The sequence below is a fragment of the Candidatus Obscuribacterales bacterium genome, assembly GCA_019744775.1.
Classification (GTDB): Bacteria; Cyanobacteriota; Vampirovibrionia; order Obscuribacterales; family Obscuribacteraceae; genus SBAT01.
The window spans coordinates 173014-230684 of record JAIETZ010000005.1; the positions used below are offsets into that span (position 1 = coordinate 173014).

51 protein-coding genes (2 of these 51 only partly in view) are annotated in these 57671 nt (G+C 46.1%); 24 read left to right on the forward strand and 27 right to left on the reverse strand.

All coding sequences use genetic code 11. The annotated features are described in order from the left end of the window. The 4 genes from K2Y22_13170 to K2Y22_13185 form a co-directional block, all read right to left on the reverse strand. A protein-coding gene (locus tag K2Y22_13170; GenBank protein ID MBX9879405.1) for a hypothetical protein crosses the window boundary here: on the reverse strand, window positions 1-19 show its beginning. The gene continues 1001 nt to the left of window position 1, outside the view; only the first 19 of its 1020 coding nucleotides appear in the window; the start codon lies at window positions 17-19; its stop codon lies beyond the left edge, outside the window. Between the two features lie 305 nt (window positions 20-324). Next, complete coding sequence (locus K2Y22_13175; protein MBX9879406.1) at window positions 325-2193, reverse strand: long-chain fatty acid--CoA ligase; 1869 nt, start codon at window positions 2191-2193, stop codon at window positions 325-327. A 64-nt stretch (window positions 2194-2257) separates the two neighbouring features. Beyond that, complete coding sequence (locus tag K2Y22_13180) at window positions 2258-2590, reverse strand: divalent-cation tolerance protein CutA (GenBank protein ID MBX9879407.1); 333 nt, start codon at window positions 2588-2590, stop codon at window positions 2258-2260. Window positions 2591-2592: 2 nt separating this feature from the next. Further along, window positions 2593-3666 carry a nucleoside 2-deoxyribosyltransferase gene (locus K2Y22_13185; GenBank protein MBX9879408.1) on the reverse strand — a complete coding sequence of 358 codons (1074 nt, stop codon included), beginning with the start codon at window positions 3664-3666 and terminating at the stop codon, window positions 2593-2595. Here K2Y22_13185 and K2Y22_13190 point away from each other — a divergent pair. Beyond that, the gene (locus K2Y22_13190) at window positions 3657-4124 is read left to right on the forward strand and encodes a DUF3465 domain-containing protein (GenBank protein MBX9879409.1); all 468 of its coding nucleotides are present in this window, start codon (window positions 3657-3659) and stop codon (window positions 4122-4124) included. The two genes, K2Y22_13185 and K2Y22_13190, sit on opposite strands and share 10 nt — an antisense overlap. A 77-nt stretch (window positions 4125-4201) precedes the next feature. On the opposite strand, the gene sixA is transcribed toward K2Y22_13190, so the two are convergent. Continuing rightward, window positions 4202-4708, reverse strand: a complete 507-nt coding sequence (gene sixA, locus K2Y22_13195; protein MBX9879410.1) for a phosphohistidine phosphatase SixA — start codon at window positions 4706-4708, stop codon at window positions 4202-4204. Window positions 4709-4871: 163 nt separating this feature from the next. Between sixA and ruvX the strand changes: the two genes are divergently transcribed. Continuing rightward, window positions 4872-5309, forward strand: coding sequence for a Holliday junction resolvase RuvX (ruvX, locus tag K2Y22_13200; GenBank protein ID MBX9879411.1), 438 nt, complete (start codon window positions 4872-4874; stop codon window positions 5307-5309). A 2-nt stretch (window positions 5310-5311) separates the two neighbouring features. Here ruvX and K2Y22_13205 read toward each other — a convergent pair whose 3' ends face one another. Next, entirely contained in the window at window positions 5312-7843 is a 2532-nt protein-coding gene (locus K2Y22_13205; GenBank protein MBX9879412.1) for a diguanylate cyclase, read from the reverse strand. 44 nt (window positions 7844-7887) lie between these two features. Then, window positions 7888-8895, reverse strand: coding sequence for a TonB C-terminal domain-containing protein (locus K2Y22_13210; GenBank protein ID MBX9879413.1), 1008 nt, complete (start codon window positions 8893-8895; stop codon window positions 7888-7890). A gap of 214 nt (window positions 8896-9109) precedes the next feature. On the opposite strand from K2Y22_13210, the gene secG reads away from it, so the two are divergent. The 4 genes from secG to K2Y22_13230 are packed head-to-tail and all read left to right on the forward strand — an operon-like array spanning window position 9110 to window position 13099. Beyond that, window positions 9110-9346 carry a preprotein translocase subunit SecG gene (secG, locus tag K2Y22_13215; protein ID MBX9879414.1) on the forward strand — a complete coding sequence of 79 codons (237 nt, stop codon included), beginning with the start codon at window positions 9110-9112 and terminating at the stop codon, window positions 9344-9346. Continuing rightward, the gene (ubiE, locus tag K2Y22_13220; protein ID MBX9879415.1) at window positions 9346-10113 is read left to right on the forward strand and encodes a bifunctional demethylmenaquinone methyltransferase/2-methoxy-6-polyprenyl-1,4-benzoquinol methylase UbiE; all 768 of its coding nucleotides are present in this window, start codon (window positions 9346-9348) and stop codon (window positions 10111-10113) included. The genes secG and ubiE overlap by 1 nt, the downstream gene beginning before the upstream one ends. Further along, entirely contained in the window at window positions 10110-11312 is a 1203-nt protein-coding gene (gene lpxB / locus K2Y22_13225; protein ID MBX9879416.1) for a lipid-A-disaccharide synthase, read from the forward strand. The genes ubiE and lpxB overlap by 4 nt, the downstream gene beginning before the upstream one ends. After that, window positions 11309-13099, forward strand: coding sequence for an ATP-binding cassette domain-containing protein (locus tag K2Y22_13230; GenBank protein ID MBX9879417.1), 1791 nt, complete (start codon window positions 11309-11311; stop codon window positions 13097-13099). Before lpxB ends, K2Y22_13230 begins: the two co-directional genes overlap by 4 nt. 2 nt (window positions 13100-13101) lie before the next feature. On the opposite strand, the gene K2Y22_13235 is transcribed toward K2Y22_13230, so the two are convergent. The 5 genes from K2Y22_13235 to K2Y22_13255 form a co-directional block, all read right to left on the reverse strand. Further along, the gene (locus K2Y22_13235; GenBank protein ID MBX9879418.1) at window positions 13102-14259 is read right to left on the reverse strand and encodes a retroviral-like aspartic protease family protein; all 1158 of its coding nucleotides are present in this window, start codon (window positions 14257-14259) and stop codon (window positions 13102-13104) included. Further along, window positions 14249-16204, reverse strand: coding sequence for a hypothetical protein (locus K2Y22_13240; GenBank protein MBX9879419.1), 1956 nt, complete (start codon window positions 16202-16204; stop codon window positions 14249-14251). The genes K2Y22_13235 and K2Y22_13240 overlap by 11 nt, the downstream gene beginning before the upstream one ends. Then, a complete protein-coding gene (locus tag K2Y22_13245) occupies window positions 16205-17863 on the reverse strand; it encodes a tetratricopeptide repeat protein (protein ID MBX9879420.1) in 1659 nt (552 codons plus the stop codon). It abuts the gene before it with no gap. Between the two features lie 139 nt (window positions 17864-18002). Then, a complete protein-coding gene (locus tag K2Y22_13250; GenBank protein MBX9879421.1) occupies window positions 18003-18557 on the reverse strand; it encodes a hypothetical protein in 555 nt (184 codons plus the stop codon). Next, the gene (locus K2Y22_13255; protein MBX9879422.1) at window positions 18557-18850 is read right to left on the reverse strand and encodes a DUF1778 domain-containing protein; all 294 of its coding nucleotides are present in this window, start codon (window positions 18848-18850) and stop codon (window positions 18557-18559) included. Before K2Y22_13255 ends, K2Y22_13250 begins: the two co-directional genes overlap by 1 nt. Window positions 18851-19013: 163 nt before the next feature. Between K2Y22_13255 and K2Y22_13260 the strand changes: the two genes are divergently transcribed. From K2Y22_13260 to K2Y22_13270, 3 genes are read left to right on the forward strand one after another with little or no spacing between them, the layout of a single operon-like run. After that, window positions 19014-19856, forward strand: a complete 843-nt coding sequence (locus K2Y22_13260; protein ID MBX9879423.1) for a VWA domain-containing protein — start codon at window positions 19014-19016, stop codon at window positions 19854-19856. Window positions 19857-19866: 10 nt separating this feature from the next. Continuing rightward, entirely contained in the window at window positions 19867-20625 is a 759-nt protein-coding gene (locus K2Y22_13265) for a serine/threonine-protein phosphatase (GenBank protein MBX9879424.1), read from the forward strand. After that, on the forward strand, window positions 20622-22646 hold the full coding sequence (locus K2Y22_13270; protein ID MBX9879425.1) for a fused MFS/spermidine synthase: 2025 nt from the start codon (window positions 20622-20624) through the stop codon (window positions 22644-22646). The genes K2Y22_13265 and K2Y22_13270 overlap by 4 nt, the downstream gene beginning before the upstream one ends. A gap of 11 nt (window positions 22647-22657) precedes the next feature. Here K2Y22_13270 and K2Y22_13275 read toward each other — a convergent pair whose 3' ends face one another. Beyond that, window positions 22658-24214, reverse strand: a complete 1557-nt coding sequence (locus K2Y22_13275; protein MBX9879426.1) for an acyl-CoA carboxylase subunit beta — start codon at window positions 24212-24214, stop codon at window positions 22658-22660. Between the two features lie 140 nt (window positions 24215-24354). Here K2Y22_13275 and K2Y22_13280 point away from each other — a divergent pair, with 140 nt between their 5' ends. After that, window positions 24355-25923, forward strand: a complete 1569-nt coding sequence (locus tag K2Y22_13280; GenBank protein ID MBX9879427.1) for an FAD-dependent oxidoreductase — start codon at window positions 24355-24357, stop codon at window positions 25921-25923. Window positions 25924-25928: 5 nt separating this feature from the next. Here K2Y22_13280 and argS read toward each other — a convergent pair whose 3' ends face one another. Beyond that, the gene (gene argS / locus K2Y22_13285; protein MBX9879428.1) at window positions 25929-27701 is read right to left on the reverse strand and encodes an arginine--tRNA ligase; all 1773 of its coding nucleotides are present in this window, start codon (window positions 27699-27701) and stop codon (window positions 25929-25931) included. 67 nt (window positions 27702-27768) lie between these two features. On the opposite strand from argS, the gene K2Y22_13290 reads away from it, so the two are divergent. Together K2Y22_13290 and K2Y22_13295 are read left to right on the forward strand one after the other, a co-directional pair. Next, window positions 27769-28230, forward strand: coding sequence for a PaaI family thioesterase (locus tag K2Y22_13290; protein MBX9879429.1), 462 nt, complete (start codon window positions 27769-27771; stop codon window positions 28228-28230). Further along, entirely contained in the window at window positions 28230-29621 is a 1392-nt protein-coding gene (locus tag K2Y22_13295; protein ID MBX9879430.1) for an FAD/NAD(P)-binding protein, read from the forward strand. The genes K2Y22_13290 and K2Y22_13295 overlap by 1 nt, the downstream gene beginning before the upstream one ends. A 2-nt stretch (window positions 29622-29623) precedes the next feature. Here K2Y22_13295 and K2Y22_13300 read toward each other — a convergent pair whose 3' ends face one another. From K2Y22_13300 to K2Y22_13325, 6 genes are all read right to left on the reverse strand, one after another. Beyond that, entirely contained in the window at window positions 29624-29896 is a 273-nt protein-coding gene (locus K2Y22_13300) for a hypothetical protein (protein MBX9879431.1), read from the reverse strand. 63 nt (window positions 29897-29959) lie between these two features. Continuing rightward, window positions 29960-31327 carry an insulinase family protein gene (locus tag K2Y22_13305; GenBank protein MBX9879432.1) on the reverse strand — a complete coding sequence of 456 codons (1368 nt, stop codon included), beginning with the start codon at window positions 31325-31327 and terminating at the stop codon, window positions 29960-29962. Window positions 31328-31333: 6 nt separating this feature from the next. Beyond that, complete coding sequence (locus K2Y22_13310; GenBank protein MBX9879433.1) at window positions 31334-32881, reverse strand: insulinase family protein; 1548 nt, start codon at window positions 32879-32881, stop codon at window positions 31334-31336. A 23-nt stretch (window positions 32882-32904) separates the two neighbouring features. Then, complete coding sequence (locus K2Y22_13315) at window positions 32905-34305, reverse strand: insulinase family protein (protein ID MBX9879434.1); 1401 nt, start codon at window positions 34303-34305, stop codon at window positions 32905-32907. Window positions 34306-34487: 182 nt separating this feature from the next. After that, window positions 34488-35291 (reverse strand): S-methyl-5'-thioadenosine phosphorylase, encoded by an 804-nt coding sequence (locus K2Y22_13320; GenBank protein MBX9879435.1) that lies wholly within the window; start codon window positions 35289-35291, stop codon window positions 34488-34490. Window positions 35292-35457: 166 nt separating this feature from the next. Then, window positions 35458-35619, reverse strand: a complete 162-nt coding sequence (locus tag K2Y22_13325; GenBank protein MBX9879436.1) for a hypothetical protein — start codon at window positions 35617-35619, stop codon at window positions 35458-35460. Between the two features lie 102 nt (window positions 35620-35721). On the opposite strand from K2Y22_13325, the gene K2Y22_13330 reads away from it, so the two are divergent. The 5 genes from K2Y22_13330 to ppdK all read left to right on the forward strand — a co-directional run bounded on the left by K2Y22_13330 (window position 35722) and on the right by ppdK (window position 41841). Next, window positions 35722-35886, forward strand: a complete 165-nt coding sequence (locus K2Y22_13330) for a hypothetical protein (GenBank protein ID MBX9879437.1) — start codon at window positions 35722-35724, stop codon at window positions 35884-35886. Between the two features lie 82 nt (window positions 35887-35968). Beyond that, window positions 35969-37345 (forward strand): S41 family peptidase, encoded by a 1377-nt coding sequence (locus K2Y22_13335; protein MBX9879438.1) that lies wholly within the window; start codon window positions 35969-35971, stop codon window positions 37343-37345. Continuing rightward, a complete protein-coding gene (locus K2Y22_13340; protein ID MBX9879439.1) occupies window positions 37342-38070 on the forward strand; it encodes a dethiobiotin synthase in 729 nt (242 codons plus the stop codon). Before K2Y22_13335 ends, K2Y22_13340 begins: the two co-directional genes overlap by 4 nt. 100 nt (window positions 38071-38170) lie before the next feature. After that, window positions 38171-39043 carry a kinase/pyrophosphorylase gene (locus tag K2Y22_13345; GenBank protein ID MBX9879440.1) on the forward strand — a complete coding sequence of 291 codons (873 nt, stop codon included), beginning with the start codon at window positions 38171-38173 and terminating at the stop codon, window positions 39041-39043. Window positions 39044-39090: 47 nt separating this feature from the next. Then, window positions 39091-41841 (forward strand): pyruvate, phosphate dikinase, encoded by a 2751-nt coding sequence (gene ppdK / locus K2Y22_13350; protein MBX9879441.1) that lies wholly within the window; start codon window positions 39091-39093, stop codon window positions 41839-41841. A gap of 8 nt (window positions 41842-41849) precedes the next feature. Here ppdK and K2Y22_13355 read toward each other — a convergent pair whose 3' ends face one another. From K2Y22_13355 to K2Y22_13370, 4 genes are all read right to left on the reverse strand, one after another. Next, window positions 41850-42890, reverse strand: coding sequence for a hypothetical protein (locus K2Y22_13355; GenBank protein ID MBX9879442.1), 1041 nt, complete (start codon window positions 42888-42890; stop codon window positions 41850-41852). Window positions 42891-42996: 106 nt separating this feature from the next. Next, window positions 42997-43773, reverse strand: a complete 777-nt coding sequence (locus K2Y22_13360; GenBank protein MBX9879443.1) for a hypothetical protein — start codon at window positions 43771-43773, stop codon at window positions 42997-42999. Between the two features lie 3 nt (window positions 43774-43776). Next, entirely contained in the window at window positions 43777-44622 is an 846-nt protein-coding gene (locus K2Y22_13365; protein MBX9879444.1) for an SDR family NAD(P)-dependent oxidoreductase, read from the reverse strand. 44 nt (window positions 44623-44666) lie between these two features. Further along, a complete protein-coding gene (locus tag K2Y22_13370; protein ID MBX9879445.1) occupies window positions 44667-45722 on the reverse strand; it encodes a hypothetical protein in 1056 nt (351 codons plus the stop codon). 358 nt (window positions 45723-46080) lie between these two features. Here K2Y22_13370 and K2Y22_13375 point away from each other — a divergent pair, with 358 nt between their 5' ends. The 5 genes from K2Y22_13375 to K2Y22_13395 all read left to right on the forward strand — a co-directional run bounded on the left by K2Y22_13375 (window position 46081) and on the right by K2Y22_13395 (window position 51980). Further along, the gene (locus K2Y22_13375; GenBank protein MBX9879446.1) at window positions 46081-47880 is read left to right on the forward strand and encodes a FecR domain-containing protein; all 1800 of its coding nucleotides are present in this window, start codon (window positions 46081-46083) and stop codon (window positions 47878-47880) included. Window positions 47881-48091: 211 nt separating this feature from the next. After that, the gene (locus tag K2Y22_13380; GenBank protein MBX9879447.1) at window positions 48092-50161 is read left to right on the forward strand and encodes a CHASE2 domain-containing protein; all 2070 of its coding nucleotides are present in this window, start codon (window positions 48092-48094) and stop codon (window positions 50159-50161) included. Then, on the forward strand, window positions 50154-50849 hold the full coding sequence (locus K2Y22_13385; protein ID MBX9879448.1) for a response regulator: 696 nt from the start codon (window positions 50154-50156) through the stop codon (window positions 50847-50849). Before K2Y22_13380 ends, K2Y22_13385 begins: the two co-directional genes overlap by 8 nt. A 222-nt stretch (window positions 50850-51071) precedes the next feature. Then, window positions 51072-51365 carry a hypothetical protein gene (locus tag K2Y22_13390; protein MBX9879449.1) on the forward strand — a complete coding sequence of 98 codons (294 nt, stop codon included), beginning with the start codon at window positions 51072-51074 and terminating at the stop codon, window positions 51363-51365. A 45-nt stretch (window positions 51366-51410) separates the two neighbouring features. Further along, window positions 51411-51980: a nuclear transport factor 2 family protein gene (locus K2Y22_13395; GenBank protein MBX9879450.1), complete on the forward strand. Its 570-nt coding sequence runs from the start codon at window positions 51411-51413 to the stop codon at window positions 51978-51980. A 79-nt stretch (window positions 51981-52059) separates the two neighbouring features. On the opposite strand, the gene K2Y22_13400 is transcribed toward K2Y22_13395, so the two are convergent. Together K2Y22_13400 and K2Y22_13405 are read right to left on the reverse strand one after the other, a co-directional pair. Beyond that, window positions 52060-53304: a hypothetical protein gene (locus K2Y22_13400; GenBank protein ID MBX9879451.1), complete on the reverse strand. Its 1245-nt coding sequence runs from the start codon at window positions 53302-53304 to the stop codon at window positions 52060-52062. Window positions 53305-53323: 19 nt separating this feature from the next. Continuing rightward, window positions 53324-54268, reverse strand: a complete 945-nt coding sequence (locus K2Y22_13405) for an alpha/beta fold hydrolase (GenBank protein MBX9879452.1) — start codon at window positions 54266-54268, stop codon at window positions 53324-53326. Window positions 54269-54393: 125 nt separating this feature from the next. On the opposite strand from K2Y22_13405, the gene K2Y22_13410 reads away from it, so the two are divergent. Both K2Y22_13410 and K2Y22_13415 read left to right on the forward strand, forming a co-directional pair. Continuing rightward, entirely contained in the window at window positions 54394-55053 is a 660-nt protein-coding gene (locus K2Y22_13410; GenBank protein MBX9879453.1) for a tetratricopeptide repeat protein, read from the forward strand. Then, the gene (locus K2Y22_13415) at window positions 55050-56171 is read left to right on the forward strand and encodes an AI-2E family transporter (GenBank protein MBX9879454.1); all 1122 of its coding nucleotides are present in this window, start codon (window positions 55050-55052) and stop codon (window positions 56169-56171) included. Before K2Y22_13410 ends, K2Y22_13415 begins: the two co-directional genes overlap by 4 nt. Here K2Y22_13415 and K2Y22_13420 read toward each other — a convergent pair whose 3' ends face one another. Next, window positions 56172-57671, reverse strand: the 3' portion of a protein-coding gene (locus K2Y22_13420; GenBank protein MBX9879455.1) for a hypothetical protein. Its footprint extends 636 nt past the window's final position; only the last 1500 of its 2136 coding nucleotides appear in the window; its start codon lies beyond the right edge, outside the window — the gene reads right to left on this strand; its stop codon occupies window positions 56172-56174.

Sequence of the window (57671 nt, forward strand, 5' to 3'; positions counted from 1 at the left end):
GCCCAAACGATTCGAACATACTAAAAGCTTAGCTCCTGATAGGACAGGCTCGGAAGCGCTAGTAAGAGTATTAAAAGGGCGCTATCTGCCTGCCTGGCGCTATTTTAGCAGTTGCCAAGGTTTTGTCCAGCAGAATTTATCTTTATAAGGATAACGGGCGCATGCAATGCGCCCCTACGAGGGCATTGCCCGGAGAAATGAAAGCAGGCAACTGCAATGCGTCCCTACGAAAACGCGAACCTGACCGCGAAGTTGCGCTGACGAACATATTTGCCGTACGGTTCTGTGTAGGGGCGCATTGTATGCGCCCTTGTCTTAAATGCCCTATCTAGTACCCTGCTCTATCTGCAGATCTTCGGTTTCATAAAGGCTGTCCAGCATGTCTTTGTACTTTTCAGTTACGACTTTGCGTTTTACCTTGAGTGTTGGTGTCAATTCGTTGCCTTCAATTGAGAAATCCTTATCGAGAATAAGGAACTTCTTCACTTGGGAGAAACTCGCCAAAGTCTGATTCTTGCGGGCGACAACTGCCTCTACTTCTCTTTGAACTAGAGGATGATTGATAAGCTCTTCAGGACTGGAATAAGTAATCTGGTTGTGTTTGGCAAATGCAGCCAGTCCGTCAGTACTTAGCGTGATAAGCGCCGTAATATATTTTCGACGATCGCCATAAGCCAAGACATGACTAATTAACGGCTCACCAACAAAGAGATTTTCCAGAGCTTGCGGAGCGACGTGCTTGCCACCGGCAGTGATGATAATGTCCTTCTTGCGATCAGTTATCTTCAAGCGTCCATCTGAATCAAATTCACCGATGTCGCCGGTCATAAACCAACCATCAACAACTGCTTTTTTGGTTGCTTCTTCGTCTTTGTAGTAACCAGCAAATACTGAGGGTCCTTTTACAAGAATTTCGCCGTCTTCGGCAATTTTTATTTCAGCACCTGGCAGAGGACGTCCGACTGTGCCGCGTTCGTTATCTTGCGGACGGTTACCGCAAATTGGCGCAGCAGTTTCAGTCAATCCCCATCCTTCGACAATTGGCAGACCAACCGTGTCAAAGAAAAGATGTACTTCCGGAGAAAGTGGTGCGGCTCCCGAACAGAAGAAGCGCAATCTTCCTCCAAAGCGGCGGCGTATACGAGAGAAGACAAGTCTGTCTGCTACACGTAATTCACCGCGATAGATTTTGCGGATAATTTCCTGTGCACCTTCATTGGCATCAACGGCTTGCATCAAGTGTGACTTTTGCGCATAACGATCAGCGCGTTTGCCTAGTGCCAATGCCCAGCGAATGAGATACTGCTGAGCTTGAGGCATGTTGCGCACTTCAGTTTGAATGCGATTGTAGATTTTTTCAAAGAAGCGCGGCACGCCATTCATTACAGTTGGGCGTACTTCCATCATATTCTGCGCTACTGTCTCCATCGACTCGGCATACGCCATGACGAATCCCTCGTAAATGCAGACAAACTGTCCGCACATACGCTCGTATACGTGAGCCAACGGTAAGAAAGACAATCCAACATCGTCTGCGTGGAATCCAACAAATACGCTGGCAGCCTGACAGACTGAGTAGATATTGCGATGCAAGAGCATCACACCCTTTGGAACACCAGTGGTGCCGGATGTGTAGACAATGGTTGCCATGTCATCAGGAGCGATGAGGTCGATACGCTCTTTAAGAGCCTTGGGATTGTTCGGTAAATAAACCTCACCGTCTTTGACCAAATCATCAAACGTCATTAGTTTGACGCGTGGGTCATTGGTTTTGATATGACCATCCATCAAGACTATAAAACGCAATTGTGGTGGCAAAGTATCAAGCGAAAGAAGCTTGTTCAATTGATTTTGGTTTTCAACGAAAATGCCGACCGAGTCGCTATGACGGACCAAATATTCAACTTCAGGCGATTGCAAAGTCGGATAGATTGGGATAGTCACGCCACCGACTGTCAAAATAGCCATGTCCGCCCATGTCCATTGCGGGCGATTGCTCGACAAGATAGACACCTTGTCACCGCGATTGACGCCCAGTTTTAGCAGGGCTCCGGCAACGAGCTCAACCACTCGTCCGTGCTCTCGCCAGATGACGGGGCGATAGCTTCCTGCCACCTTGTGGAGAATTGCCGGGCGCTCGGCCATGGTTTTGACGCGTTCCCAGAATACATGCACTATTGTTTCGTGTTTCAACTTTGCAAAACTCCTAGCTAAAGCTGCCGTACTTCTATGATCTTATCGCGATTTTATTAATAGTTTAAGTACTTTTCTTCGTCAAACAAGATTGATTAATCCAATCAAGATATGGCTGGAAGCCATCTGTTATCGGCAGGCTAACTATTTCTGGAATATCGTAAGTATGTAGTTCCTTTACCCTTGCCATCAATTGATTCCAAGAAGATTTTGTGGTCTTGATAAGCAGCAGGACCTCAGCTTCCTGACAAACCTTGCCTTCCCAAAAGAATATTGAAGTGACACCAGGGACGATATTAACGCAAGCAGCCAGATGCTCAGCAACCACAGTCGTGGCCAGGCTTTCAGCTATGTCCTTTGGAGACGTAACCAGCACGATAATCTCGCCGTTGGACATTTTTACAGTCTGCCTCTAAGTAATTCGAGCCCGGTTTCACTAACAAGTTCCGTCAGTAAATTTACCAGTTTTAGAAACGGTTCGGGTTGCAATCGTGGCATACGATATCTTCTATGCACGCGTAATACCATTGTTGGAACCTTCAGCTCACCCAGACAATATTGCACAAAAGGCGTCATAAAAGTCTCCGGCTCTTCCGGTAATACAGGTTCTAAAGCTGACATGTGCAGTCTTGCTCTGCCGGCAAAGTCATCATAATTCGAGCCTTCAGGTCCTTGGACTGTTAGTTGCAAACCAGGTGTGTCATGCCAGGATGCACCAGAAAGGATGACTACCATGCCGATTTCACCGACTTTGGCGATATCCGTAAATGCCCGTCCCAAAGGTGTTTCCCAATAATGCATAGGGTCTGCCACACAACAGTAGGAGCTAATTAGCGAGTGGCAGCGACTGAGTTTACTTAAGAGCGCAGCCAAAGAACCTGTATAAGCTTCTTGCTCTTGGAATTGCCCCTCGTGGAAAAATGCCGTTGCGTGTGGCGCCACCACCAAGAGTGGCAGCTCTCCTCCGAAAAATTCATAGTCCGCTTCGCCGTCAGGAGGCAATTGTTCATAGTGCTCAGATAGTAGTCTCTCGTATTGCAAAGCCCAATTTAAAGGATCTTGCTGCGGAGCTTCGCCAATCAAAAATTCCAAAGCACGGTCTACATCGTCAAACCGAGCTTTCGAATGAGAAAGAACCCAAGGAGAAAATGGAGATTGCCCGACAACTGTCACCATCTTGCCACGGCGATAGGCGTAAAACATCTCCATAGCAGTTCCATAACTTGGCTTGTTCAGATTAGCCAGGAGCGCATCACATTGATCAATAAGGTTAAGCGACTGGCGCACCCGTCTTTCAATTGCCAGGTTTTTCTCATCGGCAAAGAAGGCAAATTCCAACGGATTTAAAACTCTAAAACCACTCTGTTGCAAGCGTGTGGTTGCCTTCGAGCGCCAATCGGGCAAAAGTGCCGGATCTACCAAGAATTGCTCCGGGTCTATTGTGCTTCCACTTAAGTAAATTGATGAGATCATGGTTTATCTATGATGTTATAAAATTGATAGTCATGCAACTGGTAGCCTTCCTATTATCGATCTTTCTGACCATTTCGGCGGCTTCATGTTCCCTTAGAGGGGCTGAAACCCTGGAAGCTAGGGACTTAGACCAGGGTCAGGTTTTAGAGGCTCAAAGTCAACATTTAAGGCATGTGCAGGTCACTATCAGTGCTCCAGTCCTTAAAATCCTCCCCGATGACACCCAGGGCATACCACACGAGCGCTTCTTGATTGCCCTAAAAAACGGCACGTCAATATTAATAGCCCATGATACGCGTCTGGCTCCCCGAGTTCCCATACAAGTGGGCGACAAGCTAAAAATTTGCGGTGAATACATATGGAACGAAAAAGGCGGCGTCATTCACTGGACGCATCATTCGATAGGCAATATCCATCCCGGCGGCTTTATAGAGCTAAACGGTCAGAGATACGAGTAAAAATCGTCACCCTGAGGTCTCTCATGTTAACTCGTGATCCTTTGTCGCTCGTAGGGGCGCATTGCATGCGCCCTTTTTTATTTACCCGCAATTGCCCCAGCAATTTTCGGCGTGATAAACCACTTAAGTGTGCCCGGCGCTGTCGGCGGAATACTTGTCACATCAATTCTGCAAACACCGGCTTTTTTAAATGGAACATCCAATTCCGGACCAGCCCAAAGCATGGTGCCGGCCAATCGTCCCATATCCGGTTCGTGACCGACTAAAAATACTTGCTGGACACTTTTGTGTTCGCGAAGGAACTTATACAGATCACTTGCCGTGCCACCAGGACACAACGCTTCGCAAACTTTCACATCACGCGTGACACCAAAAACTTCAGCAAGAATTTCAGCTGTTTGGCGCGCTCTTACTAAAGTGCTGCTTACAATCAAATCCGGTTTCACACCAAGACGCCGCAATCCCAAACCAACAATTTTGGTTTCTGTTCGCCCTTCATCCGTCAACGGACGCTGACTATCGTCAGTAATTTCTCCACCGATGCGGTTTCCGGCAATGCCATGTCGAATCAAATAAATTTTCATAGGCGGATATTTTAGCTTATTTAGGCTCCGGCTTCATTTCATTTCGCCTTCGCTTGCCATGCGGCTAGCCACGCTCCACTTCGCATTGCTCTGTCGCAATGCTTCGTTCTCGCTATTGCATGTTGACAATAAGACCAAGATGCACTTGTAGTATCATCATCTTATGAGCAACGTTCCTCGCATTATGGGTCTTGACGTTGGCGACAGCCGCATTGGTATCGCCATTTCCGATCCACTTGGCATAACCGCCGCCGGCATTCAAACATTGGAGCGCAAGAATATGCGCACAGATATCTTTGCGATATCGGAAATTGCCAAGCGCCATTGTGCCGTAGAAATTGTTGTTGGTCTGCCAAAAAATATGGACGGCTCTATTGGCGAGCAAGCCCAGAAAGTTCAAGCATTCGCGCGCAAATTGGCCCGTGCTACAGGTCTGCCAATTATCTACGAAGATGAGCGTCTTACAACAGTGTCTGCAATCCGCACATTGACACTGCAAGGCGTGAAAACCGGTCACAACAAAGACATGATCGACCGCCAAGCAGCTGCCATCATCTTGCAAAAACATCTAGACCGCCGCGGACCAGCTCCGTCAGCGTAGTTCTAAACTTTCGCAGCTAACGGACGCGTTTGCAGAAGTCCATGCTGCACAAGCAATGCCGCTGAGCGGAAAAGCAAGTGCGATGGCTTGGGTGGCAGGTCTTTAAATATCTGCGTCAACGAATGATTACCATCGGCGCGTTTGACTATCTCACCCATCATTTCAAATTCTTCCGGACTTGGTGGATCTTCCAATCCTGCTAAGCCATTCCATTTATTTACAAATTCATCGCGTCCAATCGGCGTAACGATAACATCCGTTGTCGGAACAATTGCCAAAGAAGCATTGTAATTGTCCGTAGCCAACGCGCCATCCATCAAGCAGCGGTCTAAACCACGCGTGACATTGTACGAATCATCAAGTCGCGCTAAACGCATATTCGATTCGCTCTGCACAACTTCACGGAAATTGAATTTACCTTCTTCGACTTCAAAGGTAACTAGAAATTCCGTAACCGAATTATTACCGGCGAGCTTGCCCATGCGAGCCTGCACAGGTTTGCCCACTTCAAAGAGCATCCAAAACTGTTGACCATCTTTTGCCTGCACAGTTAAGACGCCTGTTTTTTGACTCTGTGCAATCGACTGCAAAAGACCAGCCGCGTCGAATACGCCCAATTCACCTTCAATAGCCGCAGCCTTCTTCTTAGCCTTGTAAGTCTTCGGTACTTGCTGCACATGGCATACCTTGTTGCGTCCAAGCTCTTCCTTGACGTAATACAAAGCAACGTCGGCTTTGGAAATTACGTCCTCTGCGTTCTTGCCGTCATACGGATACGTCGCAACACCAAGCGAGATTGTCCAACGTATAACACCACCTGGCCAATCATTTTTAGATTCCACTGCCTGGCGAATACGTTCAGCCACACTAAGAGCTCGCTGAGCTTCCGTTTTTTCCATGACAACAACGAATTCCTCTCCGCCGAAGCGCATAAGGAAATCACCAGGTGTGGCAGAGCGTATTGAATCCTGTGTACGAACACAGAGTTTAATTGTTTTAGCCAACTCTTGCAGCATCTGGTCGCCCACCTGGTGTCCATACGTATCATTAATGGACTTAAAGTGGTCGCCGTCGATCATTATTATGGATACAGGATTTTCTTCGGGCTTAGCAGAAGCCTGTTGAAACACCTGCGGAATAATTTCGTAGAAGAATTTTTTGTTGCGCAGACCAGTCAGAGGATCCGTACGCGCCGATTCTTGCTCTTCTTCGTACTGAATAACAGAGAAGAGGGTGCGTCCTGTGTGCTCAGCTACGTTTCTCAGAACACGCATAATTTCCAGAACAGTTTGTCCTTCCTGCATAAAGTAGAAGGACAACATGCCTAGATTACGTCCCTGGTGACGCACTGGGAAATAAACGATTGTTTTGATAGCGTTGTTTTGAGCAATAAGATTCAAGCCATATTCACGAATAGCCTGATCAGCAATAATCAATTGCTGCCCGCTCATTACTGTTTGACGCACAATTGGTGTATGGTCGACGGCTTTCAATGCACGTTCCGACTTATCGTCAAAACCAAGAGATGCTTCCATAGTGCATCCCATATTTTGATCTATTCTAAATGCCGCACCGTAAATAATGCTGTTCGGGAATTTATCATTGAGTTTTTCCAAAACTCTTTGACAAACTTGATTACTTGCCTTCAAAGTACCAATTTCTTTGACGAGCGAACTTATGAATTCTTCTTCCGCTTCCTTCGTCTTCAACTCAGAAAGCTTGTGCTGAGTCTGAGCTAACTGATCATTATATTGCTGCGAAATGAGCTGCTTTTCTTCGGCATGAGCAGAACGCTCTCGAACAATTTCTTGTTCCTTCGCTGCTTTGGCAGCAATTGCCTCATCGTATTGCCTGCGAATATCTTTCAGACCCTTGCTGATGTTCCTAACTTCAGTAGCTGCTCCTGATACATCCAACCCGCCGCCTGTTACATGTGAATATGCATCGCGCGCTAGTAGCAACGAATAGCAAGCTCTCCCTAAATGAGCCAGAGGCTTGCTTATCCACAATTGCAAAAGAACCAAAGTCAAAAGCAAGAGCCCAAGCACGAGAATGCCTGCATAACCGGTTGTGATGCCGACGTTAAACAGCAATTGTCCCTGATTCAAGTTGGGCAAAACAGTCGGTCCGCAATAAAAGCCGACGTGCAAGACTTGCCCGTTGGAAATACTGGAAACTGCCTCGTAGTATCTTTGCTTGTTCCACTCGAGATGATGCGAAACAATTTCGTACTTAATTAGATTCGGCGCATATGGTTTGGTTGCCGCTGTTACTTTATTATCCGAACCTGTTACGTAATACCAAGCCAGATTGTGTTTGTTCATCAGTTGCAGAATTTGCTGTCCGCCCGGTACGCCTTTTTCTGCTTGCTCACCCAGTTTTACGGTCAATTCGTTAGCAAAGCCAGCGAGAACTTGCGGATAGATCATGTCCGCTGCAGTCGCCATAATAATAGTGCCGATCAAAAATGTGACGATTAATCGAACGCCCAAACAATTGAGAAAATCACCAATTGCGCCAAATATCTTTTGCACTATCGAGGTTTTTTCCTCGGGTCCAATATGACTCGCCTGATAGCTCACTGAGTTACGGCCTCCACCTTGCTTAATTCAATTTTGAAAGTTAGTTGCTTGCCTCTGTACCAGTCGGGTAGAGGCGCAAATTTTGTTTCCTCAACTGCTTTCAATGCTTCTTTGTAAGCCTTCTTGTTTGCATTGCTCTTCTCTTCGTCAATTGCTGAAGATAAGACGGTGCCATCAGGAGCAATCACGATAATCACAAAAATATTTTGTCCAGGATTTTGCGGTTTCCAGTTTTGCGCTAAACGCATTAGCAAATCTTTACGGTATGGTCCGATATTTCCCATAGCTTTGGAAGCTAGCAGTTGCTGCGCATTAGTGGTAATTCCTCCGCCACCAGTACCGGCGCCGTTTCCTTGTCCCGCTCCAGTGCCAGCGCCTGTTCCTCCCGTCCCGGTACCGCCCGTTCCAGTTCCTCCAGCTTCACCATCTTTCGCTCCGCCCGGAACAACTTGTCCGGAAGGTGCTGCAGTAGAAGTGGTGGGGGTAGTAACAGGAGGTGGAGTTGGGGTCTTTGCTGCTTTAATTGTCGGTAGTACAGCCATCTTGATGGGATTGCTCGTAGTTCTCATGACTGGAGCGGCAATATTGGTTTGTCTGGAGGGTACTGGTTTAGCAGGTATCGGCACAGGTTTAACTTGCTCGGTCGGAGCTTTGACTGAAGGCATTGCCAGCTGGTCTGTCTCAAGCGGCTTAGGCGCCGATGATCCACCAGAATTCGGTTGGTCTCCAGCGGACAATCCAATACCCTTAACACCCTCAATCGCCATCGGTGGCGGCTCTGGTGGCGGCGGGCTAAATTCAAAAGCAACGTCTACGTCGTGAATGATACGCGGGTGCGCCTTTTCCATGCCGTAGCCCTTCCAAAAGGCGACCATCATCATCACGTGGACAATCAAAACAACCAGAAGGCACTGCTGGAGCTGACTCTGGCGATCAAGTGTGTCCGGATCGCTTGCATTGTAAAAGCGATCGGTAACCCGTAAAACTTCTTCCATTATTGCCATACGTCAGTTCCCTAGAACCACCGCCACAGCGGTTGCAAAGAGCCTCTATACACGGACACTAGCACTATTCCCGCCGTAATAGGTTTGTACCCAGCCAGCGTAAAGAATTTTCATGTAGTTAAACCGAATTACAAGTTAGTAAAAGCCTAATACAGCGGCTATTCCCGGCTTCGGTCGGCTAAAATGTTGGTCGGTCTTGCACAGGAGTATTTCGATGAACCCGGCATATATCGCCCTTTTAGTTTTGGAAGGTCTTTTGGGAGTCCTTCTGGTTGTTCTCATTCTTTTGCACTCACCCAAGGGCGAAGGAATGGGCGGAATTGGCGGCACAGCAACATTGTTTACCGGCAAGCGCGGAGCAGAAGCAGGTCTGGATAGACTGACCTGGGGCATTGCCTTTTCGTTCCTCCTGGTCTGCCTTGTTCTTGGTTTTGGATTCATCAAACCGTAATGTCATTTCAATTACCGACAACTGAAGAAAAATCCGATTACGTTCTGAAACAATTCGACAGAATTGCCAAACGGTACGACCTGACCAATGACGTTATCAGCCTCGGCATGCACCGATTCTGGAAAGAAGTAGCCGTTAAAGAACTGGTCCAGGATCAGCGTAGGGGCGCATTGCATGCGCCCTCTTGCAACTCAAGAAGTTTTCTTGATGTTTGCACAGGCACCGGCGATTTAGCTCTGCTCATTGCAAAAAAACTGCGCAACGGCGACAAAGTCATAGGCGCTGATTTTTCACCTGAGATGCTGAAAATCGCAAATCAAAGAGCAAGCTCTGCCCAAAGAAAAGATCAGTCTCCTGCCATGATTGGCTTCAAGCAAGCTGATGCTCAGGCTCTGCCTTTTGACGACAACTCGTTTGACGGGGTGATTGTCAGTTTTGGTCTACGCAATTTGACTGACTTGCAAAAAGGCATCAACGAGATGACCCGCGTGACAAAGCCCGGTGGTCGTGTAATAAATCTTGATCTGGGACACACGGATACACCACTGTTTGCTCAACTCTTCAATTTTTACTTTGGTTCTGTAGTTCCTATCGTCGGCGACCTTTTGCAATCAGACCGTCAGGCATACACATATCTGCCCGAGTCATTGAAGACTTATCCCACTCCCGACAAAATTGCCAAAATGTTTGCGCAAGCAGGACTCACAAATATCAAATGGCGCAAACTAGCCATGGGGACAGTGGCTCTACACGTAGGTGAAAAGTGACCTCGCTCTTTGTAATGGTTGGTGATTTGTCTGCCGACAAACATACGGCACACGTAATTGCCAACTTGAAGAAAGCAGTACCGGACATAAATGTCTGGGGTGTCGGCGGTCCTTCTCTTGCCGAACAAGGCATGGAGACTCTTTTCGATTGCCAGACCTTTTCTGTTATTGGAATTTTCGGCACTATCAAGTATTTGCCGTACATTGCCAAAGTTCGCCAGACCGTTTTAGACGAAATTGAAAAACGTAAGCCTGATGCAATTCTCTTTGCTGATTTCGGCGCGGTCAATTTGCGCTTGTGCAAAGAATTGCGTAATCGTTATCCTCAATTGCCAATCATTTACTTTATCTCGCCGCAAGTCTGGGGCTCAAGACCCTGGCGTATCAAAACAGTTGATAAGACAGTTACAAAAATGCTGGTCATTTATCCATTCGAAGAGACTCTCTACAAAAGACGTGGCGTAGATGCTATGTTCGTAGGAAATCCTTTGACCATCGATTTGCCGAAACCGGAGTCCCTTTCCACTCGCAGCCAATTCTGTCAAAAGCACGGACTGAACGAGAACGATCCGGTAATAGGAATTTTTCCGGGCAGCCGCAAACAGGAAATTTTTGCGCATATGCCTGTTTTGGCTGATGCAATAAGATGGCTATTGGCTGAGCGTCCAAATTGCCAATTTGTCATTGCTGCCGCCAAGCCATTGATTAAAGAAGCCATCAACACTCGCATTGAGAAGTACAACCTCACAGAGTTGGTCGGCAAAAGACTCTTTTTCGCCGAACCAGGTGAAAACTATGACTTGATGGCTAACGCCGATATTCTGTGGGCCAAGTCAGGGACAACCACCCTGGAAGCAGCTCTCTTTGGTAAACCAATGCTCATCTATTACCGTGGTGACTGGCCCTCTTTCCTTATTCTGTTGGCATTCAAGACGATCAAGCGCATTGGCTGGCCCAACCTGCTTGCCGGCACGGGACTGGTTCCTGAACTAGTTATGCTGGATTGCCGCCCGGAAAAGCTTGTAAAATACACGCTCGATTGGCTGGATGTGCCTGCTTTCAGAGAAAATCTCTCGAAACAGCTTCAGTCATTGAGGTCGGAGCTTGGGCGCGGCAACTTCGCCGATAACGCGACAAAGCAGATTCTTTCAATACTCAAGTTAGGCGACAAGGCAGCTCTGGGAGGAACGCGACAGTGAAGTCACAATCAATGGGACTGTCAGAACAATCTGCTTTGTATTTACGTATCCTCAAGTACATCAAACCCTATTGGCCGACATTTCTCATAGGTATTCTTGCCGCACTTCCTGCAGGTGGCTTGGAAGGTGCTGTTGCTTGGCTGGCAGGACAGGGTCTGCAGCGTATTTTTATTGAAGGGCAACAATGGCTCATTTATTTTGCCCCCATTGGTGTTCTTGTACTTATGGTTGTGCAAGGCACAGCACGCTTTGTTGAAGCTTACTGCGTGCGCACAGTCGGCGCTGCAGCCATTCGCGACTTGCGTAATGAGCTGTTCACTCATTTGCAAAAACAACCACTGCTCTATTTTCAGGGTCAATCATCAGGCGTTCTAATAGGACGCATGATAAATGACGTAGCAGTTGTCGAAAATGCTATTGCCCAAACATTCCAAACAATGCTCTCGCGTATCGTCACTCTCATTTCACTTACCTGTGTTGTGTTATGGCAGAGCTGGCAACTGAGCATTATTGCCTTGTCCATACTTTCCTTGATTGTTTTCCCAGTAAGTATCCTATCCAAGAAAATCCGCAAATCAGCTAAGAGCGGACAAGAGGCAATTGGTGATTTGACTGCTGTTCTTTCAGAATCAATTCAAGGCGCAAAGGTTGTGCAGTCTTTCAATCTTGAGACATTCCAGACTTCCAGATTTATTTCCACCAATCAGAACGTCTTTCGCAACGTAACCAAAGCAGTACGCGCAGAAGCGTTGCTATCACCAATCTTAGGTCTAATCGGCGCTGTAGGTGTAGCCACAGTTATGTGGGTTGCCGGCTATCAGGTTATTCATCACACTATGACGCTGGCTTCATTGACCTCATTCTTGATTGCCATGCTCCTACTCTACACGCCAATTAAGAACCTTGGACGCATTCAAGGGATTATTCAACCAGCTTTGGCTGCTGCAGTTCGCATTTTCGATATTCTTGATCATCCACCAGACTTGACCGACTCGCCAAACGCGGTCGAGCTTCCGTCGGGCGCCCACAACATAGAATTTAGACAAGTCTATTTCCGCTATCCGACAGTACCGGAGATGGTGCTACGCGACATCAATCTGTCAATTCCAGCAGGGCGCATGGTCGCTCTTGTTGGTCTATCCGGCTCCGGCAAATCAACAATGGCAAATTTGGTGCCGCGCTTCTTCGATGTCACATCCGGAGCAATTCACATCGACGGCAAACCTTTGCAAGACTACACTTTAGAGTCCCTGCGTAATCAGATAGCTATTGTTTCTCAAGACAATTTCCTCTTCAACATGACCGTTGAAGAAAACATCCGCTTGGGCAAACTGGATGCCACTCATGAAGAAATAGAAACAGCAGCTAAAGCGGCCTTCTGTCATGACTTCATCACGGATTTGCCTGACGGGTACAACTCACCAATTGGTGAGCGCGGTGCTCGCTTATCCGGTGGTCAGCAACAACGTCTGGCTATTGCGCGTGCATTTCTAAAGGATGCTCCGATACTTATCCTTGATGAAGCAACAAGCGCTCTCGACAACGAATCGGAAGCCATGGTGCAAGCAGCGCTCAACAAATTGATGCAGAACCGCACAGTTATTGTTATTGCGCACAGACTGTCCACCGTCCGTCACGCTGATCAGATAGTCGTCATGGACAATGGAGAAATTGTCGAATCCGGCACTCATGAATCGCTGGAATCGGCAAATGCAATGTACACCCGCTTACTACAGGCTCAATTCCACCGCCCGGTTAATACAACATCAATTGAAAGTAGCTCCTAGAGTTACGGCAGAAACTTAATTACATTCTCGTCGTAGTCGATAGTAAACGGTCTATCCCGGAAAAACTCTTGCCCGAGCAACGGCATTTTATCGCCTGCCGACACCCAAACAGGCACATGCGCCTTGGTGATTGGACCCAATTGCATTCTATCGACATATACTAAAGCAGTCTCGGTTGACCCGCCGATTCCACTACTATATCCGCGTGGCGCATCTGCTGGAATAGAGATACCAAGATAAGCAGCATGAGCTTGCGACATCGTAACTGTGTTAGCACCCGTATCGAAAATCATCGGCAATTCTCTTCCATTGACTTGAATGTTGACCAACAGGTTGTTGCCCATTTTCTTGAATGGAACTTTTAGCACATCAGACGGTAGCGACTGAGATGTACCTTTCTTTGTGAACCTAATAAATCCACCGGGATTATCAATTTGATAGTCAAACCCGCGAAACCAACTCTGTCCCAGAAGCGGCTCCACCCCACCCGGAGCAACCAACACTGGAACCAATCGTTTTATTGGCCCAACTTGTACTGTCATTGGCGCCACCAATCCATTAACTGTACCGACAGAACCTTGGATCTTAATAGATCGTGCGTCGGACGGAACAGTTAGATTTAACTCTTGGAGCAACTCTGCACTCGCGAAACACTGTTCGGCTCCAGTGTCGAACATAAGTCTAGTTGCTTTGCCATTAATGTAACCATCAACATACAAGTGACGAGAACTGCCCCTAACAAAAGGTATCTTTATTTGATTTGGCAAATTTTTGAGCTCGTCATCACTACCAGAAGCAGTCGCATTACTCCTGCTGGACGAAGGCTTGCCCCTACCGGATAGATTCTGCAATGCCTGAAGTGAATACTTACCAACTTCGGCTGATGGTCGCAATTCGTACGCTGAACGATAAGATGCCTCAGCGTCTTTCAGGTTATTCAGTCGCTGCTGACTCAATCCCGTGTAATAAAGCGCAGTAGCCTTGCTATCTCCTGGTCTTTCGCCAAGAGCAGACTGTTGCAATATTTGGATCGCATCTTTATAGCGTCCTTGATTATATGCCTGCATGCCACGCTGCAAATTATCATCCGCTCTCGCCTCGAGAACAGCGTACAAGAGCAGGAGCATCACCACATTCACAACTAATCTTCTAAGGACCATTCGACTTCACCCCGGGCGTCGTGCCATGTATAAAGGAGATCTCGTTGGCTACTCTCTTTGCCTTCTGAGCAAGACTTGTTTGATTATGCTTTGTGAAATAGCGCTCTATGTCATTCAATCGAGTCAAAACAAAATTCGGTTGTTTTTCAGTAACACCATCGTAGTAATCAATCAACCGCTTAAATATTTGTGTTGCTTCTTTGTCTTGATGGTTTCCTGCATATGCCATACCAAGACAATAGCTTACTTCAGCCTTGCAATCTTCATAGTATTGGCTCTTGGGCTGACTTTGGAAATCCTCCAATGCAGCTTGAAACCAAACAATACTATCTTTGTAATTCTTCTGCCGCAGAAGTACCAATCCATAGGTATGATTAACCTTTGCAACATCTGCCGTTAATCCATAATCTTCGTACAAAGGACCCGCCGCCGAAATACTGGCAGCAGCATCCTCATATTTTCCCAATTGCATTTGCATGCGACCAATCCAGTAATAACAATTTGCCGCTTCGACAGACTTTCCTTTACCACTATCTTTCAGGATACCCAATGTGTCCTGATAATACTGGAGAGCCATGCTGTAATTCGAAGCACGATACTCAGCAGTACCCTTATCAAAAAGAATTTGAGCCTCGTCCATTTTGACTACTTGTCTTACAGGATAAGGTTCTGTCGTATTGAGCTTAGACAGCGGCCCGACGGCAAGCATGGCAGCAAAGATAACAGCCATGGCTATGAACGCAAAGAAAAACATGATAATTGCCGGCAGAGCACTATTCTGTCCATAGTTTGGCGGAGTCGTTAACACGTTGGGTTGTCCACCGGAAGGTTGATTGGCAGGATTGAAAGGATGTTTTTTCCACCAGGACGCCACATATGGCTTTCTTTGTGTCGATAGAGGCACTGAAGGCTCTTCCACATACACATTTCGACTAATACCTACTTCTTCGGCCATTAGATGTTGTGCCGAAGTTAACCAATCTGGTTTCTTCTTTGCCGGATCCAACTGAGCAAGATCTCCCGGTACTTGCACTTGTTCGTCGATATCAGGAATTTGGTCAACAGGCAAAGTCAATAGCCACCTAAGAAGCTTTGTCCTCTCTCTTATTTCAAAATTAGAATGGCTCTCCAACTCGTGAAACGCAAAAGACGAATAAGGATCTTGCAAATCCTTTTCACGGAAAAGCAAACAATCTTCCCCGCCATGGAGAGTAAACCAGACACGCGGATCTCTCTGCAAAATGTAGAGACAACTATCAATTAGCCATGCCGAAAAATTATCCAAATGAGGACCAAATGTTTCCTTAGTCCTACCCGGGTGCTGATAATTTCTATGACCTAATTCATTGCTCACTTCACCGGCAAGAGAAGGCACAAACATGCCGTCGTAGTCTACTAGCTTAATTGAATCATTGCCGACTAGCACATTGCCATGCTGCAAGTCTCCATGCGCAATTCCATGCTCCTTCAATACGCCTCGTGCTTGGCGCAACCACAATCGCAATTCTTCCAGGACTTTTGCATTGTCTAAATTACGACCGATGTATTCAATGAGATTTTGCCCATCGACCCAGTCCATTTTGAGTATCGGCAGCCATTTTCCATGACAAAGAATGCCTTTTTCCAAATAATCAAAGTCAGCCATAATAGGCAAATCAATCTTATTCAAGTATTCGCTTATCTTTGCATAGCGTTCCTGCTGATTTGCAATGTTGTGCAAGAAACATCTCACAGCAAAATCTTGCTTAGGACAATCAAGATAGTAAACGCTGGCAAACGACCCTGTAATAGCCTTTGGCAAACCAAGATTATTCAATCCAGGCTTTCCGACCTTCAACTCCGGCGCAGCAAGATTTATAGCCGGACTTTGCATAGCCTCGTTATAGTCCTGCGGGCTTGGCCAGGACTTCGATACTTTAGCTTCTGCGTAGTCTACTTGTTTCAACTAAGGTTTCTCCGATTGCTTTTTCAATTGCTCCAGTGAAACACGCAAATTGTTCTGTGCACCTTTGTGCGAGGGTGAAATATCTAATGTCTTCTGATACATTTCGGCAGCCTTGGCATACTGACCAGTCGCATAGTAGTCTTGTCCCAAATTAAAGTAGTTGCCCGCATATCTAGGCTCGAGGCGCACAGCTTCCTTAAAATCTTCAATTGCTTTGTAATGCTCACCCAATTGACCGTAGGCGGCACCTCGATTTCTGTAATAAATTGCTTGAGTCGGATCAAGCTTAATCGCTTGATCAAAATGTTTAATTGCAACCGGAAACTCTTTCTTGTTGTAGATTGAGATACCCTGATTGAAGACCTTATCCGCGTAAAAGGCCGAATGTTGACCTGTCGTCTGAGGTGTAGTTACCTGAGGTGTGGTTGTCCTTAGATCGTGTTTGCCGAGTTCATCAAACACTACGGTGCTGACACCAATGACAATGCAGACAAATATGAGAATAATCGCCAATAGCATGGGACTGCTTGGTCCCATAGCATAGGGTTCCATATCCTGCTTGTTTTGCACCGAAGTGGGTGCCTTAGAGACCGGCTGTTGAGGACTAGCAACATGTTGGTCTTCACGTTGGTATTGAACATGCTTAGTAAGCTTTTCGACCGCAACCAGCGTTTGGGCAGAAGACAACCAGTCAGGCTTCATTTTGCTGGAATCCAATGCAGGAAAGTCTTGAGGTACCTGCATCTCGCTGTCAACTTCTGGTATTTGTTCAACGGGTAAAGTCAAAAGCCACCTCAAAAGCTTTGACCTTTCTCGTATCTCAGAATTAGCATGTTTCTCAAGTTCATGAAATGCAAAGGAAGAATACGGATCCTGCAAATCCTTTTCCCGTAACAACAAACAATCTTCCCCTCCACGCAGAGTGAGCCAAAGACGCGGATCTCTCTGCAAAATATAAAGACAGCTATCAATTAACCAAGCGGAGAAATTGTCCAAATATGGTCCAAAATTATCTTTGGTTCTGTCCGGATGTTGATAGTTTCGATGACCTAATTCATTGCTCGTTTCGCCGGCGAGTGCAGGCACAAACATGCCGTCATAATCAACTAATTTTATTGAGTCTTTGCCAACTAGAACATTTCCATGCTGCAAATCACCATGAGCGATGCCGTGCTCCTGCAACATGGAGCGTGCCTGACGCAGCCACAGTCTAAGTTTTTCCAAAACCGATGCATTATCTAAATTGCGACCAATAAACTCAATTAGATTCTGCCCTACCACCCAATCCATTTTGAGGATCGGCAGCCATTTTCCATGACAGAGAATACCCTTTTGCAAGTAATCAAAGTCTGCCATTATTGGCAAATCAATCTTGTTCAAGTATTCGCTAATCTTTTCATACCGTTCTTGCTGATTTGCAATATTGTGCAAGAAGCATCTAACGGCAAAATCTTGCTTCGGACACTCAAGATAGTACACACTAGCAAACGACCCTGTAATAGCCTTCGGCAAACCGAGATTATTCAATCCAGGCTTTCCGACCTTCAACTCCGGCGCAGCAAGATTTATAGCCGGACTTTGCATAGCCTCGTTATAGTCCTGGGGACTGGGCCAGGACTTCTTGGTGATTTGAACTTCTGCAAACTTAGCTTTATTCACGGCGAAATTAACCAGAGAAGCCTGGGTACACCACATTTATACCCAGTGGAAGTGAACGACCATGAAGTGCCTTCTAGCTTGTTACCAAACGCTACTAGTTTCGCACTTAGTACTACTAAACGCTAACGGGACAGCTTAGCTAAATGAGCCCGCTAGCTCTTAGCGTTCTCTCAATGGTAAGCATTGGCAGATAGAGCTTGTTGGTCTTATCAGGAAAAGCAACAAAATCATATTTGAGATAAAAATCGGTCGGATCACCTTTCTCCGCCACGAGCACATCAACAATCATTCCAAACGAAGCGACCATGCACGACGCTTGCCATGACTTCAGCTTCGCATCAGTTAATAAGTGTTCCCCAAGCCTCAGTCTTCCACGCTGTGCTGACTTATCTACAGCAAATCGTCCCAGAAGAGTTACACCAATATCATCATAGCGTGGGAATCGTTTAGTCAACTCCTTTGGCAAATCACTTATCTTGATACGATTGGCGGATAGGCTGTAATAACCCAGTATTTTTCCTGGCTCCTTCTTACTCGTAAGTACAAAAGTCTGAGCAATGTTTTGGTCGGCTTCCTTTCGTGCCTGTTGCTTCAGGTAAAGATCAAGAGCCGCAACCCCACATGAGAAGGCGCTCCGATCGTGCTTGTCTGCATCAAGCGGCTCCGTGGGATTTAGGGTAATCTTGTCAGTCACTATAGTCCAAGTTGTTGTTTATATCTTCGCGCAGCTTCAATTGACTTCTTAGACGGCTTAAGCGGCTTCAACAGAGCATGAATGAAAGTTTCTCTGTCTTTTCTGGTCAATTCAATAAACTCATGCTCCCTGATAGTTTTATCGGCAGCATCAGACAGTATTGTCTTCACGTATCCAGCCGTGGGAATGCCCTTTAGCTGGGCCGCATAGTCGACTTTTTTCTTCAAGTCGGGACTAAGCCGCATTCCCAAGCGGTCTTCATTTTCTCGGCTACGTCGCCCTGCCTGTGTCATTTCCTATCCTTTTCTTACCCTTATCTATCAACTAACAATTGTACGTCAAAATGACTCACTTAGCAACCTTCTTGGTGATTTAAACTTCTGCAAACTTAGATTTATTCACAGCGAGATTATCCCGAGAACCCTGGGTACTTTATACCCACAGGAGTATTTAGAAATGCCGTACAGGGCTGAAATTAGTCGGACAAATCCATCGTTAATACTGCTAACTATCGACCAGTCAGGTTCGATGGAAGACCCCTTTGGAGAAGGGCCAACCGGGCGGAGTAAGGCAGATTCGCTGGCAGATGCCATAAACAGGCTTTTGCAAAATCTGGTTATTAAATGCACAAAGTCCGAGGGAATTCGTGATTATTACTATGTAGGCGTAATTGGCTACGGCGAAAAGGGCGTCGGACCTGCCTTTATTGGGTCTCTTTCGGGCAAAGACATCGTTTCAATAAGCGAGATCGGGAATAACCCCGCTCGCGTTGAAAATCGCATGAAGAAAATTGACGATGGCGCAGGCGGCATTCTTGAACAAGTCGTGAAATTTCCTGTCTGGTTTGATCCGGTTGCTAAAGGCGGCACGCCGTTATGCGCAGCTCTTCAAAGAGCAAAAACAATCGTTTATAACTGGCTGACTAAGCACCCTGGCTGTTATCCACCGATAATCATCAATATTTCCGACGGCGAGGCAACAGATGGAGACATCCTGCCGATTGCTGAAGAGTTGAAGGATATGAGCAGCGAGGATGGCAATGTTCTGCTGTTTAATCTTCATCTATCATCATCAAAGCACCCGGCTGTTGAGTTTCCCGAAAACACTGCCGAACTGCCTGATAATTTTGCCAAGCTTCTATTTAGCGCATCCAGTACCTTGCCGGACAGTATGTGGACTATGGTACAGGCAGAAGGTTTTATCGCGTCCGAGCATCCACGCGGTTTTGTCTTCAATGCCGATATGGTTTCTGTCGTACGTTTTCTCGACATCGGCACAAGACCAAGCAATCTTCGCTAACGGACGCATCATGCAAATTTCCTGCCAAACACTCTGGCTGCCAAAGCATGGCTCCTCTGATGAAGAATATGAGGATGCTTACTTTCCCAAGGACGTCTTGAATATAGACAAGCGCCTTTTCCGCTGCGCTGTTGCCGATGGCGCAACCGAAACATCCTTTTCCGGACTGTGGGCGCAGCTACTAACTAAAGCATACGTCGATGACGATATCGACTTGAATTCACTGGCAGAAATATGGAAGCAACAAACGACAAAGGCAGATCAGCCTTGGTATGTAGAAGAAAAACGAGCCAGCGGTGCTTTCGCAGCTTTAGTTGGACTTACTTTGAGAGCAAGCAAAGACAAGCGCGAAAATTCAGGTACCTGGGAAGCAACTGCTGTTGGAGATAGTTGCCTCTTTCAAGTGCGAAAGAAGGAATTGATAACCTGTTATCCGCTGGACAGATGGCAACAATTCAATTCAAGCCCGCAATTACTTTCGAGCAATACACGAAATAACAGTGCCGAATTGACATCTCAACTTTCCGAGACTTACGAGGAAGAATGGCGATCAGGAGACATATTCTTCTTAATGAGCGATGCGATTGCTTGTTGGTTTTTGCGTAGACAGGCAGAATTAGATGATGCAATTGCAGTCGTTTCCACAATAACCACAAAAGAGTCCCTAACAACTCTTGTTGATGAAGAGCGCCGCCATAAAGACGAAGAAGGTAGAGTATGGATGCGCAATGATGACGTGACTCTGATGCGAATAAAGGTAACTGCATGAATAGGATGCCTGCGCTTATCCTGTTTTGCTTGATAGTATTTCTAGCAGCCTTTCTTCTATTTCAGATTGAACCCTTGATTGGAAAAATCGTCACCCTTCACTACGGTGGCACCGCCAGCGTCTGGACAATTTGCATCTTATTCTTTCAAGCTGTTGTCTTAGCAGGATACTTCTTGACCTTTTTACTCTCCAAGCTCAATCCAAAACTACAGATTCTGGCGTATTCCATTTTGGCAGTTGTATCCATAGGCTGGTCAACCATCCCATTAGGACCTCAATGGGATTGCACAAATGTAATAGAGCCTGTATCTGGTTTACTTTACTCACTTACTGTTCATCTCGCTGTGCCGTGTATTGTTTTGGCAACAATAAGCGGCATGATGCAAGTCTGGTTCAACTTGCACAAGTTAGGGAATCCGTATCCTCTCTACAGTGTTTCCAATGTGGGTTCCATTGGCGCATTGCTCGCCTATCCACTTCTAATTGAACCAGCATGGACTATCAGCAAAACCTTATCTGTCTGGTCTTCACTCTATTTGGTTTTGATAGCGCTCTTGACTATCGCAGCAATCCTTACAGGAATAAAGGCTGTTAAGCAACCGAACATCACAATTAGCAGTTCGTCTGGAAGCAGAACTTCAGTCCTATCCTTTTGCTGGTGGGTTGCATTGAATGCACTTGGCTCTGTCGCCCTTCTTGCTTACACGAGCCACATAACTGGAGACATTGCGCCAATGCCTCTCATCTGGGTGTTGCCGCTATCTCTCTACTTACTTACATTTGTCCTTGTTTTCAGCAATTTCCACGTCTACAAGCGCGTACCCTTCATAATTGCTTGGGTGATACTCATATTGATCGAACCTGTTTTCACTAAAGATCAATTGTTGTTAGGACTTGTTATCAATCTCATTCTGGTATTTGTCACTTGCATGATTTGTCACGGTGAATTAGCCGGAAGCAAACCTGAAGCGGCAAAACTTCCCACTTTCTACTTGGCGTTAGCCCTAGGCGGCGCAATTGGCGGCGTTTTTGTGGGTATTATCGCGCCGATGATTTTCTCCTTTGAAGCAGAAAGGCTCGTTGTTATTTATGTAATGGCTGTGGCACTTTTGTATCACTACTCCGTAGCCAAGTTCATTACCATGAACAACAAACCAATGACGGCGATTTCCATCACACTGATAGTGTCAGGCACACTAATCGTGTTTGGCTCGTTTAAATCCAAAAACCTGATTCACTGGGAAAGAAACTTTTACGGATCTGCTCGGGTATTGCGCGAAGGTGAGATGTTCACCTTTTGCAGTGGGCGCATTAATCACGGACAACAATATGTAGATCCCGCCAAAGCGGATCTTCCGGCGGGCGCTTATCAGATGCCTATCAAATTGATTTTCGACTCACTGCGGAAGGACAATCCGAATATCAAACTGAACTGTGGCGGTGTCGGTATGGGCGTGGCGGTTCTGGCTGCATTTGGACATGAAGGGGATAGATTTACATTTTACGAATTAGATCCAAAAGTAGAACGAATTGCCAGGACATATTTCTCTTACCTGGCTCGCACACCTGCTAAGACTATCGTTCAAATCGGCGACGGACGAGACCTTCTCAATAAGCAATCACCGCAAAACTATGACATGCTTTTAGTTGATGCCTTCAATGGGGACGCAATTCCCTGTCACCTCGTCACTGAAGAAGCACTGCAAATTTATCTGAAACACTTGAAACAAGATGGACTACTTGCATTTCATATCTCCAATAGCTACGTTGATTTACGACCAGTCCTGGGGAATTTGGCAGAAGCTCTCAAGCTGCATACTTGTACGATTCGATTTGCCGGCGGCATCACCTATGTCGTTATATGTCGTGATATTGCGCCAATTGACAAACTTTCAATTCAATTTCGACAAAATGATAAGTCCTATCCAGCTATTGCGGTCAATAACACACCAACTAATCCCCGCTTGCCGCTTTGGACAGACGACTACACAAATCTGGCAAGCATTTTGAAATTGAGGTAAGAGCCGACAATTTATACAGGATAAACGCTGTGCTTCTTCTTAAGAGGCGAAATTTGTTTTGATTCAGCAGCGGAGAAGCGGCGGATCAATTCGTCACGCAACGATGCCGGCGGAACAATACCGTCAATTACCATTTCTGAAGCAAGTCTTTGAATGTCAACATCTTGTCTGTATTCAGCGCGTTTCTGTTCAACGAATTCCTTGCGCTCAGCTTCAGGCAATTCCATTATCTTGTTGTAGTAGACAGCGTTAATTGCTGCTTCCGGTCCCATAACGGCAATACATGCTGTCGGTAAAGCAATACAAGCGTCCGGTTCGAAAGCCGGTCCGCACATTGCATAGAGTCCTGCGCCATAGGCTTTGCGTACGACGACCGAGATCTTCGGTACGTCTGCCGAATCCATCGCTGTAAGCATCTTGGCACCAGCCCGAATAATTCCGGCACGCTCAACTTTGGTGCCGATCATAAATCCAGGCACGTCAGCCAAGAACAACAATGGAATGTTAAAGGCATCGCACAGGAACATGAAGCGAGCGCCTTTATCAGCAGAATCAACAAAGAGCACTCCACCTTTTACGCGTGGCTGGTTGGCAATAATACCAACCGGGCGACCGCCTATTCTGGCAAAGCCGGTAATAAGCTCAGATGCAAACATCTTCTTCATTTCAAAGAAGGAGTTAGCATCGATGAGTCTATCGATGAGTTGATACATATCGAATGGAACATTCTCTTGCTCAGGAATAATCTCTTCGATTGTCTTGTCGAAATGTTTCGGTTCAACTGTGTGGATAACTGGAGGCTTGCCTTCGCAGTTTTCCGGCATGTAGCTCAAATAGTCTTTGCAGAGCTTAATAGCTTCTTCTTCAGAAGAAACAAGCACATCACCGCATCCGCTTACTGAGCAGTGCATTTTAGCTCCGCCCATTTCCTCTAGCGTTACCTTCTCACCAATAACCATTTCAGCCATACGAGGTGAGCCAAGATACATGGACGCGCGTCCGTCATTCATGATGACGATATCGCAGAATGCCGGGATATAAGCTCCACCTGCAGCAGATGGTCCAAACAACAAACAGATTTGTGGAATGTATCCGGACAATTGAATCTGGTTGTGGAAAATGCGTCCGGCACCGCGTCTGCCTGGAAACATTTCAATTTGATCTGTAATACGAGCACCAGCCGAGTCCACCAAATAGATAAGTGGAACGCGAAGCTTGGTTGCTGTTTCTTGAATGCGAATTATTTTCTCAACAGTTCTCCAGCCCCATGAGCCTGCTTTTACTGTCGAATCGTTTGCCATGAAGCAAACTGTGCGTCCGTCAATTTTGCCTGTGCCTGTAACAACACCATCAGCCGGTAGATCTGACTCCATGTTGTTGGCGAACAAACCATCTTCGATGATTTCAAATCCAGGATCTAGAAGTAAACGCAGACGCTCACGAGCAAATAACTTGCCCTCTTCTTTGAGCTTCTCGTGATACTTAGGCGCACCGCCTTTTTTGATACCGGCAATTTTTTGCTCTAGCTCGTGCGACTTTTTACCTGTAGCCTTCAAATTTACAACCATCCTGTTTAAATCCCAAATTACTAATTAGCACATGACATTGGTATTTTACGGCAGCGTAAAGCGCGCTGGATTGTACCTATCTAATAATAGAAATGCTCTTCTATAATCTATCCAAGAGGCTATTTAACAAGAGGTGCCCGGTGAATCCAAAACACAGCAGGCGTGACTTTCTCAAGAATCTCAACCTTTTATTCGCGCTGGGAGCGTCAAGCAGCCTCGAATTCCTCTTTGAGGGCAATCATGCTGTTGCCAAGAACCCAGGCGCCGATTCGCTCTTGCTAAGCAGCAATGGCAAGCGCTATCGAGTACTCCCCTGGACAGGCGACAACTTTAAACTCGGGCATGAATTACGAAATGGCGATATCCCTGAATTTCCCGAGCACGAAGAGCGTACATACGACTTTGTCATTGTCGGAGGCGGTGTAGCTGGTCTCACCAGCGCTTATTTCCTCAAAGACCACGATTACCTCTTACTCGAGCAGTACGATGAATTAGGAGGCAACTCACGCGGCTCAAGCTATCGTGGTATCGACTTTTCTTATGGTCCTGCATACGTAGGCGACCTCGAAGGACTTGCCGGCAAATTATTCGGCGAACTAGGAATGACACCGTACAAACTATTGCCACCGCGCAACGACTGGTACGTAAAAGGTGAATGGATACCAGGTATTGAGGGCGATAAGCAACATATTCTCTACAAAGAATTTGATAGATTTTTCGCTGAAGCAAGACCACTGTGGAAACAAATGGGTGAATGGCAAGGCAGCATGCCCAATCTCGAATCCGATCTAGGACGTCTTGATTCAGTGCCGTTTTCCAGTGTACTGACTTCTTATGATCCACTATTCGTCGAAATGGTCGATCGCTTCTGCAAGTCAACACTCTGTGGATCTGTTTCCGGTCTTTCAGCACTAGCAGGCTACATGCTACTGCAAGATCCCGCTGGAATTGCTCACGTATTCAAAGGCGGCAATCCCGCCATTGCAAACGCACTGATGAGCAAGTTAAACGCTATCAGTACCGAGCGCAATAAAACCGGTTGCTTCGTATGGAACATAACCGCAAATGACGACAACGCCACCGTTGTTTACCAAGATGCCGCAGGAAAACTGCACAAAGTAAAATGCCGCAAAGTAATTGTTGCTTGTCCACCGCTAGTATCTGCACGAATCACAACCGGCATGAGCGATGCAGTGAAAGCGCAACTACTCTCTTTCAAATACGGCGCGTATTTGGTTGCCAACTTCTGCATGAAGAAAAAGGTATTCAACGCCTCCTATGACAATTGGGTAGGCGCTCCATTTACATTTACCGATGTAATTACAGCGGAAACTCCCTACATCGCAAGCAACAGTTACAAACCCACCATGGGCTCTGTCCTTACCATGTATCATCCTTGGACAGCAGGCAGCGATGGACGTGGACTACTTTTCGCAGGAGATAGAGAGCGCTTCAGTACCGAGTTAGTCACTCAAATGCAAAAGCTTGTCCCGCAATTCGACAAAAATCTTGAACAAGTTGTCTTGTCCCGATGGGGACATGCAATGGTTATCGCCAGACCAGGCTTCTTCAAGCTCGTGCAAAAGCTGCAAGCAGAACAAACAGGCTCTTACATTCTCGCCCACAACAGCATGCACGGACTGCCTTGCGCCGAATCAGCCATTGGCGCCGCTCGTCGTGCAGTTGATATCGCCATCAACAAGAAATAGTTAGATTACATCCGTTCGAGAACAGATATGCCAAGCAGGTTCAAGCCAAGCTTGATTGTTCTAGCAGTTATATCGCAGAGAATAAGTCTAGATGTCCTCGTTGGCTCTTCAGCATTCAATACAGGGCAATTGTCGTAGAAGACATTGAATTTCTGGCTGAGTTCAAATAGATATTGGCAGAGTCTATTCGGCATGCCTTCAGCGGCGACAGATTCAAGCACTTCATCCAATTGCAAAAGATGCTTTGCTAAAGTAATTTCTGCATCTTCCTTTAATACGACGTGCGCATCGCTGCCTAGTTTTGAGAAATCGATTCCGCCCTTGCGGCTGATGCCCTGCACTCTGACATAGGCATACATCATGTAAGGCGCTGTATTGCCCTGCAATGCCAGCATCTTATCGAAGCTGAACATGTAATTGGTAATGCGGTTCTGGCTCAGGTCAGCGTATTTAACTGCGCCAATACCTACTGCCGTTGAGACCTCTTCTTTGAATTGTTCCGTCTCAGTTCGCAGTTCGGCAAGTAATCGTAATTCCAAGTCCTGTCGAGCCTTCTTCACTGCTTCATTCAGAAGGTCCTTGAGCTTAACCGTTTCACCGGATCTCGTCTTGAGCTTTTTGCCGTCTTCGCCGAGTACTAGTCCGAAAGGAACATGCAACAAATGAACGTTTGATGACACAAATCCTGCTTTAGCAGCCACCGCAAATACCTGCTTCAAGTGTTCGGATTGTCCAACATCGATAACGTAAATGATTTCATCGGCTTTGTCGTTGGTCACTCGGTACCGCAACGCTGCCAAATCTGTGGTGGCGTAGTTAAATCCACCATCCGACTTGCGAACGATACAAGGTTGAATTTTACCGTCTTTACCTTTGAACTCTTCAAGGAAAACACAGAGGGCACCTTGGTCTTCGACAAGCAATCCAGTTTTCGTCAAATCTGATACTACTTGTTCAAGCATGGGATTGTAGAAAGACTCTCCACGCTCGACAAGATTTTCAATATGCAAGATATCGTAAATCTCTTGAAACTCACGTCTTGATTGATCGCAAAGAAGTTTCCATGCATGAAGATGTCCTTCATCGCCCGCTTGCAATTTCACAACAGCTTGTCTTGCTCGTGTTTTAAAATCTTCGTCTTCGTCAAATCGAACTTTTGCTTGTTTGTAAAAGGTAACTAAATCACCAATCTCAATGTGATCAGCAGTAGTCAGCGCCTCTGGACAAACTTCAGCGAGGTAAGTTATGAGCATGCCAAACTGCGTACCCCAATCACCTACGTGATTGACGCGCAACAACTTATGTCCCAGAAACTCAATAACCTTAGAAATGCTGTCACCAATAATTGTCGAACGTAAATGCCCTACATGCATTTCCTTGGCGATGTTTGGACTGGACATGTCTATGACTACGTTTTTCGGCTTGGCGGCTTTGGGCACACCCAAGCGACTGTCCGACTTAATTTGTTCAAGAGACTTGGCGATATATTCCGGTTTAAGCGTCAGGTTGATAAAGCCAGGTCCGGCAATGGTTGGCTTTTCGCAAATATCGGAAATATCAAGATGTTCTAGTATCTTGTCGGCAATCTGCCTGGGCTGCTGCTTGAGTTCCTTGGACAACGCCAACGAGGAATTACATTGAAAATCGCCAAAGCTTGGATTAGAAGCCGGTACTACAAGACTTTCCTTAGAGCCGTTCTTAGCAGCAAAGCCGTCACCAAAGGCAGCGACTAGCGCCTTTTCAAATCTATTATTGAGGCTGTCAAGCAAGGACTTCATGACAAAATTTTCCAGAAGGGTAAGCTAACGCCAGTAAAGCCTGGCGGAGAGAGATAATATATCAGATATGACAAACGAAACAACAAAAACGAATAGAAGCTTCCCCGCCATGCTCCACGACCTGGGCGGCAAAATAGACGAAGTACGTGATGGTTACGCTCGCGGACACTTGCCCTTGAGTCATCAAGTCATGCAGCCTTCGCAGGTCTATCACGCAGGCGCAATTGTTATCCTCGCTGACGAGGTAGCCTCAGCGGCTATTGTCGGCACAATTGGATCTCCTGTTTCAGCGGAGAAGAAACTCTTTCCGTATTCCATTCAGATAAGCACCAATTTGCTTACTAACGATCCGGAAGGTCCAATTACTGCAGAATCAAAGGTCGTCAAAAAAGGACGAATAGTTGTCGTCGACACAGAAGTTTTAGGTTCCAAGGGTCAACTTGTAGCATTAGTGAGAAGCACTCACGCTATGGTTGATCCACGAACAACAGGTCCTCACAAGCGCGAAATATTCACTGGTAATAAATAATGATGACAATTGCAATTATTGGCGGCGGCTTTAGCGGAACAATGACCGCAGTTCAACTGATGCGCAAGGCTTCTCAACCACTCAAAGTTGTTTTGATTGAACGCAATGAGCGAATTGCTAAAGGCGTAGCTTACGGAACTCTTTGTCCACTACATTTGTTGAATGTACCGGCAAAGGACATGTCGGCATTTCCTGATGATAGCCAGCACTTTTTTAAGTGGGCGAAAGAACAAGATGCAGCAGTAACTGAAGCGACTTTTGTTCCGCGCATGCGTTATGGCGCTTACATTGAGCACATCTTAAATGACACGCTCTCTCACAATGCTACCAATGTAGAATTTCGCCGCCTTCATGGTGAAGTAAAAAATATCAGCTTGATCAATGGCGGCAAGCAAGGACGCATTGAACTAGAAAATGGTGAGGAAGTAATCGCTGATCGCGTCGTATTGGCTCTAGGAAATCTTGCACCGGCAAATGTCCGTATCAAGAATCCAAAATTCTATGAAAGCAAGAATTACATCCGCGACTCATGGTCAAAAGAACAGCGTCAACCAATTTCACACGATGCGCCAATACTGCTTATCGGTACAGGTCTCACAATGATCGATAAAGCTCTTGAGCTAAAGCTACAAGGACACAAAGGAACAATCTACGCACTATCGCGACACGGTTATCTGCCAAATGTGCACATTCCGGGTATTGTGCGTTTGCCTAATCCATTTGAAAACGGCAACTTACCAACGACTGTCCGCGAAATTACAAAATTCATTCGCGCACTTGTAAAACGCGTCGAAGAGTCTAAAGAAGCAAATTGGCGTCAGGCAGTCGATTCAATTCGTCCCGTCACACAACAACTGTGGAAAACTTGGAGCGATACTGAGAGAAAGAGATTCATTCGTCATATGCGCTGCATCTGGGATGTCCATCGCCACCGCATAGCTCCTGAAGTCGGCGCCATGATTGACACAATGATCAAATCCGGACAGCTAAAAATCATCGCCGGCCGTGTTATTGCGCTGGAAGAAGCAGCTTCAGGAATTAAGGCGACAGTGAAACTTCGTGGACAACACAAAGAATCAAGCTTCGACGTTAACCGGGTAATTAATTGCACAGGTGCTGACAGCAATGTCAAAACAATCGATGAGCCCCTGGTTGAACAACTCCGCAATTCAGGACTTTTATGTGCCGACGTTTTTGGACTCGGACCAACAATTACCGATAACTGGGCGCTTATCGATAAAGACGGTAAATCATCGGAAGTTCTTTACGTAGTAGGACCTTTACTTAAAGGTCAGCTATGGGAATCAATAGCCGTGCCCGAATTACGTGGACAGGCGGCGCAATTGGCGGATCACCTGATCACTTCAGAAGAACCAGTTCTTAGTAAGTAGAATTACAGATCAGAGAAATTGCCGACGCACTTGTAGATGGCATTTTTGGCATTCACATCAAATTCGTGCAATGTTTGCCATACGTTCGCCCATGCATTTTCTGTTGCGCTGATTGTCTTTTCTTCGACTTTCACTATTTCAGAAGAAAATGGCGTCTCAATTGACGGAGACCAATTTAGTTGTTCAACCAAAAAGCTCGTTGTAGCCGTTACCAGAAGCGCAACGGCCAAAAGCCCGTTGTAACCGATAACAATACTTCCCGTCTGTTTACGCATGATTGTCAAGTTTCCTACGTGGGACGTAGGGAAAATAATACATGCGCTATAAAAAAGAGATAGTTAAATCTTGCCGGAAGGTTTTACTTCGACAACAGTAGCGGCATTAGCTGAAAAGACTCTCCGAGCAGCCTTTTGAATATCGGACACAGACACAGCCATATACTTTGCGATGTCTGCATCCACCAACTTTGGATCTCCGAAAAAGAGCGCGTACATAGCTAAAAAGGATGCCCTTCCAAGAGCTGATTGCATACTAGCCGGGCTGTCACTAGGACTTGCAAACAAGTCAGATTCCAACTGGTTCTTTGCTTTCTGCAAATCCGTGGCACTAATTTTGCCTGCTTTCAACTTCGCAATTTCAGCAAGTATTGATCCTTGTATTTGCTTACTTGTAGCACCGGGTTTAGTAGTTACAAATATGCAGAAGTTACCTGTTCCTCTTCGTTCTTCCGTGTAGTTATCCACATCGAGACAAGTTTGTTCTTTCTTGACCAGACGCTGGTACAGCATCGAAGACTTGCCACTATCAACAAGAAGTTTTTCAATTAGTCCCATGGCATAGTAATCAGTCTGGCGCATACCTGGAGTCTTCCACGCCATAAACAAGCCAGGCACCTCAGCGTATTCGTCTTTTACGATGGCAAACTTCGCCTTGCCTGGTATCACTTCATTTACAGCCGGGATACTAGGTGTATTCACGCGAGCAATACTGCCGTAATATTTTTTGATCAGCTCTTCTACTACCGGTGCGTCAATATCACCGACAATTGCCATGCAAGCTTTATTAGGTCCGTAATGCTCTTTGAAAAACTTTTGAGCATCATGAGCAGACGATGATTCCAAATCGGTAAACGATCCGATAATTGGATGCGCATTAGCCCAGTTGTCAAAAACCATTTGCTGCATTTTCAAATAAGCAGGCATGTAAGGTCTGTTGTCATAACTAGAACGTTTTTCTTCTTTGACGGTTTCAAGCTGGTTTTTGAAATTCTCGTCAGTAACTTTGAGTGATCTCAGGCGATCTGATTCAACCCAAAAGATTCTTTCGATCATGTTTGACGGCACGGATTCATAGTAGATGGTGTAATCAACCGAAGTCTGCGCGTTGACATCGCCGCCCATGGTGTCCAGATAGTGCGACAGTTCAGACTTGCTGATGTTTTGAGATCCTTCAAACATCATATGCTCAAACAAATGAGCAAAGCCGGATTTGCCTTTTACTTCGTGTCTGGAGCCAACATCGTAAATGGTTACGATTGCCGCAACCGGCCGGGAATGATCTTCAGAAAGAATTACACGCAGACCATTGGGCAAAGTAAAGTCCTTACTAATTGGAATTAGCGGACCATCAGCACCAGCTGGTTGACTGAAAGTAAGAGAAAAGACGCCAGCTAAAACAATAGCTGCCATGCAAATTGATTTAAACATGGTTATTTATGCTCCCGGCTTCGATGTGCCGGTAGCTTCCTTCATGGGCTTGCCCTGCGTGTCATAAAGGTCTACAGGAGCAAATAGCTCAAGTTCACGCTTTATTTTGTTGGCATCGCCTACAACAGTGATAACCATGTTGTCCAAGTCAATGTACTTACGGGCGACGCGTCTGACATCATCCGGGTTTACCGTCATTACTTTATCGGTGTATGTCTCCAAATAATTTGCCGGCAAATCATACATTTGCACTTCCAAAAGACGCTGGGCCAAACCGGCTTGTGTTTCCAATCCTAATTGGAAAGATCCTGTCAGATAATTTTTGGCATCAGCCATTTCCTTATCTTCTACTTTCAGGTTGCGAATCTTCTCTAACTCGTAGATGAATTCCTGGAGCGACGGTGTTGTCACTTCAGTTCTTACATCAGCGGACGCAGCGAATGAACCCGGGTCCTTGCGAGCGGAAAATCCACTGTAAGCGCCATATGTATAGCCCTTATTTTCACGAATGTTGGTAAACAGGCGAGAATGAGAAGCACCTCCCAGGATTTGGTTGGCAACAAGCATCGGGAAGAAATCCGGATTGGTTTTATTCAAACCAAGATTTCCTATTCTCAATGTGGATTGCACAGAGCCTGGACGATCTACTAAATAGATGTGCTTACCATTAAGCTTCGGAGCTGCTTGAATTTTGGCAGTTTCAATTGAGCCGGATGGCCAGACAGTTGAACCGAAGCTATTTTTGATTGTCGCTTCCAATTTAGCTTTATCAAAATCACCCACTACGATCAATACAGCATTATTCGGTATGTATTGCGCAGCATGATATTTTTCAAGATCAGCTTTGCTGATTCGCTCAACCGTTTCCGGCTCCGGAGCGACTACTGAATACGGGTGCTCACCATAGACGACTTTAGCAAAGCGCTCGCTTACAAGGAAGTCCGGTTCGCTACGCTTCATGATTAGCTCTTGCAGAAGATTTGTTTTCTTCAGCTTCAGCTCGTCTTCCGGAAATGACGGATTGAGCACAACATCAGACATGATGTTAAACAATCTGTCCGAATATTTCGAAAGAGAAGAAGCGACAACAACTGTAAAGTCAGCGTCAGCAGAAGCTCGTAAGCCACCACCTATAAAGTCAATCTCTTCGGCTATTTCCTTGCTTTTAAGCTTTTTCGTGCCCTCGGAAAGCATGCTTGCCGTCATTGAAGAAAGACCTAGCAAGTCTCTTGGTTCAAGAGCAGAACCAGCCTTGATGCCAAGCTCAACTGTCACGAAAGGCACACGATGATCTTCCAGCAATTCAACCATTAAACCATTGTCCAATTTATACGACGAAACAGTCGGCAGCTTGAAAGGTCTGGGGGAAGGCGTCTGTGGCGGATTCTTGCGCCAGGTTTCGGTATCTGCAGAAGAAACAGGTGCAGCTACTTTCGGCGCCGCTTTTACAGCGGTTGACTTGGCTGCAGTCGAGGCCAGCGCGAAATTGGTTTGACTGGTTACAACCAAAGCCGCCAACGTGAGAACTAATTCTCTGTTCCATTTAAATTGCATGTCAATCTCCTAAAGTCAGCGGATTAAATCTGGTTACCGGCTTGAGCCTTTTTATTAGCCTCAGCCTTTTCGACAGGAACTATGTCCATGACCGTAGTTCCTTCCTTTGTAAACATCTTCTTTGCCACGCGTTGAATGTCGGCAGCCGTAACACTTAAGTACCTCTGCAAATCTTCATCCAGCAAATTCGGGTTGCCGTAAAACAATGTATTTTCAGCAAGTATTTCCGCTCTGCCTACGCAACGTTGCAGACTGGAATAACTGCCTGAAGCAAACAACGCTCTTAGTATTTGATTCTTAGCCGTATCAAGTTCTTTGTTCGTAACAGGCACTGTCTTTATCTTCTCAAGTTCGCTCCACAAAATGTCTTGGGCTTGTTTGGAAGTCGTGCCTGGCTTATAGACAATGGTTGCATCCAGTGCCGATGGACCACGGCGTTCATCAACACCCATGCTAACTTCTAAAGCTACTTGGTCGCCTTTTACCATGCGCTGATAAAGTCTGGATGATTCACCTGCGGTCAAAATTCGCTGCATGATGCTCACGACATACGAATCAGGATCTCTTGCCGGTGGAGACTTCCATCCCATCAAGATAGCGGGCATCTTAGCCAACTTGTCTTCTACCTTTTCATACTTTTCTTTGGTTTGTGGCGGCTCGGTAACATCCGGCTTTGGCGGCTTGGCACCTTTTGGAATGGTAGCGAAGTATTTGCGTACTAAAGCCTCAGCTTTGGTTGAGTCAATATCACCGACAATAGCTAATGCCGCATTATTAGGCACATAGTACGTATCGAAGAAGCGACGCACATCAACAACCGATGATGCTTCCAAATCTTCGAATGAACCGATTACCGGATGTGCATTTGTCCAATTGTCGAACAGCACTTCATCGAATTTAAGTGCTGCCGGCGAATACGGTTGATTATCAATCCGCATACGCTTCTCTTCTTTTACGGTTTCCAATTGATTCTTGAAATTCTTATCGGTAACAGCTAACGAACGCATACGATCAGATTCCAGCCAGAGAGCTGTCTCTAATTGATTGCTCGGCACCTTTTCAAAGTAATTTGTGTAGTCGGCATGTGTCGACGCATTGGTCATGCCGCCGGCTGCTTCAACAATACCCATAAATTGATTCTTGGCGACGTTTTCAGAACCTTCAAACATCATGTGTTCAAAAAGGTGAGCGAAACCCGACTTTCCCTTTTGTTCGTTGCGAGCACCAACGTCATAGACAATTGCCACCGCAACAACCGGGACTGAATGATCTTCCGAAAAGACCACACGCAAACCATTAGGTAGCGTGAAGTCCTTGCTCACAGGAATAAGTGGCGTTTTCCATTCGGCGGCCATTGCCGGTCCTGATCCGAAAGCTAATGCAACAGTCAGGAGATTCAACAGTAATTTATTCGTCTTCATCATCTTCACTCGCGTGTAAGTTAACCAACGACCAAAAGGTTGCTACAAAAAGGAGCACTAATATGGCTCCGCCCCAGGAAATTTTGTCCGATACACCAAATTTGCGCAGAGCTATATAGGTCGAAAGAAAAAAAATGAAACCGAGAATCGCTACAACTTGGTGTACGGTAATTCCAAACATGGGATTAACCGAATCTAGCGCCGACCAGAGCTTTGCTGCAAGCGCATCCGTTACGCTTCTCAGGGAGTTTTTCAATGAGTTTTACCAGCATGGTCTGTAGTTTAGCCAGATTACCCTCAAACACTTTTACTACTTCGGCATGGGAAACCGGTTCAACATCACCAACCAGTCCCGAGTCGTAGTCAGTAATGAGGGCTACATTGACGTAACACATCTCTAACTCACGAGCCAACTGAGCTTCCGGGTACTGAGTCATGTTAATCACTTCCCAGCCCATGGAAGTAAACCACTTCGATTCAGCCTTGCTGGAAAAACGTGGTCCTTGAATTACAACTACCGTGCCTTGAGGATGCACAGTGATATTTGAGTCTTTGCAGGCTTGAATGGCTAATTTGCGCATTTCGCCGCAATATGGATCAGCAGAGGAAACATGTGTGGCAATTGGTCCGTCGTAAAAAGTATCGGCTCGCCCGGAGGTTCTATCAACAAATTGATCACATACAACGAAATGACCAGGCTCGACATGCTTCTGCAAAGAACCGGCAGCACAAGGCCCAATAATTCGCTTTACTCCCAGACTCTTCATAGCCCAGAGATTAGCTCTGAAATTGACCTTGTGTGGAGGGTACTGATGGCTTCCGCCGTGCCTCGGAAGAAAAGCCACACGTTTTCCGGCAAGTGTACCTATTACAAGTTTGTCGCTCGGCGCTCCATAAGGCGTTTCAATAACTCTTTCTTCCGCCTTATCAAAGAGTTTGTAAAAACCCGACCCACCAAAAACGCCAATTTCAACTGATGAATTGTCCACGGAAAGCTCCCCGCCATGCAAAGAGAATAAAACCGCCGGTTAGTTAAACCAGCAGCCTTATAGTATCACCCTGGCATCGACCCAAATTTCTTGACAATTTTAAGCCTTCAAGGGAACCAATTTGAACCTAACTGCACCCAGTTAGCGGGTAAAACGACAATGTTCTTCAAAAACGTCCGGCAATTGATTCAAGTCCTTGTTCAAAGCCAGGCTCATCAACGTGAATCATTGTGAGATTTTCTATCTCGGAATTCAATTGTTTTTCCTGCGTGTTAAACGTGGTCAAAACTCGGTGCATGCCACTTTCGTCTTTAAGGTTATTGACCAATAGATGTTCTTTTCTAAAGTGGTACTTAATTGCCTACAAAATATTTTTTGATTCTTCAAAAACTCGATCACGCGTCCAGTAGTTGGCAAAGATCTGAAAGACATGATCAAGGAAGACTTGATAGCCGAGCACATTGCCGTAGACTCTTATAAACAGATGATCAACTGCATAGGTAATTACGACACGACAACTCGGCATCTTTTAGAAGACATCTTGGCCAATGAAGAAGAACATGCGGACGAGTTGTCGAACTTGCTTCAACATTAAGCCCAACGCTTGACGCCTAATAATTGCCCATTCTTATCAAAAAATGGGTAAAATGCTGATGGGTAAAATTTGCCGTAGGGTCATGAATAAGAAAAAAACATCGAAGAAAACCTGGTTAATTCTAGGTTTATCCGGGACCATCCTCATTTCTCTGTCTTTAGGCGGCGCCAGCTTGATGAATCTGGGCAACCTTGTCGCCGGTCATACAAGCGGAAGACCATCTTCAACCAGAGAACTCGTCCAGCAGGTCTTCAGGGGAGATGTCACGCCCAGTTCTGTTTACGACAGAGTCTGGCGCCTTATCAAGCAGGACTATTACGATACGACTTATAACGGACAAAATTGGTCTCGTTGGGAGCATCGCTACGACGGCAAACTGACAAGTCTTGATGATGCTCACAAGGCGATTGAAACAATGCTTGCCAGCCTGGGCGATCGTTATACAAGATTTTTAGATAGAGAAGCCTTCGATGAAGAGAAGACGCAGATTGATGCGCACTTCTATGGAATTGGCGTGCAGATAGGTCTGGATCGCAGCCAACGTATTATCGTCATAGCCCCAATAGAAGGAACACCGGCATCACGAGCCGGACTAATGCCCAATGACGAAATTGCTGAAATTGACGGCAAATCTACAAAGGGTATGTCCGTCGATGAAGCAGCAAAGCAAATTAAGGGACCACTCAACAGCAAAGTCGTGTTGACTCTCATACGTGGCAATAAACATTTGAAGTCTGAAATTATAAGGGCGCAGATTCCTGTCAAAGCTGTTCAAACAGCCAAGATGATTGACGGCAATATCGGCTACATCCGACTATCAAGTTTCATCTCCGAACAGGCAACTGCTGAGGTAAGAGAAGCGCTGGCCAAATTGTCTAAAGCCAGAGGTCTCATTTTAGATTTACGGCATAACCCAGGCGGACTTTTAACCAATGCCATAGACATTTCCAATATGTTCTTGCGTTCAGGCAATATTGTCTCGACTGTTGACCGTGATGGTTACAAGACACCGGCGATGTGCGACGGTCGTCCTATCTGTGATTTACCGATGGTTATCCTTATAGACGACGGTAGCGCCAGCGCGGCTGAAATCACAAGCGGCGCATTGCGCGACAACGGACGCGCCACGCTTGTAGGTCAAAAGAGTTTCGGCAAAGGCTTAGTACAAGGCATCAATCGCTTGGATGACGGTTCAGGCGTCAACATTACAATTGCCCGTTACTTAACTCCAAATGACACCGACATCCACAAAAAAGGCATTGTGCCTGACGTGCAAGTCTCCTTGAAAGAAAAGGATTATTTAGCTGGACGCGGTCCCTGGTGGATTGATTTGCAAGAACCGGCAAAAGCGCATACTCCGGAAGAGAAAAGAGATGTGCAATTAAACAAAGCTCTAGAAATTATCAAAACAAAGATAGGACAAAGCAATAACGATCATTCCGTAGCGAAGGGCATATGAGACGAACCAACCCTTCCGGATTGATAATTGCCGGTACAGGCTCCGGCTGTGGCAAGACAGTTTTAGCCACAGGCATTGCTGCCACTCTCCAAGAGGAAGGGTTGAAACTCCGTGCAATTAAACCTATCTCTTTGGGTACCGCTCATGAAGCAAAACCGGAATATGCATTCTTGGCTACCATTGCCAACACACCACTTGATTATCAAGTCCAATTTGCCGACAAGCCCGGTGCCTTAAAACCAAGTCAATTTCAATCTGCTGTCAAAACAGCTATTTCCGGAACCGACCCAGTTGTAGTCGAATTGCCAGGAAGTTCTGCAACACCTCTTTGCTTGTCGGAAGGCACAGGCAATGGTTGGCAAGACTCCGCTGATTTTGCTAGAGAGCTCAACTGGCCTGTCATTTTAGTATCCAAGTTGACCTCAGACAGCTTTGAACAGCTGGCACTGCACGCTACTTATATGATCAACAAAGGTGTGGAGCTTTTGGGCGTGGCCACGGTAATGACCGAAGCCGACTGCAAAGCACCAGCTGCCGTCCACCATTCTCTTTCCTGGGAAATGGCATTAGCTGAAAAGATACGTTCGCCATACCTTGGATGTCTTGCGCATAGCCAATCGATAAGCATTGCAAAAACGAATCAAGGTAATTTGATTAGAACAACTTCCGACGCATTGGACTTGCTGCCAATTATCAAGGCCATTTCGCTGCGAGTGGCTATATAAGCTAGGTTGATCTAATTTACAAAGCTTCTCAATGTGTTAATCTAACCGGCCTATAAATCACCTTGTGGCGCGCCAGACAGCTGGCGCAGAGCATGAGCAAATGGCTAAAGATATTGCCAGCCCTTTCAAGGAAACATTAGCAGGCGTGGATACCAAACTTCCCGTTGGCGAAAACGAACTCATTATTTTTACCTTGTCGGATTCTTCAGGTGAAACAGCAGAAGCTGTCGCCCGCGCAGCACTTGTCCAATTTCCGCCAGGTTATGCAACTATCTATCGGCTGCCGCAAGCACGCAGCTGTCAACAAATTACAGAAGTAGTTGAGCAAATTGCTGCCGGTCGGGCAATTCTTGCTTACACTCTTGTACTTCCTGAATATAGAGAAACTCTCGAGCGTGAAGCTAAGAAATACAACGTTGAAACAATTGACTTAATTGGCCCTGTGATTGCCCGTGTCGGTGAACTGACAGGCGCTAAGCCAATGGCACAGCCAGGGCGTCTGCACATGCTTGACGAAAGCTACTTCAAACGCATTGAGGCAGTGGACTTTGCCATTAGATATGACGACGGGAAAAATCCGGATGGCATCATCCAAGCCGACGTTATCTTAGTAGGCGTATCAAGAACTAGCAAAACGCCGAACTCCATGTACCTTGCCCACCATTACGGCTTACGCTCGGCAAATATTCCATTGGTAATGAATGTCGATCCGCCGCGGGCACTTTTTGAAGTAGACAAACGCAAAATTATTGGCATGAGTATAGATCCGCACTTGCTGCAAGATATTCGTTCTATAAGAGCAAGAGTTTTAGGCATGGCACCAGATGCGGAATACGCTGACTTAGATCAGATACGCCAAGAAGTGCGTTATGCCAAAAATATTTTCCGCGAACTTGACTGTCACGTCATTGATGTGACATCAAAGGCTATCGAGGAAATTTCCAGTGAGATTTACCTTTACCTAAGGCAGTGATGCCACTTTGTTAGAACCGAGGATACCAATACCAAGAGGAACAAACGATGTTAACCAGCAAGGAAAAAACCGTGCAGGCAATTGATACCAAACGAGTTTTCTTGTTCTCTGAAGGCGCTAAAGCTTTTGAAGGTGACCGCAAAGCAATGCGTGAAAAGCTTGGCGGGAAAGGTGCTGGTTTGGCAGAGATGACCGAATCCGGCGTGAACGTTCCTCCCGGAATAACAGTTTTAACTTCCTGCTGTCGTGAATACACCGACAACGGACAGAAGATGCCGGCTGGTCTCATGGATGAAATCACGTCACAGTTATCACATGTTGAAGCTAAACTTGGCAGAAAATTGGGCGACACAAAAAGCCCGCTTTTAGTATCAGTTAGATCCGGTGCCAAATTCTCCATGCCAGGCATGATGGACACCATTTTGAACCTGGGCTTAAACGACGCAACAGTTGAATCACTCGTTAAGATGACCAACAACGAGCGCTTTGCCTTAGATAGCTACCGTCGCTTCATTCAAATGTACAGCAACGTGGTACTGGAAATCAGCAAGGATGTTTTTGAAGATATTCTCGATGACAAAAAGCACAAACTGGGAATCAAACAAGATACCGATTTAACAGCCGAGCACTTGAAAGAACTTGTTGTTGAATACAAGGCTCTTGTTAAAGCAAGAACAGGCAACGATTTCCCACAAGATACAGCCAAGCAATTGGCAGGCGCAGTAGAGGCAGTATTCAAATCCTGGAATAACCCACGCGCTATCTACTACCGTAACCTCAACAAGATTGATCACAATCTTGGCACAGCCGTAAACATCCAGGCAATGGTTTTCGGCAATATGGACAACACATCAGGCACTGGCGTTTGCTTTACGCGCAATCCCAGCACAGGTGAAAAGGTTCTCTACGGTGAGTATCTCGTCAACGCTCAAGGTGAAGACGTAGTTGCCGGTACGCGCACACCAAAGAAAATTTCCGAAATGGCTAAAGAAATGCCGAAGGTCTACGAGGAAATTCTTCTGACAGTAAAGAGCCTTGAAACCTATTACAGAGATATGCAAGACATCGAATTCACAATCGAGCAAGGCAAACTCTACTTACTGCAAACACGAAGTGGTAAGCGCACAGCTGCAGCCGCTGTCAAAGTTGCTGTTGATATGGCTAACGAAAACATCATCAGCAAGGAAGAAGCTCTTCTGCGTGTTGACCCAATGCAATTGAACCAATTGCTTCTACCTAGCTTTGACGCCAAAGACAAGGAAAAGGCCAAGAAAGAAGGTCGTTTGCTGGCCACAGGCTTAAACGCATCGCCAGGCGCCGCTATCGGACAGATAGTTTTCAGCCCGGACGAATCGGAATTTCTCTCTTCGCAAGGCAAGAAAGTTGTTCTTGTACGAGTCGAGACTTGCCCTGATGACATTCACGGCATTGTGCCTGCCCAAGGCGTAGTCACAAGTCGCGGCGGCATGACCAGCCACGCAGCAGTTGTTGCGCGCGGTATGGGCAAGCCATGTGTAGCCGGATGCGAATCCTTCAAGGTTGATTTGAACAAAGAAGAAGTTTCAGTAGCCGGACAAACATTGAAGAAAGGCGAAATTATCTCTATTGACGGTTCAACCGGTGAAATCTTCAAGGGTGCAATCGAGAAGCGTGAGCCGGAACTAACTAATGAGTTCACCACCTTGCTTACATGGGCAAATCAAACTCGCAAGTTAGGAATTAGAGCCAACGCTGACACTCCGGAAGATGCCAAAATTGCCCGCGAGTTTGGCGCCGAAGGTATCGGTCTTTGCCGCACAGAACACATGTTCATGAGCCAAGATCGCCTACCGGCTGTGCAGGAAATGATTATGTCCGGCACGACTGCCGAGCGTGAAAAAGCTCTAGCAAAATTATTGCCGATGCAACGCGAAGACTTCAAAGGTATCTTTGAAGCCATGCAAGGACTGCCTGTAACCATTCGTCTTTTAGATCCACCTCTTCATGAGTTCTTGCCGAAGTATGAAGACCTCATTGAGCAAATTGCTGAGTTGAAAGCAAAAGGGGATAAAGGCGCTGTACTTAAGGAGAAAGAGACTCTCCTGCGCAAAGTAAACGAGTTGCACGAAGCCAACCCAATGATGGGTCTGCGCGGGTGCCGTCTGGGACTTCTCTATCCGGAAATTAGCCGCATGCAAGTGCGCGCTATCTTTGAAGCAGCTTGTGCTCTGAAGAAAAAGGGAATTGATGTCTATCCGGAAATAATGATTCCACTTGTAGGTCACGTCAACGAATTGAGAATCGCCCGCGCATCGCTTGAAGCAACAGCCAAAGAAGTAATGCAGAAAGAAGGCGTCGACCTCAACTACAAGTTCGGCACAATGATTGAAATTCCACGCGCATGCGTAACAGCCGATCAAATTGCCGAGCATGCTGAGTTCTTTAGCTTCGGAACCAACGACTTAACCCAAATGACCTTTGGCTACAGTCGTGACGATGCTGAAGGCAAATTCCTGCAACGCTACATTGACGGTATAGACAACAATGGCGTTTCCGAGAAAATCTTTGTGGACAACCCATTTGAGGTATTGGACAGGAATGGCGTCGGCAAGCTCATGAAAATTGCCGTTGACTTAGGACTTAAAACACGCCCTGAACTTAAATTGGGCATCTGCGGTGAGCATGGCGGCGAACCATCGTCCATAGCCTTTGCTCAGCAACTCGGCTTGAGTTACGTTAGCTGTTCACCATATCGCGTGCCTATCGCGCGCCTGGCTGCGGCACAAGCTGTTCTCAATCCGGAAGAACGCGACAAATAGGACTCGACCTAGCGACGGCGATTTCTATTGCCGAGGAACGGAATTCCATTTCCAACCGGAAAACGGTTGTAGCCACCGCGATAATAGTTGCCGTAACCGCCATACCCACCGTTCATGTACTGCCTACCCATTTGCAGTGCAGTACCTAGTCCCATCGCACCCATCATTAGGACAGCATCTCTAACAGGATGCCCCTTTTGGTCTTTCATTTGTTGGTTTTGCTGCTGCAATTGCTCAATTTGTTTTTGTTGAGCAGCAATGACGGCTGACTGATCACCCTGATTGTTTTGACCATAGTTGCCCTGCATAGCGGTCTGCTCCATGCCACCGTAATTCATCGGTGTGCCTGGCATTGCGCCGCCTATAGAATCGTTGTTTGCCTGTTGGGGCATTTGTTGCTGCTGCGGTTGCTGAACTTCTTGCATCGAAATGCCGCCAGAATACACAGCCTTCGGCATTGTTCTAAAACTAGCATAAGGATAAGAACTTACCATTTCAGCCTGGACCGAACCGTCAGAATTCTGTCCGTGCTTAATCAGGATAGAATCCCTTCTTCTGCCTAATTGACTATTCGCCGGGCACTCGATGTTGAATCTGATGTTGTTTGTACCTGGTTCAACTTCGCCGTAAATGGCACTAGTATTTCTGTAATCTAAATCAGTCCATAGCGGACGACCACCCTGCCAGCTTATGCGTCCGTGGCGTTGCACCGTGGCATTGAAAATTGAATAGGCATCAACACCTGACGGAACCTGCATACCATTGATCCCTATTCCAGCTCTGAGCTCAACATTACCGTAAATAGGAGGCACAGCTAAGCTTGAATTATCAGGAGCATGAGCGGGAGCAGGAGCAGAGCCATAATCCATTTGAGGAGTCAGAGCACCGCCCATTGCCGGCTTCGCCATGCGGTTAAGCATTTGCCCAAGCCCTGGTCGGTTCTGGCACATCATGTTGCTGGCTTGCTGTTGCAGTCCGTTAGTATCGGACTGATAGCCTGAATTCGTATTAGTAATTGCTCTTCCGTCTGAGCCTTGTAACTCGGTCATTTGTCCCACTCCTGATTGAGATAGTGCCAGTCTAGTACTTACCCCTATGCAGCACAGTGGGGAAATTCCCATTCAGGGGGAGAAATACGTAGGCGAGGCTCAGGATTTAATCTTTAGAGGGCTGTCGATAGCCTGGAACCAAGTGATTTAGCTTATTAGCTATCAAATAAGCCTTAAATGAAGCTTTTAAGTCAATTCCATTGAACATATTCTTTGGCGTAAAACCGCTTATGCGCCTTAAGGCACAGACATTTTGAACAAGTTCAGTTGCCTGTCCCTGTCCATCAAATCGCTTAACCGAAGCAACGCAACGCAGCAGATCTTTTCCATAAGGCGAATAAGTCTGAACAGATTCTGCCTGGTACACCCCCAGGATTTTGTTTGCCGGCGAACTCAGTTCGAGATTGGTGCTTCGTAGTCTTTGTGTCATTTGCAAGTCACTGAGCTTTATTAGTTCATTGAGATCAATTTGCTGTATTTGTTTTCCGTAAACCAAATCGACATCGACGACATACGGATAGGCATCATAGTCCCAGATGTCACCCTGACTATCCATCTGCGTGCCCATCGTTTGTTGGTCAGACTTAAACGGCACGGTAATTTGTGTGGTGTCTGTTAGCCCAGACTTGTAATCATGCCTGTAGTAGTTGGTCAGAGTTTCCACTCGCCACGTGCCGATAGCCCATTTAGGCACCCTGTACCAGCGAAGTCTTGGCACCATTCTCGATAGTGCTTGTTGATTGAATTCAGCACCGACCTGGAAGCTGCTATTTACAGGCGGCAACTGGACACTATGTTCAACGCCACCCTGCAGGCGCTGTGCCTGAGCCGAACTTACTGAGGCAATAAGCCAAAGTGCTAATAGCAGTTTCGGCTTTCTCATTGTTCACCGTTCAGAAGGAATTCTTTTACCAAGCGCATAGCGAAGGTGCGGAAAGAGCGACGCCAGTCTTTCAACAACTACTCCGGGCATTGTGAGAATAAGCTCTCGCGAGCCGCCGGCTGCCAGAGCCGACATAACTTCATTTGCACACTCTTCAGAACTGATGCTCAGCAAGTTGCGCATAAGCCAACCTTCAATGTCGTTTTTCTCTGAGATGGTCGTCGGATTTTTTCTTTGCCCGACATTGTTTTTCTCGAAAAATTCTGTTCTCACCCAGCCTGGGCAAACTGTTATCACATCAATGTTTTTCTTTGCCAACTCAGCACCCATGCCCTCAGACATGCCGGTCATAGCAAACTTGGAAGCTGCGTAACAAACGCTTCCCGGAAATGAAACCTTGCCGGCAACTGAAGAGACATTGACTATTTTGCCGTGCCCTTGTGCCATAAAAACAGGCAGCACCGCATAAGTTGCATAAAGCGCGCCAAAAAAATTGACGCCAAACACATACTTCCAATCCTCCGTCGTCAGTTCATCAATTCTTCCTGGTTTAGCCAAGCCGGCGTTGTTTACAAGAATGTCCACTCCACCAAACTTGTCGATACAGGTGGAAACCAACTCTTTGGACAAGTTTTCATCAGCAATATCGCCAGGCACACCAACTGCCTGCCCGCCTGCAGCTTCCACTAACTTGACGGTACTTTCAAGAAGTTTCACGCTGCGAGCGTTAAGCACTAACTTCGCTTTGTACTGAGAGGCAAGCTGAGTAGCAAGCGCCTTGCCAATACCTGAAGAAGCTCCCGTGATAATTACTCTCACGCCTTCTGGAATACCACGACCATTTTTCATCACTAGAACCTCAAAGTTTTTCCTATCTTATCGTCTTGAGAAGCCTAAGTAAGCAACCAAAGCGTTTCGTAACCATAGACTGCCAGCATTTCCGACACCTTGCCATCATAATCAGAGCTTGTCAGAACGTTCTTGAATGATTCAACAATATTTGCCTTCGAGTAGGCTTTGCGTCGTTGCTCAATGACTTTCTTTCCGGCGTCGGTCAGCGCAGGCGTCGACCTAATCCAAACACTATCTAAGACGATGGAGAGAACAGATAAACAACTAATACTCAAGAGAAGGACATCAAACAATAGAGTCTGCGCCATACCGGCAGTGAATACGAGCAGCACCAATAGATCGACACAGACCAAGAGCAAAATAAACATCGCGATTAAGGCAATCAAAAGCGTGCGTATGATGAAGCTCAGGATTCGACAAAAACGAACAGCCAAGTTAGAGTGCGATATGTGATCAAGAACACTTGTTACTTCATTGTAGAGTGGCAACATTGTCGAAATCGACATGACTAACTTGAAACACACGGCATTAACAACGGCTGCAATAAGAACAATCACAAAAGCATTGAGATTGGGAACAAGACGCCAGGCAACATTAATAATCACGGCAAATCCAATTGCTGCAATTATCAGCAACCAGGCAGAAAGCGCTTCTTGTTTATTCTTATTGAGAATAAGACCGCTAGTTGTAAGCGAAGAAGTAATCTCTGATGAAATAAGTTCCTTGTATGGGGCACTCAGCACATCAGCTGCAAATCTGCCCAATGCAGCCGGAGAAAAGTAAGCTTTTAAATGACGGGGATCCTTCAAAATCTGCTGCACGACCTGGCGAACTTGAGTCGTCAAAACCTTGTACGACCCGGACAATTTGGTAAGGATTACTAGGGGATTTGAGGATTTTGGCAAGGGATTAACTTTGTCGACATGCTGTTTTGCTTTATCTCTCAAAAACTCCTTTGTCTTCTTCCAGAGTTCTTTCTCATAGGGAAGTAAAAGATCGCCATCACTGTCGCCAACTTTGAGTGCGCGGTGAAACAGATCAAATCCCAGAACAACCATTGTATGAGTCATATCACCATCACGTGCGAGAAAAGCCATTTCAGCAGGTGCCAATTTAACTTGCGATTTCGCCTCAGTGCGGCAATATAGTCGTTTAATCAGGTAACTAATAAATGTCAGTACCAGTGGCAAGGCCAATAGCAGCACCATAGCGTAGCGACTAGATTCAGATAAATGGTTCACAATCTCATATTTGGTTAGGGAGACTACCTTTTCCAATTGCCGTGTTGGAAAGCAATTGGTTAGTATTAAATCAGTGCAGTGTACCTTTCTGGAGCTATTTTACGGGTTTTCTAGACCTAATTTAAGCACTTTTTGATTGCTACAAAGGGCGTAGCCACGGGCATATAACTAATAGTTATTACGGGTCTGAGTTGGCTGCGTTTAGGAGGCGAAGGTGGCAACTGGTCCGAAATTTCTAGCGTTAATATTAAGTCTGGTTGTTTCCTGTCCCTGGGCAGGGGCAGCCACGCCGGCGTCCTCGTCTGCCATATCGGCAAAAGTGGCGGAAACGCATGGTACCGTATTTAAACGCGGTTTCGTAGACTGGGAAAAGGATGAATGGGCAGATCCTGAACCTGCTCGACCAGGCGATAACCTGGACGAAGGCATGCAGGTCGGCACAGGGGACAAATCCTGGGCTGAAGTAACCTGGCCAAACGTAACAACTAGAGCCTGGGCAAATAGTGTATTTGCAATTGCTCCCAATCAGCGCCTCGTCTATTTATTAGGCGGACAAATGCTATTCAATTTGGATAAGCACCGCAAAGACAAAAAGGACTTCTTCGTCTGGACAAAAGTCTTGCAAGCACGCATTCGCGGTACAACAGTCATGGTGCAAGCCACACATGACGTTTCAAGAATCACCGTTCTTGAAGGCGTAGTCGAAGTAATGAATCGTCTCGACAAAAGTGTCATTAGACTAAATCCAGGAGCGGTATATGAAGTACGTACACCTGGAAGCAATCCATTGCCTCCTATTAGTCAGGCACAACCGACAGCAACACCTGCAGCTACTAACCCGGCAGAGGACATTGTGGAAACAACAGACGAGACAGCAAATGAACAAATACCAATAAAGCTCACAGACAAGCCGACAGGACGACTGGCGGAAATAGCCAACAATTTAAAAGATGCCGTATTTCATGACGGTATTGAGGCAATTGAAAACGCTTCATACGACGGCGGAGTGAAAGTAAAACCCAAACTTCTTTTAGCTGATTTGCATGAAATGACTGCGCCCGGTCAGGCGCCTATCATGGTATTTTCGGATGCTAAGGCAGAAACAAGGCTTTATCCGGCCGACGCAAAAGGACTATTGCTGCATCCTCTCGTGCAGGGATTTAACTTCAAGTTGCCGAGTTTAGCCCTGGTGCAAAACTCACTCAATAACCTGCCGCCGCTTTTGCCACCACCGAATCCAAATATCACTTCCAATCTTCCAATACTGACAAATCCCCTGGTCACGCCTAGCGACACAATAACTGGAGTTGTAGACGCAGCCAATATTCAGGTAGCACAACCAACAGTCCAAACTGCCAGTATTCTGAAAGTACCAATGGCTGATCAATATTTGGTTGGTCCCTTAGTCGGCTATGCCTTACCGCTACCTCCTCAAGCTTTTACCGGCTACTTGCCGGCAGGTGTTTTGACTGGCGCTGTTGAGACCCTTACAGGAAATATCTCATCAACCAATTTGCGAGGTCAAACACCAACGAATCCAATGCCGCAAGGCACATTCGTGCCGCCAACGACCGCCAATATTCCACAGATGACAAACTTCATTCCGCCAACGACCAATCTTCCGCAAACAACTAACTTTATCCCACCAACAACGGCACCTCTCCCCCAGGTGACCAACTTTGTTCCACCAACAACCGCACCACTACCGCAACTAACCAATTTTGTACCGCCTACTACTTCAGTACCTCAAGTAACTAATTTTGTGCCACCGACTACAGCGATGCCACAGATGACTAATTTCGTGCCACCAACGGCAACTATGCCAACCATGACCATGCCTGTAGTAAACACGTTCATTCCACCAACTACGACCATGCCTGTCGTGAACTCGTTTATTCCGCCATCAACAGTAAATACGACAGCGACCATGGGCAGTCCTATCAATATAAATACAACCGCCCCAATGACTGGCGGCAACTTTACTATCCAAAGCGGCTTGACTCTTCCAAAATAAATGCTTCAAAGGTGCATTGACTGGCTAAACGGTGCGGCAAAAAAATACTACACAACGTAATTATTATTTCGGTCTGTTGATTACTTTTACAGCAGCCTCATTTTTGTTTGGGTCTTTTCTTGAATTAACACGCCTAACGTGGCGACAGGAATTACAGTCAATAAATAGGCATTTTGAACAAAGACCCTTTCTCAAATGGTCCAAAGAAAGTTTGTCACGACTCAATTGGAACTCACTGTGGGATTATCATGAGAAGCATGAGATTCCACGAAAATGGTGGGCGTGGGACTACACATTAAGCTGGCTAATTGAACCAAATCATCCGCCCGTAATGCACAAAATTGTCTTGTTCAATCACTTGGTTGAAGATGAACCACCACTTGATGCAGTGCAACAGTTTCCATGGATGAAACCGCTTCTCAGATATCCACTGACACGTGGAACCGTCGCCGATATTATTGACTATCTAAGCAAGTCAGGCGCTAAGCTAATTATTCTAGACAACGATTTCCCTCAGTTCAGCCCCGACGACAAAAAGCTGGCTGAGGCTATTCATAACTGCTCAACCGGAAAACACGGACCTCCAGTGCCTGTGCTTATGGCTCACACGATTAACAGAACCAGCAGTTCACGTGGAATGCTGGAAGAACACACAAGACCTGGAGGAATACTTGAAGAATTAGCCAAGCTTGAGCACGTGAGCATTGAGGACGTTGAGAAGAAATACACTGGTACAACCGGGATCACACCTGACGAAGATCAGGTAATACGCCGTTTAGACGTTCGTCAAAGTAACAAACACGAATCAATCGTATTGAAAGCTTTACAAAAAATTGGAGAGACAGTTCCAAACAATCTCCCGGATCCATTAGACATTGACTTTGCATCACCACCCAATTCAGATCTTTATCCGGTGCGTCCCCAAACTTATTTGCTGGACCCCGAAAAGCGCAAACAAATGGTGTCTCCAGATCACACTTATCGCGATGTGACGCTAAAAGGAGCAATTGTTTTCATGGGCGATAGCGTCACCGACGTTTACAGCACTCCCCTAACCAATTCCGGTCTCAGTGAAATGAGCGGATCGGAAATCTTAGTTCATTCACTGGAAACAATTGCTCGCCGAAGCTGGTTTACTCGATTAGACTACGTTGCCGGAGCAGTTTACTATCTACTTAGCGTATCTTTTGGTGGGGCACTTTTGTGGATCTATTGGAAATCCCGTCAACGAACTTCAGATAAGTACTTTAGTAATTTAGCTGTATCGCGAACGCTTCGGCTAATGGCCGATTTGGCGTTCATTCTCTTCATCGTCTTTTGTTCCTATTTACTTGCCTGCCTGTTATTTGTCTATGGACACTTGATTGTTCCTGTATTTGTTCCGACGGTATCACTCGGCTTTGGCGCAGTTGCTGCCCTTATGTGGGAGAGGGAACGTGAAAGAGAGGACGCTTTTCACACTAGAGTGCAAGCAACCGAAGACAAGCTCGAATTGGCCAAGCAGAAATATGAAGCCGATTTGAAACGGCAAGAAGCAGAAGCTCAATCAAGGGAAATCTTGATGGATAGACAAAGGCGAAAGGAATTTGTACGCAGGATAAATCACGATTTAAATGCGCCTGTCAGCGTTCTCAATTGGACTCTGTCGGAATTACAAGAAGACGGAACCGAAACAAAAAATGCTCCGGAGAAAATTGCCAGACTGGTCAAGAATTCGGACAAACTTTGTGAACTTATTGATCAATTAGTACAGTCCTATGACTACGAAACGCCTCTTGAATCAAATGACATGCAAGTATGCAATTTGGCCGACACCGTCGCTGACACACTTGATCTGCAGACACCCTTAGCCAATTTGCAAGGTTCAAAATTGGAATGGACACTCCCACAAGACAAGTTATTGGTCAAAGCAAATAAGTTAGAGCTGACTCGCATCATCGACAATATTGTGCGCAACGCGCTCAAACACAATCCGCCTAGAACAAACGTCAATGTGCAAATGGATTCTCTTCACGGCAAGCATCACGTCATAGTGGCAGATAACGGAAAGGGTATCGACAAAGAACATCTTTCGCATATATTTGAAGCCGGTTACCGGGTCAATCCGGAGAAGAAGGATGGACAAGGGCTTGGTCTTGATATCGTGAAAACGTTGATTGAAAAGATAGGCGGAACCATAACGGTGGAAAGTATTGTAGGGAAAGGCACGTCTTTTACAATTACAATGCCGGCTCTCGAGGAAACAACGTCCGACGGCAATAATGGGGTCAACAATGACTAGAATTTTGATTGTTGAAGATGACGAAGACTTTGCCTTGATCTTGCGACGTGCAATCGAGCAGGATCCAGATCTGGAAGTTGTTGATTTAATTAGCTCCTACGAAGAAGCAATCGATTACATCAAATCACCTAAGTTAGCCCAGTGCGATTGTGTGTTGCTTGATCTGCAATTACCGAAATCGCCTGGCGATAGAACTGTAAATTCACTTGCCGGCATTCAAATACTCGAGCAATTACGACACGTCTACAATTTCTATAAGACTGTAATTGTTTTGACTAACTCCAAAGCAGCAGCAGACGGAGAGCGCGCCTTAGCAGCCGGTTGCGACGGATACTTGTGCAAGCGAGCAAGAATTGCCGATGTGCCATCAATGTTGTCTGAATTGAAGATGGCAATTCGCGGCGATGTGATTATCGTTGCAGCGCAAATGCGTCATGTGTTTTTACGAGACGACATTTCAGCAAAAGAAGCGCGCATGCTGGACTTATTAGCCTTAGGCAAAAGCTGGACTGAAATTGCTCAAGAATTAGGCTACAAGACATCTAAAGCTGCGGCAAATATTGGTGATCGAGTCTTCGACAAACTTCTGTCTCCTCAAGACTTGTCTTCAGTTGCCGCTGAAGGCGGCAAGAAACGCCTTAAGGCGGTCGAAATTTGGCAGTCGCGTAAGGCCAGTTCTGCAAAATAGAAATATCGATCAAATATGCATGGCAACTGAATTATGCTGACATCCGGCAATCTCTTTACTTTTCGGAAAAGTGTCTTAGAATGTTAAGAAATTCTTGAGGTCGCACATTCTAGAAAGGAGCAATATAGTTAAGAGCAAGGTTAAACCTTGCTTATTCATTGTTCAATTTTTGACGATAGCTTTTACACTAATGACAACTTTATGGTGGTTGGAGTAAAGGCCATGCGCAAGCAAGTCAAGTTGAAGCTATTTGCCGCAGTTAGCTTAGGATTCGTCCTAGCGCTCGGGGTGATGTCCGCAGGACATGCAGGACAAAATCCTACTGTATACAACAATCTGATGCGTTCCAGAGACGCTCTATTGAATCAACGGGCCTACTTGCAAAAAGCTCTCGATGGATTAAGCTCACAATTGAATGACCTCAATGACAAAATTGGCCGCTTGCGAGATTACTTGGATCAAAACGATCAAGCACTGCGGGATGTAGACAGAGCACTGAGACAAGCCGGCTATTAGGAAATATCAGCGCACTGCAAGAGGATGGAGGTTGAAGGCGAGAAGATGGCAAAAGCAGGGAAGCTAGCAGTAGCACTATTACTAGGATTGGCATTCAGCGCAAATTACGTCATGGCAGAAGAGACTCCAAAGGCAACGGAAGAGTCCAAAACCACCCCAGCGCTTTCTATGAACACTAGCTGTGAGGCTAAGTGCATCGAGCCGCACGCAGCGTGCGCAGAATCAGCCAAGGTAATCGATACCTTGCAAGAGCTGGCTAACGCCGTCAATAAGCATGACTTAACTGCCATTGCAGAATATCTCGATGAAAGCGTCACCACCTTCGATGAAGGCAGTAAAAAATTGGTAGTCGGCAAAGAAGCAGTATTAGCTGATTTGAAAACCAAATTAGAACGCTTCTCTCTAAGTGGTGAAAATCCGCTGCTTTCCTACACAATCGTGCATCCGTATGCCCAGGTCAGCGGCAATACCGCTGTTGTTACCTTCACAGCTTTGCGCGAATTCGGCGGCACTAATCCCCATAAGGAAAAGTGCAACGCGACAGACGTGTTTGTTAAAGTGGACAACAAATGGAAGAAGCTCCACTATCGTGGACGCTGGAAGAAACTTAGTTAAACGTATTAGTTAAAGGGCGCATGCAATGCGCCCCTACAATAAACGAATAAAATGGGCTCTTTGTAAAAGCCCGTTTCTTTTACTTCTTAGTTTCTGCCGGTGCCGGAGCAACCGGTGCAGGTGTGTTCAACTTGTCGACTTTTTCCGTGAGTGATGTCACTTGCGATCGCAAAGAAGAAATTTCCATTATCTGCGGCATAAGCACACCAACAGCAAGTGCTGCGGAAATCACAACAGCCACCACAACGATTGTAGTTGAGCGTTTGATGATAGGCGCAAGAGCAGCTGGTCCAGCTTTGCTAATCGACTCAAGCATTTTCACTTTATCGTCAACTGTCTTTGATAAAGGCGCAATATTTTTGTTGATTTGAGAACGAAATTGCTCAAGTTCTTTCTCTAAATGCTTTCCGAACTGATCAAGCTCTTTGTGAGTGGTTTCTTGAGCGGACTTAGAAGTAGCATCAATTTTGGTGCGTGCTTCATCAACTTGCGATGTGAACTTATCGATAACCTTAGCAAATGACTTTTCTTGAGACGCTGAGGCATCTTGAACTGAACGCTGCAAGGCAGATATTTTTCCGCTGAGCGCATTTGCTAAATTATCTGCATTCTGCTTGAGCATCAAATCTATTTCGCTTTTGGAATAGGTTGCATACTTCGGACCCGGTTCGCTAGTGGCATAACTACTGGCGAATTGTGGAGCCGGGGCAGCTTTAGCAGGCTGATTAGCGTTGTCGGCAATCTCGGTTAATGGAATTACCGCAACATGTCCCTCAGGCAAAGCAAAGACAGAAAACGCTCCGGATGGAAATGCTTCTATCTGGCTATCCTCAGCAATGAGACCAGCTATGCGATCTTTTAAATTGATGCGCACATAGAAATTGACCAGGTCTTCTGCATTGATGCGCAGATGCTCAGCCAATGTCGAAAGTGTCTTCTCCGGCAAAAATCTTGCCTCGTAAAAAGTGGTCAGCCAAGGGCGCAGTCTGTCTTCACCTTGATTGGCTGTTGAATCAGAGCCGGTCCACCGATCACGTGAATAACGTAATCCGATATCTGTCGGCTTGGTATTGCGATCGATTTCAAAAGCAGCGTGACCTTCTGTTTTTACGACATCAACATACGCACTGCGCACGGTGATTGCATCAAAACGTGCCGTGAACCCGAGAAGCTCGGACATCATGCGAACTGAATCCGGCGAAATGCGATAAAGGCGACCTTGATATTTCTTGTCCGGCTCAAGATACATGGTGTCAAACATGCCGAACTCAGGTATCCATACCTCAGCCCCTGATTGAATCGGATTCGAAATCTCAGAAACCATTGACATTCCCCCTTACTGACTAGCTTCCACTTTTGGCGAAGTCCATGCCGGCTAAGTACACGGACGGTTCTGGTGCACCGTGTCCTTCATCGACTTCAATGAGTTTGACACGCACACCTTGCTTTATCAATGCGTCCACAATATCTCTTTGCAGGCGCGGCGGCACTATGTGATCTTGCTTGGCTGAAATGACGGCAACATTTACGTTTTTCGGCAAAGCACCAATGTTATGCAAAAAACTAGTATCGGCGTAAGCCTCTGGCTTTTGCTCAGGTGTTCCGCCCAGAGCCTCGATCATTGCCCCTTGCACTGCCGGATGATTGGTTTGCTTATAAAGTAAAGCCAAATCACCAGCGGACTCCACGCTCACTATGCCTTGCAGCTTGTCCTTGATATCTTGAGGTGCTTTTGTCGCGTAGTTCAACACAGTACAACCACCCATGGAGGTACCGACGAGAATCACCTTGTCAATTGGATACTCAGCCATTACTTCGCGAATGTTTTGGCTTATGTCCGAGATGGATGCTTCATTGCCCCAAGAGGCTTTGCCCCTGTAGTTAACAGACATAAACACAGTACTTGGATCTTTGGTGACGATTGCTTTGGCAATCGGTTGATCAGCTGGATTGACGAACGGTTCAAGGAAGTTTGAACCCATGCCGTGCATATAGACAACTAGCGTCAGCCCCTTCTGCGGCGGCGGTGCCAAGGGTGCCATCATCCCGTAGGCATCCTCTATGCCGTCTACATGACTGCGATATACCTTACGAATTACTGATTCACCTTCCGGACTGAGAACTCCGGCGGCGCGCATGACAGTAATGCTCTTGTACAGTTCATTGCGCTGTTTCTTCATGTCCTGATACTGGTCTTTGGCTTGCAAAAAGCCAATGAAGAAAACAACCCCCACTCCGTTTAAGAGCAAAGATATTCCAAGAACTACCAACAAAACGTTCTTTTTCAAGTTTCCCATCTCACAACCAACTATGTTTACCTTGAGCGCTCAATATATTACCGCTAAGCTTTTATAATATGGAGTTAGTCAATCAAATCATAGTTATCGGATAACAAGGGGACATTTAGCTAGACATGACCAAAAGCAAAATTCTCCTATCCGTAATTTGCCTATCCGCCCTTTTGGGCGGTCAAGCTATAGCGCAATCCTCAATTGAACTTGCCAAAGAACACAGTCGCAAGGGAATCGCTCTGCAGGGACAAGGTCGCTATCAGCAAGCTGCTGAAGAATACAAGCAGGCAATTAAACTCAACCCAAATAGCGCTTCTTTCCACAACAATTTAGGACTGCTGCACAAGGACATGAATAATTTGGCTGACGCGGAAAGAGAAATGCGTCTTGCTTTGAAAATCAAACCGGAACGTTCAGACTACCATTTCAATCTTGGGCTCATTCTCATGAGAGAAGGTGAGTTGATAAAAGCTGAGCCGGAATTTCGTGAGGCAATTAAACGTAATCCCATGGATCCTGAATTCCGCTTGCGGTTGAGTCAGGTTCTCTTGCAGACGGCTAGGTATAAAGACGCAGCCGAAGAAGTAAAAATGGCGCTCTTAATGAAACCTAACGATGTGAAATTACATAAGCAATTGGCAGATTGTTTGTTGAAACTCAATGAGTACGATGAGTCTTACGTTGAGTACCGCAAAGTTTTGGAAACTGATCCAAACACTCCTGACAGAGTTGAAGTTCAAAACAAAATTCAGTATTTGAGGGAAGTGCTTAAACTTCAATGAGCGAAAACGAACTTACTATCGATAATAAGGATGAAAAACTTCGTCGCTGGCAACGCAAAATCACAATTGCCGTGCTTTTGCTTGTTGCTTCATTTCTCCTCTTTCAAGTAGCAATATTCTTCGTTGATATCTTGCGAATCATCGGTGTCTCTATTCTCATCGCCTATCTAATTATCAACCTTGTTGATTTCATCAACAGATTCGTGCCGCGAGCCGTGGCGATTGTAATTGTCTACATCGTTTTAGCTATTCTTTTAGCCGCAGGTCTAGTGCTTCTTGTGCCGGCTATCGTTTATCAGGTGACTCAGCTTGCTGAAACAACTGTCGTTAGCATTCCAACATTTATCGAATGGCTTACAAACACTCTTATGAGTCTGGAACAAAAGTTCAGCACAACCAATTTTCATTTCAAGGCATTAGACTTTATGAGTGCCATTGCTTCGCACATACCAACACCCGACACCGGCTTGATATTCGACCGTGTAAGCGGTGCAGCTATGTCCACTATGACCTGGCTGGTTTATGCCATTTCCGTAGCCGTTACCGGATTTTATCTATTGCTTGACGGACACAAAATCAAAAACAGATTCATTTCCTGGTTTCCTGCCAACAAGCGTTCGGCATTACAACAAATGGCAGCCGACATGGACAAGTCCTTGCAGTCTTTTCTCCGTGGTCAAATTGTTCTAGGACTCGGCATTGGCATAGTAATGATGATTGTTTATTCTCTGCTCGGCGTGCACTACGCCTTATTACTCGGACTAGTTTTAGCGGCTTGGGAAGTAGTACCCGTAATAGGACCGCCGCTAGGTTTTCTGCCGGCAATAATCTCTGTCTTAATCCACGGCATGGATCATTGCCCAGGCAACAGAATTGTTGAGTGCTTAATACTTACAGCTGTCTTCTGCGTATTACAACAAGTAAAAGACAATGTCGTAGCACCGAGATACATAGGCAATGTCATTGGCATTCACCCAATCTTGATTTTTATCGCCATTATGGTCGGCGCCCGCCTTGATGGAATTATGGGCATTATTTTTGCTTTGCCGGCAGCCTGCGTAATAAATGTGATGGTGAACCACTTACCGCTAAAGACTGAGCCTACAGAAATACCATAGCTACTTAGCCGTCTTAAGTCCATCGCTTAATTTGCGATGAAGGTCGAAACCGGCAAGAAGTATTTTAAATGCCTGATCATGAGCTACATCCATTTGCTCACGCACGAGCTTGCTGACTTTCCAGAAATTCTTTCCGGGACCCAACTGAATGTCTCTTTCCAGCTGTTCGACTTGAGGCACGAGCGCTTGAACACTGCTATAGAACCCGGTCAGTTGCAGTTTTTGTTCCGACGTTAGATGAGATGAGCCGACCATGGCAGACAATGCCTGTTGCTTTTCTGTGTCAACCAACTTCTTGAATGTATTTATCCTTGCCAAAACCTTAGGAGCTTCTTCCTGCATGCGCACGGCAGTTTCTTCTCTGGAGTACAAGCCACCTGTAAGGAACAGAATATCCCGTGTACCGCGCTCTATATCATCCAGCGCTTCTCCAACCTTGGCGAATTCGTCGTAGCTATTCATTTGGGTAAGTAACGGCTTTAGTGATTCAGGTGTTGTTTCCTTGAGAGTCCGCGCATAAATCTCAGTGTCGAGGTCGCGAATCATGCGAACTATGCCAGCCCTGTCGTAAGTCAAAGCATCGAGGTGAGCTCTTTTTTCACTATCGATAGCGCCAACATCAATTGAATCGGATGATTCAACTGCTTTTCGAATTGCCTCGACATCAGGCTGTACCTGCGCATAGCGGTGATGGAACTGTCTCAACTGCTCAATTTGTTGTGCACTAAGCGACAGACACTTATCTAACTCTTCCAGCTTTTGCAATTCATCGACATTATTAGTCGACTGGAACTCCTCGTCCGCACTCAATAGATCATTTCTACACTTGCGTGCCCAGTCAAATTTATCGAGTCTATCTATGCGACTTTTCCCTTCGGACTGTTCGGCAATTGAAAAGGCTGCGTTGCGCATGTCAACAACACCATCAGCGAAAGGCAGATGCTGCCAAAGGACTAGCTTTTGCTCCAGTAAATCTTTTTTCCAAGCAGGGGCTGTTTTGATTTCCTTTTTTAATGCCAACTCGTTTGCCAGGTGAGTTGCCTTGGAAGAGATTCTGTCCGACAACTTTTGGATGTCGGATATCTGTTCAACCAGACCTGAGTAAACAGGAGCAAGGGATGAGCCTTGAATAGGCGAAGTCCTATCCAGTGACTGCAGAGCAGGCATAGCCTTCTCAATTGACAGTCTAAAAGTTTTCAGAAGATTCTTCTGAGCTTCTGTAATCTCCGGTCGTCCTTCCAAGGCCTTCATGGTTTGTCCATTGAATTCACCCTTCAGTCCATTAAGCTCTTTCTGAAACGAACGATAATTATTGGACAGACGAGCCCAATCTTTCTCGTCCATGTCGCCGTAAGGACGCTGAGAAAGAGTCTCAACGTTGTAGCGCATGCCGGATACGAAATGAGACAGAGTTTGATAGGCACTCAGTATCTTCACCTGAGCAGCCTTTTGCCTATCTTCTGCAGACAAGTTGTCGACGGCAGTTACATCTTTCTGCTT

Bases quoted from the DNA above. Each gene is read 5' to 3' on its own strand.
- K2Y22_13415 (MBX9879454.1), top strand. From the start codon at position 55,050: ATGAGCGAAAACGAACTTACTATCGATAATAAGGATGAAAAACTTCGT.
- K2Y22_13385 (MBX9879448.1), top strand. From the start codon at position 50,154: ATGACTAGAATTTTGATTGTTGAAGATGACGAAGACTTTGCCTTGATC.
- K2Y22_13370 (MBX9879445.1), bottom strand. From the start codon at position 45,722: ATGGCTTTTCTCGCACGTGATGGTGATATGACTCATACAATGGTTGTT.
- K2Y22_13305 (MBX9879432.1), bottom strand. From the start codon at position 31,327: ATGTTTAAATCAATTTGCATGGCAGCTATTGTTTTAGCTGGCGTCTTT.
- K2Y22_13355 (MBX9879442.1), bottom strand. From the start codon at position 42,890: ATGACCGAGTTACAAGGCTCAGACGGAAGAGCAATTACTAATACGAAT.
- K2Y22_13270 (MBX9879425.1), top strand. From the start codon at position 20,622: ATGAATAGGATGCCTGCGCTTATCCTGTTTTGCTTGATAGTATTTCTA.
- K2Y22_13185 (MBX9879408.1), bottom strand. From the start codon at position 3,666: ATGATCTCATCAATTTACTTAAGTGGAAGCACAATAGACCCGGAGCAA.
- K2Y22_13310 (MBX9879433.1), bottom strand. From the start codon at position 32,881: ATGCAATTTAAATGGAACAGAGAATTAGTTCTCACGTTGGCGGCTTTG.
- K2Y22_13315 (MBX9879434.1), bottom strand. From the start codon at position 34,305: ATGATGAAGACGAATAAATTACTGTTGAATCTCCTGACTGTTGCATTA.
- K2Y22_13290 (MBX9879429.1), top strand. From the start codon at position 27,769: ATGACAAACGAAACAACAAAAACGAATAGAAGCTTCCCCGCCATGCTC.
- K2Y22_13345 (MBX9879440.1), top strand. From the start codon at position 38,171: ATGGCTAAAGATATTGCCAGCCCTTTCAAGGAAACATTAGCAGGCGTG.
- secG (MBX9879414.1), top strand. From the start codon at position 9,110: ATGAACCCGGCATATATCGCCCTTTTAGTTTTGGAAGGTCTTTTGGGA.
- ppdK (MBX9879441.1), top strand. From the start codon at position 39,091: ATGTTAACCAGCAAGGAAAAAACCGTGCAGGCAATTGATACCAAACGA.
- ruvX (MBX9879411.1), top strand. From the start codon at position 4,872: ATGAGCAACGTTCCTCGCATTATGGGTCTTGACGTTGGCGACAGCCGC.
- K2Y22_13275 (MBX9879426.1), bottom strand. From the start codon at position 24,214: ATGGTTGTAAATTTGAAGGCTACAGGTAAAAAGTCGCACGAGCTAGAG.
- K2Y22_13400 (MBX9879451.1), bottom strand. From the start codon at position 53,304: ATGGTTTCTGAGATTTCGAATCCGATTCAATCAGGGGCTGAGGTATGG.
- K2Y22_13265 (MBX9879424.1), top strand. From the start codon at position 19,867: ATGCAAATTTCCTGCCAAACACTCTGGCTGCCAAAGCATGGCTCCTCT.
- K2Y22_13360 (MBX9879443.1), bottom strand. From the start codon at position 43,773: ATGAGAAAGCCGAAACTGCTATTAGCACTTTGGCTTATTGCCTCAGTA.
- K2Y22_13390 (MBX9879449.1), top strand. From the start codon at position 51,072: ATGCGCAAGCAAGTCAAGTTGAAGCTATTTGCCGCAGTTAGCTTAGGA.
- argS (MBX9879428.1), bottom strand. From the start codon at position 27,701: ATGAAGTCCTTGCTTGACAGCCTCAATAATAGATTTGAAAAGGCGCTA.
- K2Y22_13295 (MBX9879430.1), top strand. From the start codon at position 28,230: ATGATGACAATTGCAATTATTGGCGGCGGCTTTAGCGGAACAATGACC.
- K2Y22_13335 (MBX9879438.1), top strand. From the start codon at position 35,969: ATGAATAAGAAAAAAACATCGAAGAAAACCTGGTTAATTCTAGGTTTA.
- K2Y22_13300 (MBX9879431.1), bottom strand. From the start codon at position 29,896: ATGCGTAAACAGACGGGAAGTATTGTTATCGGTTACAACGGGCTTTTG.
- K2Y22_13255 (MBX9879422.1), bottom strand. From the start codon at position 18,850: ATGACACAGGCAGGGCGACGTAGCCGAGAAAATGAAGACCGCTTGGGA.
- K2Y22_13235 (MBX9879418.1), bottom strand. From the start codon at position 14,259: ATGGTCCTTAGAAGATTAGTTGTGAATGTGGTGATGCTCCTGCTCTTG.
- K2Y22_13410 (MBX9879453.1), top strand. From the start codon at position 54,394: ATGACCAAAAGCAAAATTCTCCTATCCGTAATTTGCCTATCCGCCCTT.
- K2Y22_13210 (MBX9879413.1), bottom strand. From the start codon at position 8,895: ATGGCAATAATGGAAGAAGTTTTACGGGTTACCGATCGCTTTTACAAT.
- sixA (MBX9879410.1), bottom strand. From the start codon at position 4,708: ATGAAAATTTATTTGATTCGACATGGCATTGCCGGAAACCGCATCGGT.
- K2Y22_13365 (MBX9879444.1), bottom strand. From the start codon at position 44,622: ATGAAAAATGGTCGTGGTATTCCAGAAGGCGTGAGAGTAATTATCACG.
- K2Y22_13330 (MBX9879437.1), top strand. From the start codon at position 35,722: ATGATCAAGGAAGACTTGATAGCCGAGCACATTGCCGTAGACTCTTAT.
- K2Y22_13340 (MBX9879439.1), top strand. From the start codon at position 37,342: ATGAGACGAACCAACCCTTCCGGATTGATAATTGCCGGTACAGGCTCC.
- K2Y22_13190 (MBX9879409.1), top strand. From the start codon at position 3,657: ATGAGATCATGGTTTATCTATGATGTTATAAAATTGATAGTCATGCAA.
- ubiE (MBX9879415.1), top strand. From the start codon at position 9,346: ATGTCATTTCAATTACCGACAACTGAAGAAAAATCCGATTACGTTCTG.
- K2Y22_13180 (MBX9879407.1), bottom strand. From the start codon at position 2,590: ATGTCCAACGGCGAGATTATCGTGCTGGTTACGTCTCCAAAGGACATA.
- K2Y22_13395 (MBX9879450.1), top strand. From the start codon at position 51,411: ATGGCAAAAGCAGGGAAGCTAGCAGTAGCACTATTACTAGGATTGGCA.
- K2Y22_13260 (MBX9879423.1), top strand. From the start codon at position 19,014: ATGCCGTACAGGGCTGAAATTAGTCGGACAAATCCATCGTTAATACTG.